Annotated in this window: 52 protein-coding genes; 35 read left to right on the top strand and 17 right to left on the bottom strand. The window is 75.4% G+C overall.

From position 1 onward, the window contains the following. Positions 1-134: 134 nt before the first annotated feature. Positions 135-797 (bottom strand): DUF2461 domain-containing protein, encoded by a 663-nt coding sequence (locus ACI780_RS17625; protein ID WP_456871253.1) that lies wholly within the window; start codon positions 795-797, stop codon positions 135-137. After that, positions 794-1372, bottom strand: coding sequence for an N-acetyltransferase family protein (locus tag ACI780_RS17630; protein ID WP_456871254.1), 579 nt, complete (start codon positions 1370-1372; stop codon positions 794-796). The genes ACI780_RS17625 and ACI780_RS17630 overlap by 4 nt, the downstream gene beginning before the upstream one ends. 62 nt (positions 1373-1434) lie before the next feature. Here ACI780_RS17630 and ACI780_RS17635 point away from each other — a divergent pair, with 62 nt between their 5' ends. From ACI780_RS17635 to ACI780_RS17660, 6 genes are all read left to right on the top strand, one after another. Continuing rightward, positions 1435-2667: a winged helix-turn-helix domain-containing protein gene (locus ACI780_RS17635; protein ID WP_456871255.1), complete on the top strand. Its 1233-nt coding sequence runs from the start codon at positions 1435-1437 to the stop codon at positions 2665-2667. Positions 2668-2678: 11 nt separating this feature from the next. After that, positions 2679-3494, top strand: a complete 816-nt coding sequence (locus tag ACI780_RS17640; RefSeq protein ID WP_456871256.1) for a thymidylate synthase — start codon at positions 2679-2681, stop codon at positions 3492-3494. Positions 3495-3499: 5 nt separating this feature from the next. Beyond that, entirely contained in the window at positions 3500-4024 is a 525-nt protein-coding gene (locus tag ACI780_RS17645; protein ID WP_456871257.1) for a dihydrofolate reductase, read from the top strand. Positions 4025-4063: 39 nt separating this feature from the next. Next, complete coding sequence (dapA, locus tag ACI780_RS17650; protein WP_456871258.1) at positions 4064-4978, top strand: 4-hydroxy-tetrahydrodipicolinate synthase; 915 nt, start codon at positions 4064-4066, stop codon at positions 4976-4978. Continuing rightward, complete coding sequence (locus tag ACI780_RS17655; RefSeq protein WP_457004577.1) at positions 4975-6687, top strand: ribonuclease J; 1713 nt, start codon at positions 4975-4977, stop codon at positions 6685-6687. The genes dapA and ACI780_RS17655 overlap by 4 nt, the downstream gene beginning before the upstream one ends. Positions 6688-6830: 143 nt before the next feature. Next, a complete protein-coding gene (locus ACI780_RS17660; RefSeq protein ID WP_456871260.1) occupies positions 6831-8150 on the top strand; it encodes a right-handed parallel beta-helix repeat-containing protein in 1320 nt (439 codons plus the stop codon). An 82-nt stretch (positions 8151-8232) separates the two neighbouring features. Here the strand turns inward: ACI780_RS17660 and ACI780_RS17665 are convergent, their stop codons facing one another. From ACI780_RS17665 to ACI780_RS17675, 3 genes are all read right to left on the bottom strand, one after another. Then, a complete protein-coding gene (locus ACI780_RS17665; protein WP_457004579.1) occupies positions 8233-8913 on the bottom strand; it encodes an anti-sigma factor family protein in 681 nt (226 codons plus the stop codon). Beyond that, complete coding sequence (locus ACI780_RS17670) at positions 8910-9443, bottom strand: sigma-70 family RNA polymerase sigma factor (RefSeq protein WP_456871262.1); 534 nt, start codon at positions 9441-9443, stop codon at positions 8910-8912. Before ACI780_RS17670 ends, ACI780_RS17665 begins: the two co-directional genes overlap by 4 nt. Before the next feature lie 89 nt (positions 9444-9532). Then, positions 9533-11488, bottom strand: a complete 1956-nt coding sequence (locus ACI780_RS17675; protein WP_457004582.1) for a prolyl oligopeptidase family serine peptidase — start codon at positions 11486-11488, stop codon at positions 9533-9535. 74 nt (positions 11489-11562) lie between these two features. Here ACI780_RS17675 and ACI780_RS17680 point away from each other — a divergent pair, with 74 nt between their 5' ends. From ACI780_RS17680 to ACI780_RS17725, 10 genes are all read left to right on the top strand, one after another. After that, positions 11563-14094 carry a DNA translocase FtsK 4TM domain-containing protein gene (locus ACI780_RS17680; RefSeq protein ID WP_457004584.1) on the top strand — a complete coding sequence of 844 codons (2532 nt, stop codon included), beginning with the start codon at positions 11563-11565 and terminating at the stop codon, positions 14092-14094. Between the two features lie 65 nt (positions 14095-14159). Then, on the top strand, positions 14160-15587 hold the full coding sequence (locus ACI780_RS17685; protein ID WP_457004586.1) for a MiaB/RimO family radical SAM methylthiotransferase: 1428 nt from the start codon (positions 14160-14162) through the stop codon (positions 15585-15587). Between the two features lie 7 nt (positions 15588-15594). Continuing rightward, positions 15595-16257 (top strand): CDP-diacylglycerol--glycerol-3-phosphate 3-phosphatidyltransferase, encoded by a 663-nt coding sequence (pgsA, locus tag ACI780_RS17690; RefSeq protein WP_456871266.1) that lies wholly within the window; start codon positions 15595-15597, stop codon positions 16255-16257. Between the two features lie 324 nt (positions 16258-16581). After that, positions 16582-16992, top strand: a complete 411-nt coding sequence (locus ACI780_RS17695; RefSeq protein ID WP_456871267.1) for a helix-turn-helix domain-containing protein — start codon at positions 16582-16584, stop codon at positions 16990-16992. A 102-nt stretch (positions 16993-17094) separates the two neighbouring features. Next, positions 17095-18324, top strand: a complete 1230-nt coding sequence (locus ACI780_RS17700; protein WP_456871268.1) for a DUF4032 domain-containing protein — start codon at positions 17095-17097, stop codon at positions 18322-18324. Positions 18325-18523: 199 nt separating this feature from the next. Continuing rightward, complete coding sequence (locus ACI780_RS17705) at positions 18524-19801, top strand: extracellular solute-binding protein (protein WP_457004589.1); 1278 nt, start codon at positions 18524-18526, stop codon at positions 19799-19801. Beyond that, positions 19798-20760 (top strand): carbohydrate ABC transporter permease, encoded by a 963-nt coding sequence (locus ACI780_RS17710; protein ID WP_456871270.1) that lies wholly within the window; start codon positions 19798-19800, stop codon positions 20758-20760. The genes ACI780_RS17705 and ACI780_RS17710 overlap by 4 nt, the downstream gene beginning before the upstream one ends. Then, on the top strand, positions 20760-21593 hold the full coding sequence (locus ACI780_RS17715) for a carbohydrate ABC transporter permease (protein WP_456871271.1): 834 nt from the start codon (positions 20760-20762) through the stop codon (positions 21591-21593). Before ACI780_RS17710 ends, ACI780_RS17715 begins: the two co-directional genes overlap by 1 nt. 48 nt (positions 21594-21641) lie before the next feature. Next, on the top strand, positions 21642-22958 hold the full coding sequence (locus ACI780_RS17720) for an ABC transporter ATP-binding protein (RefSeq protein WP_456871272.1): 1317 nt from the start codon (positions 21642-21644) through the stop codon (positions 22956-22958). Between the two features lie 11 nt (positions 22959-22969). Further along, positions 22970-24598, top strand: coding sequence for a glycoside hydrolase family 13 protein (locus ACI780_RS17725; protein ID WP_457004592.1), 1629 nt, complete (start codon positions 22970-22972; stop codon positions 24596-24598). 17 nt (positions 24599-24615) lie between these two features. On the opposite strand, the gene ACI780_RS17730 is transcribed toward ACI780_RS17725, so the two are convergent. Continuing rightward, positions 24616-25638, bottom strand: coding sequence for a PfkB family carbohydrate kinase (locus ACI780_RS17730; protein WP_457004594.1), 1023 nt, complete (start codon positions 25636-25638; stop codon positions 24616-24618). Positions 25639-25824: 186 nt separating this feature from the next. Here ACI780_RS17730 and ACI780_RS17735 point away from each other — a divergent pair, with 186 nt between their 5' ends. Further along, positions 25825-26667 (top strand): PspA/IM30 family protein, encoded by an 843-nt coding sequence (locus ACI780_RS17735; RefSeq protein ID WP_456871275.1) that lies wholly within the window; start codon positions 25825-25827, stop codon positions 26665-26667. Positions 26668-26781: 114 nt separating this feature from the next. On the opposite strand, the gene ACI780_RS17740 is transcribed toward ACI780_RS17735, so the two are convergent. After that, entirely contained in the window at positions 26782-27636 is an 855-nt protein-coding gene (locus ACI780_RS17740; protein WP_457004597.1) for a DNA-formamidopyrimidine glycosylase family protein, read from the bottom strand. A 159-nt stretch (positions 27637-27795) separates the two neighbouring features. Here ACI780_RS17740 and ACI780_RS17745 point away from each other — a divergent pair, with 159 nt between their 5' ends. Then, positions 27796-28380, top strand: a complete 585-nt coding sequence (locus ACI780_RS17745; RefSeq protein ID WP_457004599.1) for an antibiotic biosynthesis monooxygenase — start codon at positions 27796-27798, stop codon at positions 28378-28380. 29 nt (positions 28381-28409) lie between these two features. Next, on the top strand, positions 28410-29297 hold the full coding sequence (locus tag ACI780_RS17750) for a DNA-3-methyladenine glycosylase family protein (protein ID WP_457004601.1): 888 nt from the start codon (positions 28410-28412) through the stop codon (positions 29295-29297). A 72-nt stretch (positions 29298-29369) separates the two neighbouring features. On the opposite strand, the gene ACI780_RS17755 is transcribed toward ACI780_RS17750, so the two are convergent. Then, positions 29370-30218 (bottom strand): cold-shock protein, encoded by an 849-nt coding sequence (locus ACI780_RS17755; RefSeq protein WP_457004603.1) that lies wholly within the window; start codon positions 30216-30218, stop codon positions 29370-29372. 63 nt (positions 30219-30281) lie between these two features. Beyond that, positions 30282-34892 (bottom strand): ATP-dependent helicase, encoded by a 4611-nt coding sequence (locus ACI780_RS17760; protein WP_457004605.1) that lies wholly within the window; start codon positions 34890-34892, stop codon positions 30282-30284. 103 nt (positions 34893-34995) lie between these two features. On the opposite strand from ACI780_RS17760, the gene ACI780_RS17765 reads away from it, so the two are divergent. From ACI780_RS17765 to ACI780_RS17795, 7 genes are all read left to right on the top strand, one after another. After that, on the top strand, positions 34996-36141 hold the full coding sequence (locus ACI780_RS17765) for an acyl-CoA dehydrogenase family protein (protein WP_457004607.1): 1146 nt from the start codon (positions 34996-34998) through the stop codon (positions 36139-36141). A 7-nt stretch (positions 36142-36148) separates the two neighbouring features. Next, entirely contained in the window at positions 36149-37396 is a 1248-nt protein-coding gene (locus ACI780_RS17770; RefSeq protein WP_457004609.1) for an MFS transporter, read from the top strand. Between the two features lie 182 nt (positions 37397-37578). Further along, on the top strand, positions 37579-38046 hold the full coding sequence (locus ACI780_RS17775) for a MarR family winged helix-turn-helix transcriptional regulator (RefSeq protein WP_457004611.1): 468 nt from the start codon (positions 37579-37581) through the stop codon (positions 38044-38046). Beyond that, positions 38043-38690 carry a hypothetical protein gene (locus tag ACI780_RS17780; RefSeq protein ID WP_457004613.1) on the top strand — a complete coding sequence of 216 codons (648 nt, stop codon included), beginning with the start codon at positions 38043-38045 and terminating at the stop codon, positions 38688-38690. Before ACI780_RS17775 ends, ACI780_RS17780 begins: the two co-directional genes overlap by 4 nt. Positions 38691-38700: 10 nt before the next feature. Next, positions 38701-38895 (top strand): DUF3046 domain-containing protein, encoded by a 195-nt coding sequence (locus ACI780_RS17785; RefSeq protein WP_456871285.1) that lies wholly within the window; start codon positions 38701-38703, stop codon positions 38893-38895. Between the two features lie 192 nt (positions 38896-39087). After that, positions 39088-40119, top strand: coding sequence for a recombinase RecA (gene recA / locus ACI780_RS17790; RefSeq protein WP_456871286.1), 1032 nt, complete (start codon positions 39088-39090; stop codon positions 40117-40119). A gap of 221 nt (positions 40120-40340) precedes the next feature. Continuing rightward, positions 40341-40847 (top strand): regulatory protein RecX, encoded by a 507-nt coding sequence (locus ACI780_RS17795; RefSeq protein ID WP_456871287.1) that lies wholly within the window; start codon positions 40341-40343, stop codon positions 40845-40847. A 41-nt stretch (positions 40848-40888) separates the two neighbouring features. Here ACI780_RS17795 and ACI780_RS17800 read toward each other — a convergent pair whose 3' ends face one another. The 5 genes from ACI780_RS17800 to ACI780_RS17820 form a co-directional block, all read right to left on the bottom strand. After that, positions 40889-41380, bottom strand: coding sequence for a hypothetical protein (locus tag ACI780_RS17800; RefSeq protein WP_456871288.1), 492 nt, complete (start codon positions 41378-41380; stop codon positions 40889-40891). 35 nt (positions 41381-41415) lie between these two features. After that, complete coding sequence (locus ACI780_RS17805; RefSeq protein WP_456871289.1) at positions 41416-42330, bottom strand: amino acid ABC transporter permease; 915 nt, start codon at positions 42328-42330, stop codon at positions 41416-41418. Beyond that, entirely contained in the window at positions 42327-42977 is a 651-nt protein-coding gene (locus tag ACI780_RS17810) for an amino acid ABC transporter permease (protein WP_089404365.1), read from the bottom strand. Before ACI780_RS17810 ends, ACI780_RS17805 begins: the two co-directional genes overlap by 4 nt. Before the next feature lie 109 nt (positions 42978-43086). After that, on the bottom strand, positions 43087-43977 hold the full coding sequence (locus ACI780_RS17815) for a transporter substrate-binding domain-containing protein (RefSeq protein WP_456871290.1): 891 nt from the start codon (positions 43975-43977) through the stop codon (positions 43087-43089). Positions 43978-43997: 20 nt separating this feature from the next. Then, positions 43998-44753 carry an amino acid ABC transporter ATP-binding protein gene (locus ACI780_RS17820; protein WP_456871291.1) on the bottom strand — a complete coding sequence of 252 codons (756 nt, stop codon included), beginning with the start codon at positions 44751-44753 and terminating at the stop codon, positions 43998-44000. Positions 44754-44887: 134 nt separating this feature from the next. On the opposite strand from ACI780_RS17820, the gene miaB reads away from it, so the two are divergent. Continuing rightward, on the top strand, positions 44888-46339 hold the full coding sequence (gene miaB, locus ACI780_RS17825) for a tRNA (N6-isopentenyl adenosine(37)-C2)-methylthiotransferase MiaB (RefSeq protein WP_457004619.1): 1452 nt from the start codon (positions 44888-44890) through the stop codon (positions 46337-46339). Between the two features lie 110 nt (positions 46340-46449). Here miaB and ACI780_RS17830 read toward each other — a convergent pair whose 3' ends face one another. Then, positions 46450-48030, bottom strand: a complete 1581-nt coding sequence (locus tag ACI780_RS17830) for a DUF349 domain-containing protein (RefSeq protein WP_457004621.1) — start codon at positions 48028-48030, stop codon at positions 46450-46452. Positions 48031-48070: 40 nt separating this feature from the next. Here ACI780_RS17830 and ACI780_RS17835 point away from each other — a divergent pair, with 40 nt between their 5' ends. From ACI780_RS17835 to dapF, 3 genes are read left to right on the top strand one after another with little or no spacing between them, the layout of a single operon-like run. Next, positions 48071-48766: a hypothetical protein gene (locus ACI780_RS17835; RefSeq protein WP_457004623.1), complete on the top strand. Its 696-nt coding sequence runs from the start codon at positions 48071-48073 to the stop codon at positions 48764-48766. Beyond that, positions 48763-49683, top strand: coding sequence for a tRNA (adenosine(37)-N6)-dimethylallyltransferase MiaA (miaA, locus tag ACI780_RS17840; RefSeq protein WP_456871295.1), 921 nt, complete (start codon positions 48763-48765; stop codon positions 49681-49683). The genes ACI780_RS17835 and miaA overlap by 4 nt, the downstream gene beginning before the upstream one ends. After that, positions 49680-50567: a diaminopimelate epimerase gene (dapF, locus tag ACI780_RS17845; protein WP_456871296.1), complete on the top strand. Its 888-nt coding sequence runs from the start codon at positions 49680-49682 to the stop codon at positions 50565-50567. The genes miaA and dapF overlap by 4 nt, the downstream gene beginning before the upstream one ends. Here the strand turns inward: dapF and ACI780_RS17850 are convergent. After that, a complete protein-coding gene (locus ACI780_RS17850; protein WP_089404359.1) occupies positions 50564-50767 on the bottom strand; it encodes a hypothetical protein in 204 nt (67 codons plus the stop codon). The two genes, dapF and ACI780_RS17850, sit on opposite strands and share 4 nt — an antisense overlap. Before the next feature lie 155 nt (positions 50768-50922). Between ACI780_RS17850 and hflX the strand changes: the two genes are divergently transcribed. The 3 genes from hflX to ACI780_RS17865 all read left to right on the top strand — a co-directional run bounded on the left by hflX (position 50923) and on the right by ACI780_RS17865 (position 54286). After that, complete coding sequence (hflX, locus tag ACI780_RS17855) at positions 50923-52386, top strand: GTPase HflX (protein ID WP_456871297.1); 1464 nt, start codon at positions 50923-50925, stop codon at positions 52384-52386. Between the two features lie 114 nt (positions 52387-52500). Next, positions 52501-53244: a phosphatase PAP2 family protein gene (locus ACI780_RS17860; protein WP_457004626.1), complete on the top strand. Its 744-nt coding sequence runs from the start codon at positions 52501-52503 to the stop codon at positions 53242-53244. A gap of 25 nt (positions 53245-53269) precedes the next feature. Then, the gene (locus ACI780_RS17865) at positions 53270-54286 is read left to right on the top strand and encodes a hypothetical protein (protein ID WP_457004628.1); all 1017 of its coding nucleotides are present in this window, start codon (positions 53270-53272) and stop codon (positions 54284-54286) included. A 108-nt stretch (positions 54287-54394) separates the two neighbouring features. On the opposite strand, the gene lexA is transcribed toward ACI780_RS17865, so the two are convergent. Then, a complete protein-coding gene (gene lexA, locus ACI780_RS17870; RefSeq protein ID WP_457004630.1) occupies positions 54395-55183 on the bottom strand; it encodes a transcriptional repressor LexA in 789 nt (262 codons plus the stop codon). Between the two features lie 289 nt (positions 55184-55472). Between lexA and ACI780_RS17875 the strand changes: the two genes are divergently transcribed. Beyond that, a complete protein-coding gene (locus ACI780_RS17875) occupies positions 55473-56114 on the top strand; it encodes a LysM peptidoglycan-binding domain-containing protein (RefSeq protein WP_457004632.1) in 642 nt (213 codons plus the stop codon). Positions 56115-56247: 133 nt separating this feature from the next. Then, entirely contained in the window at positions 56248-56994 is a 747-nt protein-coding gene (locus tag ACI780_RS17880) for a hypothetical protein (protein WP_457004634.1), read from the top strand. Positions 56995-57212 lie beyond the last annotated feature (218 nt).

Here is a 57212-nt window from a genome sequence, read left to right on the forward strand (position 1 = left end):
CCCTGGAGACGGGGTGGGAGAGTAGGACACCGCCGGACAACCATTCACGAGGACGGGAGTCGGAGCCGATGGGCTCCGACTCCCGTCCTCGCCCATTTCCGGGACATTCCCCGGCGACGTCTCCCCGCCGCCGGTCAGCGGCGACGGACCTCCTTGGTGGTCGCACCGACGTTGTCGGCGAACCAGGCGTTGAGCGGCACGAGGTCGCGCCAGGCGTCCCGGACACGGTCGAGCGCGCCGGGCCCGTGCAGCCAGTCGGCGTACTCGAACAGCCGGCCCGCGTGCAGCGAGCGGTGGCGCAACAGGTCGGCACGGTCGTCGTCGACGTCGTAGCCCTTGGGTGCGCGGGTGAGCCGGTCCCCGTCGATCACCCAGCCCTCGCCGGCCAGGCGGTGCACCTCGTCGCGCAGCCGGGGACCCTGGACGTCGTCGGCGACCGCCCGGCGGAAGCGCTCCACCTGGTCGGACTCCAGCCGCCACGCGCCACCGGCCACCCGGAGGCCCTCCGCGGAGATCTGCACGTACCAGGCGCCGGCTCCGCGGCCCTCGGGCACCACGACGGCACCCTGGTGGGTCTTGTACGGCGTCTTGTCGTTGCTGAAGCGGACGTCGCGGTAGGGCCGGAACAGCTTCGCGGCCCCGAACTCGGGGGCCAGCGCGTCGACCAGCGCCTGCATCGGCGCCCGGACGGAGGAGTCGTAGACCGACTTCGAGCGCGTCCAGTAGGTCTTGGAGTTGTCGGCCTCCAGGCCCTCGTAGAAGACCAGCCCGTCGTCGGGGAAACCGGCGAACGTCATGCGGCCTCCTCCAGGATCGTGTGCCAGCGGACCTCCCGCAGCGGCGTCCCGTCGGCGTCGAGCGTGCGGACCCAGCCGTCCCGGTCCCAGCCGGCCGACTCGAGGAACCCGGCGGTGACCCGGTCGCCCTCGGCCACCCACGTCTGGAGGCGGGCGGTGCCCGTCGACCGGGTCAGATCGGCGACGGCAGCGAGCAGCCGGCTGCCGTGGCCGCGCCGTCCCCAGCGCGGCTCCACCAGCAGGACGGCGAGCTCCGTGGTCGGCCCGGCCGGGTGGGGATCCTCCCCGGGCGCGACCTCCGCGGGACCGTAGGCGGCGAAGCCGACGACGCGGCCGTCGTCGAGGGCCACGAGGACACCGTGCCCCGGGGTCGGCGGGGAGGTGATGGCCGCCGTCCACGCCTCGGTGGCGGACGCGGCGTCCCAGCCGTCGAGGACCGCGGCAGGCAGCGCGGCCGCGGCGCGCCAGGCCTGCTCCTGCACCCGCGCCACCTCGGCGGCCTCGGCCGGGGTCGCGGGGCGCACCGACACGTCCGCGGTGCCGGTCAGGCGCGGGAACGGGGTCCGGGGGTCCACGCGGGGAGCCTAGGTCCGACCGGGGGCGGAGAACGTCACAGGACCGGGGCAGGATCGCAGGCGTGCCCGCACCGACCGCCGAACGGCTGCCCGCCGCGCTCGCCCGGCGCATCGCGCTGGCCGCCCAGGGCTTCGCCGACCCGCGCCCCGACGGCGTCGTCGACAGCCGCCGGCTGCGGCGGATGACCGACCGGCTCGCCGTCGTCCAGATCGACTCGGTCAACGTGCTCTCCCGCTCGCACTACCTGCCGGCGTTCAGCCGGCTGGGTGCCTACCGCCGCCCCGTCCTCGACGACTTCATGGCCCGCCGCCACGAGGTGTTCGAGTACTGGGCGCACGAGGCGTCCTACCTCCCCGTGCGGCTGCACCCCCACCTGCGGTGGCGGATGGCCGCGGCCGAGGAGCACGCCTGGGGCTCGATGGTCCGCATCCAGCGGGAGCGGCCCGGCTACGTCACCGAGGTGCTCGACCGGGTCCGCGCGTCCGGGCCCACCAAGGCCAGCGACCTGGCCGAGCCCCGGCCCGACCGGCCCGGGAGCATGTGGAACTGGCACGCCGGCAAGGTCGCGCTGGAGTGGCTCTTCTACACCGGCGCGCTCACCGCCCGGGCGCGGACGACGTCGTTCGAGCGGGTCTACGACCTCACCGAGCGCGTGCTGCCCGCCGCCGTCGTGCAGACCCCCACCCCGGAGCCGGCCGACGCCGTCCGGGAGCTGGTGCGCACCGCCGCCCGCGCGCTCGGCGTGGCCACCGAGCGCGACCTGCGCGACTACTTCCGCCTGCGCCCGGCGCCGGCCCGGCAGGCGATCGCCGAGCTGGCGGAGGCCGGTGAGCTGCTCCCCGTCGAGGTGGCCGGCTGGGGCGCGCCGGCCTGGCTGGACCCGGCGGCCCGGCGGCCGCGGTGGATCCGCACGCAGGCGCTGCTCTCGCCGTTCGACTCGCTGGTGTGGGAGCGGCCGCGGGTCGAGCGCATCTTCGGCTTCCGCTACCGCCTGGAGATCTACACCCCGGCCGCGCAGCGGGTGCACGGCTACTACGTCCTGCCGTTCCTCCTCGGGGACCGGCTGGTGGCCCGCGCCGACCTCAAGGCCGACCGGCAGGCCGGGGTGCTGCGCGTGCAGGCCGCCCACGCCGAGGCCGGGGTCGACCGCGCCGAGGTCGCCGCCGCGCTGGCCGCCGAGCTGCGGCTCATGGCCGACTGGTCCGAGCTCGACGACGTCGCCGTCGCCGGCCGCGGCGACCTGGCCGCCGACCTCGGCTGCGCGCTGCCGGGCCCGCGCCCGGTCGTCGCCTAGGCTGGCCCGCCGTGGGCAGCAGCAGCGGACCGGTCGACACCCAGTACGAGGACCTCCTGCGGCGGATCCTCGAGACCGGGACGCCGAAGTCCGACCGCACCGGCACCGGCACCGTGAGCACCTTCGGGGAACGCCTGCGCTACGACCTCGCGGAGTCCTTCCCGCTGGTCACGACGAAGAAGGTGCACTTCCGCTCCGTCGCCGTCGAGCTGCTGTGGTTCCTGCGCGGCGACGGCAACGTGCGCTGGCTGCAGGAGCAGGGCGTCACCATCTGGGACGAGTGGGCCGACGCCGACGGCGACCTCGGGCCGGTCTACGGCGTCCAGTGGCGGTCCTGGCCCACGCCCGACGGCGGCACGGTCGACCAGATCCAGGGCGTCCTCGACACGCTGCGCACCGACCCCGACTCCCGCCGCATGGTGGTGTCGGCGTGGAACGTCGCCGCGCTGCCGCAGATGGCGCTCGCGCCCTGCCACGCGCTGTTCCAGTTCGCCGTGCACGACGGCCGGCTGTCCTGCCAGCTCTACCAGCGCAGCGCCGACATGTTCCTGGGCGTCCCGTTCAACATCGCCAGCTACGCGCTCCTCACCCGCATGGTCGCCGCGCAGGCCGGCCTCGAGCCCGGCGAGTTCATCTGGGTCGGCGGCGACTGCCACGTCTACAGCAACCACGTCGAGCAGGTGCGCCAGCAGCTCTCCCGCGAGGCGCGGCCGTTCCCGACGCTGGAGATCGCGCCGGCGCCGTCGCTGTTCGACCACGCCTTCGCCGACTTCACCCTGCACGGCTACGACCCGCACCCGGCCATCCGCGCCGCCGTCGCGGTCTGACCCGTGTGACCGTCTCGCTCGTCTGGGCGCAGGCCCGCGACCGGGTCATCGGCGCCGGCGGCCGGCTGCCCTGGCACCTGCCCGAGGACCTGCGTCTGTTCAAGGAGCTGACCTCCGGCGGCACCGTGGTCATGGGACGCCGGACCTGGGAGTCGCTGCCCGCGCGCAACCGCCCGCTGCCGGGCCGGCGCAACGTCGTCCTCACCCGGGACCCGGCCTGGGCCGCCGACGGCGCCGAGCGCGCCGGCTCGGTCGCCGACGTGCTCGCCACCGCCCCCGGCTGCTGGGTGATCGGCGGCGCGGCCGTCTATGCCGCGTTCCTGCCGCACGCCGGCCGGCTGGTCGTCACCGACGTCGACCTCGCCGTCGACGGCGACACCCGCGCCCCCGCCCTCGACGGCCGGTGGCGGCCCGTCACCCGGACCCCCCGCGAGGGCTGGGCCACCTCGGCGACCGGGCTGCGCTACGCCGTCACCGAGTACGGGCGCGCCCGCGCTGCCGCGCCGGGGACCGACGGGCACGGTCGGTAGATCCGGAGACCGGCGGGGACGGTCGGTAGATTCGGGTGCATGACCTCCGACCCCGCCCGGCCGTTCGGGCGCGTCCTCACGGCGATGGTCACCCCGTTCACCGAGGACGGCTCGATCGACACCGCCGGGGCGCAGGAGCTGGCCGCGCACCTGGTCGACCGCGAGGCCCACGACGGCCTGGTCGTGCTGGGGACGACGGGGGAGTCGCCGACCGTCCGCGACGGCGAGTCGCGCGCGGTCCTCAAGGCGGTCCTCGACGCCGTCGGCGACCGCGCCGTGGTCATCGCCGGGGTGGGCACCAACGACACCGCGCACAGCATCGACCGGGCCCGCGACGCCGAGCGCATCGGCGCGCACGGGCTGCTCGTCGTCACCCCCTACTACAACAAGCCGCCGCAGGCGGGGCTGCTGCGGCACTTCACCGCCGTCGCGGACTCCACCGACCTGCCGGTCATGCTGTACGACATCCCGCCGCGCTCGGTGGTGCCGATCGAGGTCGAGACCCTCGTGCGGGCCGCCGAGCACCCGCGGATCGTGGCGGTCAAGGACGCCAAGGGCGACCTCGGCGCCGTCGCGTGGACGCGGGCGCGCACCGACCTGGCCTACTACTCCGGCGAGGACATGCTCAACCTGCCGCTGCTGGCGCTCGGGGCGGTCGGCGTGGTGAGCGTCGTCGGGCACCTGGCCGGGGCCCGGCTGGCCGAGCTGATCGCCGCCGTCGAGTCCGGCGACCTGGTCCGGGCGCGCGAGGTCAACCAGGGCCTGCTGCCGCTCTACACCGGCATCTTCCGCACCCAGGGCGTCATCATGGTGAAGGCGGCGCTGCGCGAGCTGGGGCTGCCCGCCGGTCCCGTGCGCCCGCCGCTGGTCGACGCCACCCCCGAGCAGATCGCGCAGCTGCGCGCCGACCTCGCCGCCGGCGGGGTCCACCTCCGAGAGGCCCACGTGAAGTGACCGTCAGCTCCGCCGGACAGGCCGGCCAGCCCCACCTCGACCTCAAGACGCCGCCGCCGCTGCCGGAAGGAGGGCTGCGCGTCATCGCCCTCGGCGGGCTCGGGGAGATCGGGCGCAACATGGCCGTCCTCGAGTTCGACGGCAAGCTGCTGGTCATCGACTGCGGCGTGCTCTTCCCCGAGGCCGAGCAGCCCGGCGTCGACCTCATCCTCCCCGACTTCGGGGTCATCGAGCACCGGCTGGGCGACATCGAGGCCGTCGTCCTCACCCACGGGCACGAGGACCACATCGGCGCGATCCCCTACCTGCTGCGGCTGCGCGGCGACATCCCGCTGGTCGGCTCCCGGTTCACCCTCGCCCTGGTGGCGGCCAAGCTGCGCGAGCACCGGCTGGTCCCCACGCTGGTCGAGGTCGCCGCCGGCGACGACCACGTGGCCGGGCCGTTCCACTGCGAGTTCATCTCGGTCAACCACTCGATCCCCGACGCGCTGGCCGTCGCCGTGCACACGCCCGCCGGCGTCCTGGTGCACACCGGCGACTTCAAGATGGACCAGCTCCCGCTCGACGGCGTCCTCACCGACCTCGGCGCCTTCGCCCGGCTCGGCCTCGAGGGCATCGACCTGCTGCTGGCCGACTCCACCAACGCCGAGATCCCCGGCTTCGTCACGCCCGAGCGCTCGATCGGCCCGGTGCTCGAGGACGTCTTCCGCCGCGCCACCCAGCGGCTGATCGTCTCCAGCTTCGCCAGCCACGTGCACCGCATCCAGCAGGTGCTCGACGCCGCCGAGATTCACGGCCGCAAGGTCGCCTTCGTCGGCCGGTCGATGGTCCGCAACATGGGCGTCGCGCGCGACCTGGGCCTGCTGCGCGTGCCGCCGGGCCTGATGGTCGCCCTGGACGAGGCCACGAGCATGCCGCCCGAGCAGGTGGTGCTGGTCAGCACCGGGTCGCAGGGCGAGCCGCTGTCGGCGCTGGGCCGGATGGCCCGCGGCGAGCACCACCAGGTCACCATCGAGGCCGGCGACACCATCGTGCTGGCCTCCTCGCTGGTCCCCGGCAACGAGACCGCCGTCTACAAGGTGATCAACGGGCTGGCCCGGCTCGGCGCCACGGTCGTGCACAAGGAGACCGCGCGCGTGCACGTCTCCGGGCACGCCCCCGCCGGGGAGCTGCGCACGCTGCTCAACGTGGCCAAGCCCCGCTACCTCATGCCGGTGCACGGCGAGTGGCGGCACCTGCGGGCGCACGCGGCGCTCGCCGAGGAGACCGGCATGGCCGCCGACCGGGTGCTGCTCGCCGAGGACGGCGTCGTCGTCGACCTCGTCGACGGCAAGGCGACGATCACCGGGTCGGTGCCGGTGGGCAACGTCTACGTCGACGGCCTCAACGTCGGCGACGTCGGCGAGGAGGCGCTGCAGGAGCGGCGGATCCTCGGCGACGAGGGCTTCGTGGCGCTGACCGTCGTCGTCGAGCCCTCCACCGGCACCATCGTGCGGCCGGTGCACCTGTCCACCCGCGGCTTCTCCGACGACCCCACGGCGTTCGACGAGGTGCTGCGGCTGGTCGAGGAGAACCTCAAGCGGGAGCTCTCCGACGGGCAGACCGACGCCCACCGGCTCTCGCAGACCATCCGCCGGACCGTGGGCAAGTGGGTGAGCGACACCCACCGCCGCCGGCCGATGATCATCCCGACCGTCCTCGAGGTCTGACGGGGACTCCCTCGGCCCACCGCTCGCAGGCGGGCTCCTGGCAGGTGGCCGGGGCGCGCCTGAACGCGGTGGGCCCCTCGGCCGTACCCCCTCGTGTGCGGCGCCCGGTCCGCGGGCGTCGCCGCTCTCACGAGGGGACTGTCATGCCTCCAGCACCCGGGCGACCCGCCGCACTCCGCTCCGGCGCCGCGGCCGGTACGTCGGCGTTCGCCCTGCTCCTGCTCACGGCCACCCCCGCCGCCGCCGGCGGCCCCGGCGACTGGCACCACTCGGGCGGTTCGTACCACTCGGCAGGCCGGTCCTCCTCCGCCGGGTACGACGTCACCACGACCGACGACGGTGGCGCCGGCTCACTGCGCGCCGCGGTGCAGGCGGCCAACGCCGCAGGCTCCGGCAGGATCGTCCTGTCCGACCGCACCTACCGCCTGACGCTGGCCGGGTCGGACGACACCGCGGCCGCCGGCGACCTCGACGTCACCGGCCGGGTGGTGATCGAGGGTCGCGGTGCCACGGTCGACGCCGAGCACCTCGACCGGGTGTTCGACGTCCGGCCCGGCGGCTCCCTGACCCTGCGGGAGGTCACCGTCACCGGCGGCGTGGCTCCCGGCGCCCCGGGCACCACCGGCGGCGCCTCCGGAGGAGGTGTCCTCAACGCCGGCACGCTCGTCGTCGAGCGCAGCACGATCACCGGCAACTCGGCCACCCGTGCCGGGGGCGGCATCGAGGCGATCGCGGGGTCGACGACGACCGTCACCCGTTCGACGCTGTCGCACAACAGCACCGGCGCGAGCCCGGGCAACGGTGGCGGGCTGCACCTGACCGGCACCGGCACCGTGCACGTCGAGCGCAGCACCGTGGAGGACAACACCGCCGCCGCGGAGGGCGGCGGCCTCTGGAACTCCGCGACCGGCACGATGACCGTCGAGCGCAGCACCGTCACCGGCAACCGCGCCAGGGGCCCAGCGGCCGACAACGGCGGCGGTGGGCTGTTCAACGACGGCGGGTCGCTGACCGTCGACCGCACCGAGGTCCGCGGCAACGTCGCCGACGGCGCCTCCGGCTCCGGCGGCGGGCTGCTCAACGACAGCGGCACGATGACCGTCACCCGCTCGGTGGTCGAGGGCAACAGCTCCCGGCGGGCCGGCGGCGGCATCGAGGCCGACACCGGGACGACGACGCTCGACCGCACCGCGCTGACCGGCAACACCACCGGACCGGTGCCGGGCAACGGCGGCGGCCTGCACCTCACCGGCGCCGGGACCGTGCGCATCGACCGCGGCACCGTCACCGGCAACAGCGCCGCGGCCGAGGGCGGTGGGCTGTGGAACTCCGAGCCCGGGACCATGACGGTCACCCGCACGACCATCCGGGGCAACACCGCCCCGCTCGGCCCCGACGTCTTCCAGGACGGCGCGGGCGCCGGCTTCACCGTCGACGGGCGCACCGTCCCCGGCGAGGTCTGACCGACCCGGCGGAGGGCGCCGGGCACGGGGATCGGCGCCCTCCGTCGCACCTCGGGTGCGGCGGGTCAGGACCCCGGCGGGCTCAGAACCGCGAGCGGACCACCACCTCGCCGTCGGCGTCGACCACCTCGAAGCCGACGGCGTCGTCGCGCAGCACCGAGGAGTTGAGGCTGCAGCGCATCTGCTGCGGGCCCACCCCGAGGAACTCCCCGGCGGGCACCTCGCGGCCGGCGTCGTCGGTGACCGCCACCCGGTAGACCTCGCCGGCGGCGAACCCGGTGCCGGTCAGCTCCACCTCCACGCCCCAGGTGTGCGGCACCAGCTGCGCGCTGGCCTCGACGCCGGGCTCCACCGCCTGGACCGCCACCGGCTCCAGCGGCACCGGATCGGGCACCGGGCGCAGCGCCCACCCGACCGCGCCGCCCGCGGCGGCCACCCCCGCGACCGCCGCGGCGGCCAGCACCCGGCGCCGCGCCGCCGCCCGGCGCAGCGGCACGACCCGCCGCTCCTCCTCGGCGATGCGGGCCAGGACGCGGGCGCCGAGGTCCGGCGGGGGAGTGGGGGTGGCGTCGAGGGCGTCGGGGTCGACGGCGGCCAGCCGGGCGGCCAGCGGCGCGATCCCGGCCAGCTCGGCGCGGCACTCCGGGCAGCCGTCGAGGTGGGCCTGCACCCGGTCGCGCTCGGCCGGCCCGAGGTGCCCCAGCGCGTAGGCGCCCAGCAGCTCCCGCAGCTCCCGGTGCGCGTCCCCGTGTGCGCCGCTCACGGCTCGACCCCCATCTCGTCCAGGGCCAGGCGCAGCGCCTTGAGCCCGTAGAACACCCGGCTGCGGACGGTCCCGACCGGGACGCCGAGCTCCGCGGCGACCTCCGCGTAGGGCCGCCCGCGCAGGTGCGTCTGCACGATCGCCGTCCGGTGCTCGGCGCTGATCCGCCGCAGTGCCTCCTCCACCACCCAGGCGTCGACCAGCCCCTCGTCGGCGGCGGCCACGGCGGGGCCGTCGACGTCCGCGCCGTCGGTCAGGTGCCGCTGCCACGGCCGGACGGCGAAGCGGCGGGCCTCGTCGACCACCACGTTGCGCGCGATCGCGAACAGCCACGTGCGCAGGCTCGCCAGCTGCGGGTCGAAGGAGCCGGAGGCGCGCCAGGCCCGGAGGAACACCTCCTGGACGACGTCCTGCGCGGCGCCGCCGTCGCCGAGCTGCCGCAGCGCGAAGCGGTACAGCTCCCCGCCGTGCGCGGCGTAGGCCGCCCGCACGTCCAGCCCCGTCGCCGGCACCGGTGTGTGCCGTCCCATCCACGACCTCCCGGCGCTGCGGCTGCCCGTCACGGGGACGTACGCACGCCGGGGCGCTCCGGTTCAGCCGGCGACGGCGCCGGCCGCCCTCACCGCACCACGGTGATCGGTTCGATCCCCTCGTCCTCGGGCAGCGCGAAGCCCCACACCTGCGCGTAGAAGGACAGCTCGCCGTCGAGCGCGGCGCGGATGTTCTCCGCCCGCCGGAAGCCGTGCTGCTCGCCCGGGAACAGCAGGTAGGCGTGCGGGACGCCCTTCTCCCGGAGCGCGGCGACGATCGCCTCGGCCTGGTCGGGCGGCACGACCTCGTCCTCCTCGCCCTGGAACACCGCCAGCGGGGTGTCGAGCGCGTCGACGTGGGTGATCGGCGAGCGCGCCGCGTAGACGTCGGCGCCCTCCGGCCAGGGCGCCACCAGGCCGTCGAGGTAGCGGGACTCGAACTTGTGCGTCTCGGCGGCCAGCGCGCCGAGGTCGGCGACGCCGAAGTGGCTGGCGCCGGCCGTGAAGACGCCCGGGCGCATGGTGAGGGCGGCCAGCGTCGTGTAGCCACCGGCCGACCCGCCCCGGATCGCCGTGCGCGCGGGGTCGACCCGGCCGGCGTCGGCGAGGAACCGGGCGCAGGCGACGACGTCGTCGAGGTCGACCTCGCCCCAGCGGCCGCGCAGCGCGTCGCGGTAGCGGCGGCCGTAGCCGACCGAGCCCCGGTAGTCGACGTCGGCGACGCAGAAGCCCCGCGTCGTCCAGTACTGCACCTCCAGGTCGAGCACGGGTCGCGCCGCCGCCGTGGGGCCGCCGTGCACGACGACCAGCAGCGGCGGGCGCTCGTCCTCCGGCGCGCTCACCGAGGGGTTCGCCGGCGGGTAGACCAGGGCGTGGGCGACCCCGATCCCGGTGCCGCGGTCCTCGGTCGGGAAGGTCACGTGCTCGGGCACCGAGAACCAGGCGGGGTCCAGGCCGAGGTCGCGGGCCGGCCGCAGCACCTCCGCCGCACCACCGTCGGCGCCGCCGTCGACGTCGACGCGCACCACCACCGGCTCGGTGGACGGGCTCGCGGCCACGCAGACCACCGCCGTCCCCTGCGCGCGCAGGTACCGGAAGGTGCGGTACGGGACGTCGAGCCGCCGCAGCTCCCCGTCGGCGGAGAGCACGCCCAGCACGTCGCCGCCCTGCTCGCCCACCGCCACGACCAGCCGCCCGTCGGCGAGCACGGCGTAGCGGCTGGACGCGAACTGCCACTGCGGGCCGCCGATGTCGCGGCCGACGTCGAGCACCGTCTCCACGGCGCCGCCGGGCCGCCACCGGTACAGCGACCAGCAGTCGCTGCGGTCGCAGAGGAACAGCAGGTCGCCGTCGGGCCCCCACACCGGCTGCACGACGCTCTCGCCGGGACCGCCGGCCACGACCGTCTCCGCGCCGTCGCCGGCGCGGACCACCAGGCGGGCGGCGTCCCACGGCATGTCCGGGTGGTCCCACTGCAGCCAGGCCAGCTGCCCGTCCGGGCCGGGACGGGGGTCGGAGACGAAGTCGGGCCCGCTGACCAGCACCTCCGCCGTGCCGTCGGCGGCCAGTCGCACCACCTCGTTGACGACGTCGGCCGCGGCGCCGCTCGCCGCGTGCGTCTCGCGGACGGCCAGCAGCCCGCCGTCGCCGGTGGGGGTGAGGTCGGCGTACCGGACCCCGGCCGGCAGCTCCGGTGCCGGGGTGAGCGCGACCGGGTCGGCGGCTCCGGGGTCCAGGCGGTACAGCCGCTGGTCGTCGAAGTGCGTGAACCACAGCGTGCCGCCGGCGACCGCCCAGGCGCCACCGCCGTACTCGTGCACCCGGGTGCGGGCGTTCCACGGCTGCGGCAGCACGTCGGCGACCGCGCCGTCGGCCGAGCGGCGCACCAGGGCCGACCGGCCGCCCTCCCCGGGCCGTGACTCCGACCACCACACGTCCCCGCCGTCGACGGCGACCTCGCCCAGCCGGGCGGCGGCGCGCACGACGAGTGCGGAGGTGACCGGGGTCGGCCAGCTGCCGTACGGGACGGTCGGGGGAGTCGGCATGGGCCGACCGTAGGGGCAGGACACGAGCTCGCGCCTGCCCGGGAGGACCCTGGACGGCGGCTACCGTTCGACGCATGCCTGCCCGCACCACGCCCTCGCGCCGGCCGTCCGGCTCGGCTCCGAAGGGGAGGTCCGGGTCCACGGCCGCGGGCAAGCGGCCGCCCGCGCGCAACGGCAACCGCAAGCCCGCCGCCCGCCGGCCCGCGCAGCGCCCCGGTGCCGCCGCCGGGATCTGGCGCGCGACCGCCGGCGCCTGGGGCCTGCTCGCCCGCGGCGCCGGCGGCCTGGCCCGGTCGGTCGCCCGCCCGGAGGAGGCCGAGCCGCTCGCGCCCGAGCACCGCCGCGACGGCGCGGGCCTGGCCGTCCTCGGCCTCGCCGTCGTCCTGGGGGCGGCCGCCTGGTTCGACGGCATCGGCCCGGTGGGCGCCGGCCTGGCCGACGCCGTCCGCTGGGTCGTCGGCTCGCTGGTGGTGGTGCTGCCGGCGCTGCTGTTCCTCGCCGCCCTGCGGCTGCTGCGCCGCGCCCCGCGCCCGGAGGCCCGCGGCCGGCTGGCCATCGGCTGGCTGTGCGCCACGCTCGCGGTGCTGGGCATCGCCTCCGTCGTCGGCACCCCGGCCGACCCCGTCGCCGGCCGGCCCGGCACCGGGGGCCTGGTCGGCTGGGCGGTCGGCACCCCGCTGACCGCGGGGCTCGGTCCCGTCGTCGCGGTCGTGCTGCTGTCGCTGCTGGCGGTGTTCGCGCTGCTGGTCCTCACCGCCACGCCGCTGCACCAGGTGCCCGAGCGGCTGCGGGCCTTCGTCGACCGGACCACCGGCCGCTCCGACGAGGAGTGGGACGACGACTACGACGACGAGCACGACGAGGAGCCCGAGGAGGCCCCCCGACCGCGCCGCTCGAAGCGCGCCGCGCTCGCCGAGGTCCTCTCCGAGGACGCCCCCGACCTCACCACCACCGGGCCCATCGACCACGGGGCCTACGCCGAGGCGCCGCTGGCGGTGCGCACCGTCCCCGCCGAGGAGCCGCCCGCCCCGCGCCCCCCGGTGGTCGACCGCACGGCCGCGCCCGAGCCGCTGGAGCCGGTCGAGGAGCCGCAGCAGCTGGTCATCGAGCCGGTCGAGGGCGAGTACCGCCTCCCGGCGACCAGCCTGCTGCGCCCCGGCACGCCGCCGCGGGCCCGCTCGAAGGCCAACGACGAGGCCATCGAGGCCATCCGCGGCGTGCTCGAGCAGTTCAACATCGACGCCGACGTCACCGACATGACCCGCGGCCCGACGGTCACCCGGTACGAGGTCACCCTTGGCCCCGCCGTCAAGGTCGAGAAGATCACCGCGCTGACCCGCAACATCGCCTACGCCGTCGCCAACGACAACATCCGCATCCTCGCGCCGATCCCCGGCAAGTCGGCGGTGGGCATCGAGGTGCCCAACACCGACCGCGAGACGGTCAGCCTCGGCGACGTCATGCGCTCGCCGGCGGCCAAGCAGGACCAGCACCCGATGCTCGTCGGCCTCGGCAAGGACATCGAGGGCCAGTTCGTGCTGGCCAACCTGGCGAAGATGCCGCACCTGCTCGTCGCCGGTGCCACCGGCGCCGGCAAGTCCTCGTGCATCAACTCGCTGCTGACCTCGCTGCTGCTGCGGGCCACGCCCGACGAGCTGCGGATGATCCTGATCGACCCGAAGATGGTCGAGCTCACGCCCTACGACGGCATCCCGCACCTGATCACGCCGATCATCACCGACCCGAAGAAGGCCGCGACTGCGCTGGCCTGGCTGGTCGAGGAGATGGAGCAGCGCTACCAGGACATGCGGGCCACCGGGGTGCGGCACATCGACGACTTCAACCGCAAGGTCGAGCGCGGCGAGATCACCGCCCCGCCCGGCAGCGAGCGGGTCTACCGGCCCTACCCCTACATCCTCACGATCGTCGACGAGCTCGCCGACCTGATGATGGTCGCCCCGCGCGACGTCGAGGACTCGATCGTGCGGATCACCCAGAAGGCGCGCGCCGCCGGCATCCACCTGGTGCTCGCCACGCAGCGCCCGTCGGTCGACGTCGTCACCGGCCTGATCAAGGCCAACGTGCCCTCGCGGCTGGCGTTCTCCACCTCGAGCCTCACCGACAGCCGGGTCATCCTCGACCAGCCCGGCGCCGAGAAGCTCATCGGCATGGGTGACGCGCTGTTCATGCCGATCGGCGCCGGCAAGCCGCAGCGGGTGCAGGGCGCCTACGTCTCCGACGGCGAGATCGAGGCCGTCGTCGAGTTCACCAAGCGGCAGGCCGAGCCGGAGTACCGCGAGGAGGTCTTCAGCGCCGCGCAGGGCGAGAAGAAGGAGATCGACGAGGACATCGGCGGGGACCTGGACCTGCTGTGCCAGGCCGTCGAGCTCGTGGTCACCAGCCAGTTCGGCTCGACGTCGATGCTGCAGCGCAAGCTGCGGGTGGGCTTCGCCAAGGCCGGCCGGCTCATGGACCTCATGGAGACCCGCGGCGTCGTCGGCCCCTCCGAGGGGTCCAAGGCCCGCGACGTGCTGATCAAGCCCGACGAGCTGGAGTCGGTGCTGTTCACCATCCGTGGCGGCACCCTGCCCGCCGGCGAGGACTGACCCCCGCGGGGAGCATCACCCCGCTCCGGCCGGGGCCGTCGGTCACCAGCACATACGATGGACCGGTGACCGCCGCGCCCAGCCCCGACCGGACCGTGGCGCTGGTGACCCTCGGCTGCGCCCGCAACGAAGTCGACTCCGAGGAGCTGGCCGGCCGGCTGGCCGCCGGCGGCTACCGGCTCGTCGACGACGCCGAGGGCGCCGACGCGGTGCTGGTGAACACCTGCGGGTTCATCGAGTCGGCGAAGAAGGACTCGGTCGACGCCATCCTCGCCGCCACCGACAGCGGCGCCCGCGTCGTCGCCGTCGGCTGCATGGCCGAGCGCTACGGCGCCGAGCTCGCCGGCGCGCTGCCCGAGGCCACCGTCCTCGGCTTCGACGACTACACCGCCATCGGCGACCGGCTCGACGACGTCCTCACCGGGCGCCCGCTGGTGCCGCACTCGCCCCGCGACCGGCGCACGCTGCTGCCGATCAGCCCGGTGGCCCGCACGAGCGCGGCGACCGCCCCGGAGGCGCCGGTCATCCCCGGCCACGGCTGGGTGCAGCGGCGGCGGCTCGCGGCCGGCCCCACCGCGGCGCTCAAGCTCGCCTCCGGCTGCGACCGCCGCTGCGCGTTCTGCGCCATCCCGACCTTCCGCGGCTCCTTCGTGTCCCGCCCGCCGGCCGAGGTGCTCACCGAGGCGCGCTGGCTGGCCGGCCAGGGCGTCACCGAGCTGGTGCTGGTCAGCGAGAACTCCACCTCCTACGGCAAGGACCTCGGCGACCTGCGCTCGTTGGAGCGGCTGCTGCCGGAGCTCGCCGCCGTCGACGGGATCGCCCGCGTGCGGGTGGCCTACCTGCAGCCGGCCGAGCTGCGGCCGGGCCTGCTGGAGGTCATCGCCGCCACCGACGGCGTCGCGCCGTACTTCGACCTGTCCTTCCAGCACTCCTCGCCCGGCCTGCTGCGCCGGATGCGCCGCTTCGGCGGCACCGACGACTTCCTCGCGCTCGTCGAGCGGGCGCGGTCCCTCGCCCCGGAGGCCGGGTTCCGCACCAACGTCATCCTCGGCTTCCCGGGGGAGACCGAGGACGACGTCGCCGAGCTCGAGCGGTTCCTCACCGGCGCGCGGCTGGACGCCGTCGGGGTGTTCGGCTACTCCGACGAGGAGGGCACCGAGGCGATCGGCCTGGACGGCAAGCTCGACCGGGCGGAGATCGACGCCCGCGTCCGCCGGATCACCGACCTGGTCGAGGAGCTGACCGCGCAGCGCGCCGAGGACCGCGTCGGCACCCGCGTCGAGGTGCTGCTGACCGAGGACCTCTCCGCCGACGAGGGCCCGGGGGTGTGGGTCGGGCACGCCGCCCACCAGGACCCCGACGCCGACGGCACCACCACGGTCACCGGCGTGCCCGCCGACGCCCGTCCCGGGCAGCTGCTGGCGGCCGAGGTGGTCGGCACCGAGGGCGTCGACCTCGTCGCCGCCGCGCTCGCGCCGGTCCCGGCCGCGTGAGGTCCCGGTGAGCGCGGTCGTCCCCGACCCGGCGGCGACCCCGCCCCAGTCGGCCCGGCTGGTCAACCTGCCCAACGCGCTGACCGTGCTGCGGCTGGCCCTGGTCCCGGTGTTCGCCGTGCTGCTGCTCTCCGACGGCGGCATGGACGACACCCGCCGGGTGTGGGCGACGGTGTTCTTCGCCGCGGCGATCATCACCGACCGCTACGACGGGCTCATCGCGCGCCGGACCGGGCAGGTCACCGAGTTCGGCAAGCTCGCCGACCCGATCGCCGACAAGGCGCTCACCGGCACCGCGCTCATCGGACTGTCGGTGCTCGGCCTGCTGCCGTGGTGGGTGACGCTGGCCATCCTCGTCCGCGAGCTCGGCGTGACGCTGCTGCGGTTCTGGGTGATCCGGCACGGCGTCATCGCGGCCAGCCGCGGCGGCAAGGCCAAGACCGTGGTGCAGGCGCTGGCCATCGGTCTGTACATCCTGCCGCTGACCGGGCTGCTGGCCACCGCCCGCTGGTGGGTCATGGCCGCGGCCCTCGTGCTCACCCTCGCCACCGGCCTGGACTACGTCTGGCGGGCGCTCGCGCTGCGCCGGACCAGTGCCCGGGCGGCGCGGGCGGCGGCCGCCCGGCGGGCCGCCGGGCCGGCCGGTTCGCGCACCGACACCGCCGCCTGAAGAAGGACCTCCTCGCCCCCCCACGCCTCGCTCCGCTCGGCGCGGGCCCCTGCGAGGAGGCCGTTCCAGCACGTCACCTGCTCGGCGCGGACCCTTGCGAGGAGGCCGTTCCAGCACGTCACCTGCTCGGCGCGGACCCTTGCGAGGAGGCCGTGCCATCCCCTCACCCGGTCGGCGCGGGCCGGGAACGCGCAGGCCCGGCGCGGTGTTACGCCGTGAGCGGACGTGGGCCCGCCGGATCAGTGCCGGACAGGGGGCCCGCGTACCGTGGGCGCACGGCACTCCGGTGCCGCCGCTCTTCACTCCGCCAGACAGGAGACGGCCATGACGTTGCTGCGCACCCAGCTCGGGCAGACCCTGCGTGGTCACCGGCTGCGCCAGCGGCGGACGCTGCGCGACGTCTCCGGTGCCGCCCGGGTCAGCCTCGGGTACCTCTCCGAGGTCGAGCGCGGGCAGAAGGAGGCCTCCTCCGAGCTGCTCGCCTCGATCTGTGACGCCCTCGACGTGGAGCTCGCCGACCTGCTCGCCGAGGTGAGCACCGAGCTGCGCGGCCCGGGCAGCCGCGTCCGTCCGCTGGCCCCCGCCGGCACCCCGGCCGCCGAGGCGGCTCCTGCCGAGCAGGAGCCGGCCGAGGCGGCGCCGGTCCCGGCCGCCGAGCCGGAGCCCGCCCTCGCCCTGGTCGGCGCCACGCGGGCGGCCCACCGCGCCGGTGGCGCCGTCGCCCTCGCCGCCTGACCCGCGTGCCTGGCCCGCGTCCGGGCCGGGCACGTGGGAGGGTGGTCGGCGACCGCCCGGGCCCGGGCGGTCGGCCGCTGGGGGCCACCACGGGAGGTCGCGGTGCGATACCTCTTCCGTCCACCGGGGACCGACGGCGCGGAGCTGCTGACGCTGCCGTGGCACCAACCGCTCGAGGAGTGGGACCCCGACCTGCTGCTCGAGGTGCCGCAGCGCGGCATCTCCCGGCACGTCGTCCGCTTCGTCGCCGCCCAGGGCAGGGTCTTCGCGCTCAAGGAGATCGGCGAGCACCTGGCCCGGCACGAGTACGACCTGCTCGGTGACTTCGAGGAGGAGGGCCTGCCGTCGGTCTCGGTCCTCGGCATCTGCGTCGACCGCCCGAACGGGCAGGACGCCATCCTCGTCACCCGCTACCTCGAGTACTCGATGTCCTATCGGTACCTCTTCTCCCGGCCCAGCGCCCGGCAGTCGGTGGACCAGCTGATGGACACCCTCGCGGTGCTGCTCGTGCGGCTGCACCTCGCCGGGATCTTCTGGGGCGACTGCTCGCTGTCCAACACCCTCTTCCGGCTCGACGCCGGGGCGCTGGCGGCCTACCTGGTCGACGCCGAGACCGCCGAGCGCCACCCGTCGCTCACCCGCGGCCAGCGCCACTACGACCTCGACCTGGCCCGCGAGCGGGTCGGCGCCGAGCTGCTGGACCTGCAGTACGGGGAGCTGCTGCCCGACGGCGTCGACCCGATCGACGTGGCCGACAGCCTCCCGGTGCGCTACGCGTCGCTGTGGGACGAGGTCACCCACGAGGAGGTCTTCCGCTCCGACGAGCAGCGCTACCGGGTGGCCGAGCGCCTCCAGCGGCTCAACGACCTCGGCTTCGACGTCGGCGAGGTCGAGCTGGTCACCTCCGACGAGGGGGCCCGCCTGCGGGTCGAGACCCGCGTGTCCGCCCCCGGCCAGCACCGCCGGGAGCTGTTCCGGCTCACCGGCCTCGAGGTCCAGGAGAACCAGGCCCGGCGGCTGCTCAACGACCTGCGCTCCTTCCGCGCCTACCTCGAGCAGAAGGCGGGCGGGCCGGTGTCGGAGGCGGTGGCCGGGTCACGCTGGCTCGCCGAGGTCTACCAGCCGGTCGTCGACGCGATCCCGCCGGAGCTGGCCGGGCGCCTGGAGCCGGCCGAGGTCTTCCACGAGGTGCTCGAGCACCGCTGGTTCCTCTCGGAGCAGGCCGGCCGCGACGTCGGCACGACCGAGGCCGCGCGGTCCTACGTGCGCACCGTGCTGCCGTCGATGCCGCCCGAGCTCACGACACCCTCGGTGATCGTCACCCGCCCCTGAGCGGAGTGCCGCGCCGCTGGTCACGACCACGGCACGGCCGGGTTGCGGTCGTCTGTGGCCTGGGCCACGGTATCGACGACGCGGTGATCGTCGGTGTTCGCCGAGACGGAGGCGGTGCGTCTTGTCCATCGCAACAGTCGGAAACGTGGAGCCCGGTGGCGGGCGCACCCCCCGGAGTCGGCGCAGACGGCCACGGCGGGTGCTGGGGAGCGCGGCCGTCGCCGCCGTCGCCGCATCGACGCTGGCCGCCTGCGGCGGCGGTGATGCCGGGAGCACCCCCACCCTCACCTGGTACATCAACCCCGACTCGGGCGGTCAGGCGACCATCGCCGAGCGCTGTACGGAGGAGTCGAACGGGGCCTACCGCATCGAGGTGGCCCAGCTCCCCCGCGACTCGCCCGCCCAGCGGGAGCAGTTGATCCGCCGGCTCGCGGCCAACGACGAGTCGATCGACCTCATGAGCCTGGACGTGGTGTTCCCGCCGGAGTTCGCCCAGGCGGGGTTCCTCGCCCCCGTGCCGGAGGACGTCGCGCAGGAGGTCAGCGAGGGCGTGTTCGAGGGTGCACTGGAGTCCGCCACGTGGAACGACGAGCTCGTCGCGGTCCCCTTCTGGTCCAACACCCAGCTCCTCTGGTACCGGAAGTCGGTCGCGGACGCGGCGGGGCTCGACATGACCCAGCCGGTCACCTGGGACCAGCTGATCGAGGCCGCCGAGGGGCAGGAGAAGCTGCTCAGCGCCCAGGGCAGGCGGTCGGAGTCCTTGATGGTGTGGTTCAACGCACTCCTCGAGTCCGCCGGTGGGCAGTACATCGTGGAGAGCGGGGAGAGCCCCGATGACATCGAGTTCGGGCTCGCCACCCCCGAGGCGGACCGCGCCGCCGAGGTGATGGCCGCCGTCGCCAACTCCTCCGCGGTCGGCGCCGGCTTCACCACGGCCAGCGAGGACACCAGCGCGAGCGAGTTCGAGAGCGACGACGCCGGCTTCATGGTGAACTGGCCGTTCGTCTACGCCCAGGCGCAGAGCAAGGTCGAGGCCGGCACCCTGGACGCGTCCGTGCCCGAGGACTACGGCTGGGCGCTGTACCCCGCCGTCGACGAGGGCACCCCGAGTGCACCTCCCCTCGGCGGGATCGACATCGCGGTGTCGGCGTTCAGCCGGAACGTCGACCTCGCCTACGAGGCGGTGACCTGCATCGTGCAGGACGACAACCAGGCCGAGTACATGGTGACCAACGGCAACCCGGCGTCGTCGGTCGCCGTCTACGACGACCCGGAGGTGCAGGAGGCCTACCCCATGGCCGACACCATCCGCGAGTCCCTGGAGCTGGCAGCGTCCCGCCCGCTGACGGCCTACTACAGCGAGGTCCTCGGGTGCTTCCTGCGGGAGTTCCACCCGCCGGGCTCGGTCAACGACCAGACCGGTGAGCGCACGGAGACGCTCACCCGGGCCGTCCTGTCAGGAGAGCAGCTGCTATGACCCAGACGACGCTCCCACCCACGGAGAAGACCCAGCCGGTCTCCTCCCCGCGCGGGTCGATCAGCGACCGGTCCCGGGCCGAGCGCAAGCTCGGCTGGCTGCTCGCCGGCCCGGCCTTCGTGGTCATGCTGCTGGTGACCGCCTACCCGATCGTTCAGGCGGTCTACTACTCGCTGTTCAACTACCGGCTCACCGACCCGGAGAACCGGTCCTTCGAGGGCCTCGGCAACTACTGGGTGATCCTCACCGACGGCGTGTGGTGGCAGGCCATCCTCGTCACCCTGATCATCACGGTGGTCACGGTGGCCGTCGAGCTGGTGCTCGGGTTCGCCCTGGCCCTGGTGATGGCCAAGGCGCTCTCGTCGATCCGCCCGGTGGTCCGGGCCGCCATCCTGATCCCCTACGCGGTGATCACGGTCGTGTCGGCCTACGCCTGGGCGTTCGCCTTCCGCATCAACACCGGCTTCGTCAACAGCTGGTTCGCCTGGCTGCCGGGCGTCAGCGAGACCACCGACTGGTTCGGTGGTCAGGCCTCCTCGCTCTTCGTGATCTGCCTGGCCGAGATCTGGAAGACGACCCCGTTCATCTCCCTGCTGCTGCTGGCGGGCCTGGCCCAGGTACCCGACGTGCTGCAGGAGGCGGCCAAGGTCGACGGTGCCACCTGGTGGCAGCGGATGTGGCGGGTCACCATCCCCAACATGAAGGCCGCCATCATGGTGGCACTGCTGTTCCGGACCCTCGACGCGTTCCGGATCTTCGACAGCATCTTCATCATGACCGCGGGTGCGAACAACACCGAGTCGGTCTCGTTCCTCGCCTACCGGCAGACGATCTCCCGGGTGGAGATCGGGCTGGGTTCGGCGGTCTCGGTGCTGCTGTTCCTGGCGGTCGTGCTCATCGCGTTCATTTTCATCAAGGGCTTCAAGGTCGACCTGGCCCAGGCACGAGGGGAGCGGTGATGTCGACCAAGGAGAAGACCTGGTGGTGGGTCGGCGGGGCCCTGATCATCCTCTACTGCCTGTTCCCGATCGCATGGGTCGTCTCGCTGTCGTTCAAGACGACGGCGGACCTGGCGAACAAGTCGTTCCTGCCGTCGGCCTGGACCTGGGAGAACTACTCGACGATCCTCACCGGCTCGGCGAGTGACCTGTTCCTGCCGGCGCTGCGCAACAGCTTCGGGATCTGCCTGATCGCGACGTTCATCTCGTGCCTCCTCTCGATGTTCGCCGCCTACGCGATCGCCCGGCTGGACTTCCCGGGCAAGAAGCTGATCCTGGGCACTGCGCTGGGGGTGGCGATCTTCCCGGTCATCTCGATCGTCACGCCGCTGTTCAACCTGTGGCGGCAGATCGGGCTCTACGACACCTGGCCCGGGCTGATCATCCCCTACCTGTCGCTGACGCTGCCCATCTCCATCTGGACGATGTCGGCGTTCTTCCGGGAGATCCCCTGGGAGATGGAGCAGGCCGCGCAGGTCGACGGCGCGACGACGTGGCAGGCCTTCCGCAAGGTGATCGTCCCGCTGGCAGCGCCCGGCGTCTTCACCACGGCGATCATCGCGTTCTTCATCGCCTGGAACGACTTCGCGTACGGCATCTCGCTGACGTCGACCAGCCGCGCGCGCCCCGTCCCCGCCGCGCTCGGTCTCTTCTCCGGGGCCTCCCAGTTCCAGGACCCGACCGGGGCCATCGCCGCGGCAGCGGTGATCGTCACCATCCCCGTCGTCGTCCTGGTCCTGCTGTTCCAGCGGCGCATCGTCGCCGGTCTCACCAACGGCGCGGTCAAGGGCTGACCCGGCCGTGCCCACCATCCCGCCGACCCACCGAGGGGACGAGATCTGATGGCCTCCATCGAGATGAAGCACATCGTCAAGCAGTACGGGGACGGCTACCCGGCCGTGAACGACGTCAGCCTGGACATCGCCGACGGGGAGTTCATGATCCTGGTCGGTCCGTCCGGCTGCGGGAAGTCCACCCTGCTGCGGATGATCGTCGGACTCGAGGACATCACCAGCGGCGACATGATCATCGGCGGCAAGCGCGTCAACGACCTGGCGCCCCGCGACCGCAACCTGTCGATGGTGTTCCAGAACTACGCCCTGTACCCGCACATGACGGTGTTCGAGAACATCGCCTTCCCGCTGCGGCTGTCCAAGACCCCCGACGACGAGGTGCGCCGCCGCGTCACCGAGGCATCCGACGTCCTCGAGCTCAAGGAGCACCTCGAGCGCAAGCCGGCCAACCTCTCCGGTGGCCAGCGGCAGCGCGTTGCCATGGGCCGCGCGATCGTGCGCCAGGCCGAGGCGTTCCTCTTCGACGAGCCTCTGTCGAACCTCGACGCCAAGCTGCGTGGCCAGATGCGCACCGAGATCAGCCGGCTGCAGCGCCGGCTGGGCATCACCACGGTGTACGTCACCCACGACCAGACCGAGGCGATGACCCTCGGCGACCGGGTCTGCGTGCTGCGCAAGGGCAAGATCCAGCAGGTCGCCTCGCCGCGGGAGCTGTACGAGCAGCCGGTGAACCTCTTCGTCGCCGGGTTCATCGGCTCGCCGCCGATGAACTTCCTGCCGGCGACGTTGGACGGCAACCAGCTGCAGACGCCGTTCGGCCCGATCGCCCTCGACGAGCGGCAGGTGGCCGCGGTCCAGGGGCGGGACCTGCTGCTGGTCGGGATCCGGCCGGAGTACTTCGAGGACGCCACCATCGTCGACGAGGCCAAGCGGCCCTACGGCTCGGTCTTCCGTGCCCGGGTCGACGTCACCGAGTGGCTGGGCGACTCGCAGTACGCCTACATCCCCTACGAGGCGCCCGAGGCGATCACCGCGCAGCTGCGTGACCTGTCCCGCGAGCTGGACTCCGAGGAACTGCGCACCCAGGCGATCGTGTCCATCGACTCGACCAGCCGGATCCGCGAGGGCCGGGAGGCCGACTTCTGGCTCGACAGCCGCAAGGTGCACGTCTTCGACCCGCAGACGGGTGAGAACCTCACCCGTGACGCGGAGGCCGGCGCCCGGCTGACGCAGATGGCCACCGAGGACCGGGTCGAGCAGGTGCAGCACGCCCAGGCCACCGGGCAGACCGTCGGCTCCAGTGTCATCTCCGAGTCGCCCGGGTCCACCGGGTCGTCCGGGGCGCACCGATCCGGCGCCGCGTAACCACGCCCTCCATGGACCACCGCCGTCCCTGGTGGCGGACGGCGGTGGTCTACGAGGTCTACCTGCGCAGCTTCGCCGACGGCACCGGCGACGGGCTGGGCGACGTGCCCGGGCTGCGCAGCCGGCTGCCGTACCTGGCCGACCTCGGCGTCGACGCGCTGTGGGTGACCCCCTGGTACCCGTCGCCGATGGCCGACGGCGGCTACGACGTCGCCGACTACCGCGACGTGGATCCGCGGTTCGGCACGCTCGGCGACGTCGACGCGCTGCTCGCCGACGCGCACGCCCTGGGGCTGCGGCTCGTCGTCGACCTGGTCGCCAACCACACCTCGGCAGAGCACCCGTGGTTCCGGGCCGCGCTGGCGGCCGCGCCGGGCTCCCGGGAGCGGGCGCGCTACTTCTTCCGCGACGGCCGGGCCGGCGGGGAGGAGCCGCCCAACGACTGGATCAGCGCGTTCGGCGGCCCGGCGTGGACGCGGGTGCGCGCGTCCGACGGCCGGCCGGGCCAGTGGTACCTGCACCTGTTCGCGCCCGAGCAGCCCGACCTGGACTGGGACAGCCCGGACGTGCAGGAGGAGTTCGACGGGATCGTGCGCTTCTGGCTCGACCGCGGGGTGGACGGCATCCGCGTCGACGCCGCCCCGGCCATGGCCAAGGTGCCCGACCTGCCCGACGCCGGGCACCCGCCGGGCGCGACGTTCGCCAGCAGCGAGTGGGTGGACAACCCGCACTGGGACGTCGACGCGGTGCACGAGGTCTTCCGGCGGTGGCGCCGCATCGGGGACACCTACGACGGTGAGCGGCTGTTCGTCTCCGAGGCCGTGGTCAACGGCCCCGAGCGGCTGGCCCGCTACGTGCGGCCGGACGAGCTGCACACGACCTTCAACTTCGACTACCTGAAGGCGCCCTGGGAGGCGCGGGCGCTGCGCGCGGTCGTCGAGGGCACCCTGGCCGCGCTGGCCCCGGTCGGTGCACCGGCCACCTGGGTGCTGTCCAGCCACGACGAGACCCGGCACGTCACCCGCTTCGGCCGGGCCGACAGCGGCGCCGCGGTCATGGGCTTCGACGCCGCCGCGCCGGCCGACCTCGCCCTCGGCCTGCGGCGGGCGCGCGCCGCGGCGCTGCTGACCCTGGCCCTGCCGGGCGGGGCCTACCTGTACCAGGGCGAGGAGCTGGGCCTGCCCGAGGTGGAGGACCTGCCCGAGGACGCGCTGCAGGACCCGACGTGGGAGCGGTCGGGGCACACCGCGCGCGGGCGGGACGGCTGCCGGGTGCCGCTGCCGTGGTCGGGGAACCGCCCGCCGTTCGGGTTCGCGCCCGACGGGGTGCGTCCCTGGCTGCCGCAGCCGGCGTCCTGGCGGTCGCTGACCGCGCAGGCGCAGCGCGCGGACCCGTCGTCGACGCTGTCGCTGTACCGGGACGCCCTGCGGCTGCGGCGGGAGCTGCTCGGGGAGGAGCCGCTGACCTGGCTGGACCTCGGCGAGGACGTGCTGGCCTTCGACCGCGGGCCGGCGCTGCGCTGCGTGGTCAACCTGTCCGCCCGGCCGGTCCCGCTGGCGGGTCTGGGGAGGGTGCTGCTCGCCAGCGGGGGAGCCGCCGGGGACCTGCCGCCGGACACCGCCGCCTGGCTGGCGCCCTGACCGGTCCCGGCGGCGCGCTAGCCCTTCGCGGCGGCGAGCTCCGCGGCCGTCGGCGGGTCGGCGCCCACCCGGGTGCAGTTGAGGGCGGCGACGAGCGCGGCGTCGTCGACCACGGCCAGCAGGTCGTCGTCGGAGAGGCCCTCGAGCGCGCCGCGGCCGGTCACGCCGGCCCCGAGCAGCCCGGCGAACAGGCCGGCGGCCAGCGAGTCGCCGGCGCCCACGGTGTCGACCACGGTGACCGGCGGCGGGGAGCGGTGCAGCAGCGGGCGCCCGGGGCGGGCGATCCGCAGCGGCGCCCCGCCGTCGGTGAGCAGCACCAGCGCCGGTCCGCGGGCCGCCCACCGCTGCGCGGCGGCGTCGAGGTCGGCGGTGTCCGGCTCGAGCCAGGCGAGGTCCTCGGCGCTGACCTTGACCACGTCGGCGACGGCGACCAGCCGGTCCAGCCGCGCCCGGACCGCGTCGCGGTCGTTGCCCAGCGCCGCGCCGACCGGGCCGCCGGCCAGCATCGGGCGCACGTTCGGGTCGACGCTGACCAGGGCGCTCCCGGCCAGGCGCTCGGCCAGCCGGGCGATCGCCTCGCAGCCCGGCGGCGTCCACGAGGAGATCGAGCCGACGTGCAGGACCGCCGTCCCCTCCGGCAGGACCGCGGCCAGCTCCTCGTCGGACCACTGCCAGTCGGCCGCGCCGACCACGTGGAAGCCGTAGTCCGGCGAGCCGTCGGGCCCCAGCCCGACGACGGCGAGGCTGACCGGCTCCGATGCCGCCACCATCCCGGCGACGTCGACGCCGGAGAGCTCGGCGTGCCGGCGCAGCGCGGGCGCCATCGGGCCGGTGCCCAGGCGGGCGAGCAGCGCCACCCGGGTGCCCAGCCGGCCCGCGGCGACGGCGACGTTGAGCGCGTTGCCGCCGGGGCGGGCCACGTAGTGCGGCGCGGTGCCCTCGGGGCCGGCGTCGGCGCCGGGGACCGGCAGCAGGTCGACGACGAGCTCGCCCAGCACGGTGAGCGCGGCCTCGGGGCGGACGGGGGCGTCGCGGTCCATCGCCCGACCATAGGGCCCGGCCGGCGCGGGCACCCGGGGATCCCCGGAGCGGAGGACGGGGGAGGTCCCTGCTGGGCCGGGTGCGGCTTCTCCTGGGACGATGACGGGGAGGACCGCCGCGGGCCGCGGCGGTCCACAGCAGCCACGAGGCGGCGCCCGAGCGCGCCGGACCAGGAGGAGCTCGACATGCCCAACCCGCTCGTCAAGCTGTGGCGGTACCTGACGGCGTCGGCCAACGCGCAGATCGACCAGCGCGCCGACCCGAAGATCCAGATCGCCCAGGCGATCGAGGCCGAGCAGCAGCGGCACCAGGCGCTGGCCAACCAGGCCGCCGCCGTCCTGGGCAACCAGCGGCAGCTGGAGATGCGGCTCAACCGCCAGCTCGGCGAGGTCGAGAAGCTGCAGGCCTCGGCCCGCCAGGCGCTGGTCCTGGCCGACCAGTCCCGCGGCAAGGGGGACGGGGCCAAGGCCGCCGAGTACGAGAACGCGGCGCAGGCCTTCGCCACCCAGCTGGTCGCCGCCGAGCAGGCGATGGAGGACCTCAAGCGCAGCCACGACGAGGCGCTGCAGGCCGCCGAGCAGGCGCGCGGCGCGGTCGAGCAGAGCCGGATGCGGCTGCAGACGACGCTGGCCGAGCGCACCAAGCTGATGAGCCAGCTCGAGCAGGCACGGATGCAGGAGCACGTGGCCGCCTCCATGCGGCAGGTCAACGAGCTCTCCGCGCCGGGGAACACGCCGAGCCTGGCCGAGGTGCGGGACAAGATCGAGGCCCGCTACGCCAACGCGCTCGGCCAGGCCGAGCTGGCGCAGACCTCCGTCGAGGGCCGCATGCTCGAGGTGCAGAAGGCCACCCTCGACGTCGCCGGCGCCTCCCGGCTGGAGCAGATCCGGGCCGGCATGGGCGGGGGCGGCACCGGACCGCAGGCGGTCGAGGGCGGCACGGGTGCGGCCGGGGCGATCGGCCCGGGATCGCCGGCGCCGTCGTTCGAGAAGACCGAGCAGCCGGCGCAGCGCCCCGAGAACGCCTGAGTAAGGACCCTCCTGCCCCCCACCGCTCGCAGGCTCGCGGCGGGACCCTGCAGGAGGGCCGTTCCAGCTCGTCACCGGTGGGCCCGGTCACCGCGAGGTGGCCGGGTCCCGGTGCTAGTGGGCGGTGGCGAAGGGCGGCGGGTGGTCGGGCTCGCCGGTGCGGGCCGCCGGGTCGACCGGGGCGTCGGTGGCCTGGCAGGTCGGGCACCAGTAGGTGATCCGCTCCTGCAGGTCCGGGCCCTGGTCGCCGCGCAGGATCGGGGTGCCGCACCGGTAGCAGGGCCGGTCCTTGCGGCCGTAGACCCAGTGGTCGCGGCCGCGGCGCAGGTCCCCGGTGGTGCTCTGCTCCGGGCGGTCGCGGTTGGCCAGCATCAGCCCGCGGGTGCGCTCGACCAGCCTGGGCAGGTCCTCGACGTCGGCCACCCGCATCCAGGGGTGCACGCCGCAGACGAACAGGCCCTCGACCTTGTAGAGGTTGCCCGGCCCGCACAGGTTGCGCTGGTCGAGGACAGCGACGCCGATCTGCTCGTCGGGGTGCGACCGCAGCCGGCGCACCGCCTCGTCGAGGTCCCAGTCCGGACCGAGGACGTCGGGGCCGAGGTGGCCGACCACGGAGTCCTCGTGCGCGGTGCGGACCATCGTGACGTCGTGCAGCCGGTAACCGACGCAGTCCCACCGGTCGGTCGCGAGGATCGCCCGGATCGAGAAGGCCGGCCCGCCGCGCCAGCGGGCGCCCTTGGCGTAGATGTGCCAGCTGCCGTCCATCCGGTAGTGGGTGCGCAGCGTCCAGCCGTCGCTGAACCGGGTCAGCATGTGCTTGCCGCGGGGCACCACCTCGCTGACGGTGCGGCCCGTCAGGTCGGTCGCGGCCAGCTGCGGCACCCGCAGCTCGCCGCGGCGCAGCGTCTGGCCGGCCAGCGCGGTGTTCATCCGCTTGGCCGCCAGCCAGACGGTGTCTCCCTCGGGCACGCCCTCCAGTGTCCCCGGTGACCAGGCGGTCGGCCCCCTGCAGGGGCCCGCCGCGAGCGTGCGAGCGGTGCGGGGGCAGGAGGTCCTTCGACTGCTCAGCGCGAGGGAGGTCACGTGCGCGGCGGGAACGTCGCACACGGTGCGGGCGCTGCAGCACCCGTGCAGCGACGTCCCGACCCGGCCAGCACCACGCCCGCGCACCTGAGCTCCGCCGGCGAGCCGGTGACGGTGACCGTCGCCCGCGACGTGCGCCCCGACCAGCGGGAGGCGTTCGAGCGCTGGGCCGACGACGTCCTGGGGCTGGCCGCGGCCTTCCCGGGCAACCTCGGCGCCAGCGTGCTGCGGCCGGGTCCCGGCTCGACGCGCTACCACCTCGTCTACCGCTTCGCCGACGGCGAGTCGCTGGCCCGCTGGGAGCGCTCGTCGGTCCGGCAGGCCGCCCTGACCCGGGTCGAGCACCTCTCCGACGGCGCCGACTACGCCCGCGTCGCCGGGCTGGACAGCTTCTTCACCGCGCTGACCCCGCCGCGGCCGGGCCCGCGCTGGCGGCTCACGGTGCTCACCATCGCCGCCGTCTTCGCGATCACGCTGGGCTTCTCGCTGCTGGTGGCCCCGCACGTCGCCTCGTGGCCGCTTCCGCTGCGGCTGCTGCTGTCGGCGACGGTCGTCGTCGTGCTGCTCGGCCAGGTGCTCATGCCGCGGCTGACCCGCTGGTTCGGCCCCTGGCTGCGCGGCGGCCGCTGACCGTCACACCCCGGGCGTAGACCGGGGGCGTGCAGCAGCAGATCCCGGTGCGCGGCCCGTTCGACCTGGCCCAGAGCACCCGCTTCCTCGAGGGCTTCACGCCGGCCCGTCACGTCGGCGCGCCCGACGGCGTGCTGCGCCTGGCCTGCTGGGTCGAGGGCTCCGACACCGCGGTGGGGATCGCCGTGTCCCAGGACGCCGACGGTGTGGTGCACGTGCGCGCCGACGCCGACGCCGACGCCGACGCCGACCCGCCCCGGCTGGCCGAGCAGGTCGCGCGGGTGCTGGGCCTCGACGTCGACGGCGGCGGGTGGGCCGGCGTGGCCGCCGCCGACCCCGTGCTCACGCCGCTGGCGGCCGCGCGGCCCGGCTTCCGCCCGGTGTCGTTCTGGTCGCCGTACGAGGCCGCCTGCTGGGCGGTGCTCTCGCAGCGCACCAGCACCGCGGCGGCCGCGGGCACCAAGGCGCGCGTCGCCGAGCGCTGGGGCACCCGCCACGAGGTGGACGGCGTCGCGGTGGCGGCGTTCCCCACGCCGGCGCGGCTGGCGGCCGTGGCCGGCGAGCTGCCGGTGCCGGCGGTCAAGCAGGAGCGGCTGCGGGGGTTGGCCGAGGCGGCGCTCGACGGGCGGCTCGACGGCGGGCGGCTGCGCGCCCTGCCTGCGGAGCAGGCGCTGGCGCAGGTCCGGGAGCTGCCCGGCATCGGCCCGTTCTCCGCCGAGCTGGTGGTGGTGCGCGGCGCCGGCTCCCCTGACGTCTTCCCGTCCGCCGAGCCGCGGCTGCACGAGGAGATGGCCGCCCGCTACGGGCTCGAGGACCCCTCGGCGGCCGCGCTGGCCGCCATCGCCGAGCGGTGGCGGCCCTACCGCAGCTGGGCGGCGGTCCTGCTGCGCGCCGCCCGCGAGCAGCGCGCTGGGTGACGGACCGGAACGGCCACCCTCCAGGAGCCCGCGCCGAGCGTGCGAGGTGCGGGGAGGAGGGTGGTCCTTCGACTAGTCGATCGGGCGGACGCCGCTGGCGCTGGTGCCGCGGGCGCCGGAGGTGCGGGTGAAGGCGACCCGCTGCCCCTCCTCGAGCTCGCGGTAGCCGCCGCTCTCCTCGATCTCGGAGAAGTGCACGAAGACGTCGTCGCCGCCGTCGTCGGGGGTGATGAAGCCGAAGCCCTTGTCGGGGTTGAACCACTGCACGGTGCCCTCGGCGTCCCCGCCGGCGTCCCCGCCCCGCGGGGCGCGGGCCGGGCGCTGGTCGCGGCCGCCCCGGTCGTCGCGCCGGTCGTCCCGGCGGGCGGGCCGGTCGTAGCCACCGCGCCGCGGGGTCGACGGCAGCAGCCGCACCGACTCCGCCTGCAGCCCGCGGTTGCCCTCGACCAGCTCGAACTCGACCCGGTCGCCCTCCTCGAGGTCGCCGCCGCGGGTCACCGCGGAGACGTGCACGAACACGTCCTCCGGCACGATGAAGCCGAAGCCGCGGTCGGCGTCGAAGCGCGCGACCGTGCCCTGGACGACGAGGCCGCGGGGCGCGCGGCCACCGCCGGAGCGGCCCCGGTCGTCCCGGCCCCGGTCGTCACGGCCCCGGTCGTCACGGAAGCCGCCGCGGTCCCCGCCCCGGTCGTCGCGGCGGGCCCGCGGGGCGCCGCCGGTGGGTCGCACCCGGTCGGCCTGCGGCCCGCGCGGGCCCGCGGTGGCGTCGAACTCCACCGGCTGGCCCTCCTCGAGGGTGCGGAAGCCCCCCGTGTCCTCGATGGCCGAGAAGTGGACGAAGACGTCGTCCCCGCCCTCCTGCGGCTCGATGAACCCGAAGCCCTTGTCCGCGTCGAACCAGCGGACCGTGCCGGCTGCCATACCTGTTCCCTCATCCCTCACGACTGCGACCGTCCACGGTACGCGGACCCCGCGAGGCGCCGGTCAGCCCCGCAGGCGCAGGCCCCGGGGGGTGGCGGCGAAGCCGGCGGCCTGCAGCGCGCCCGACAGCGGGGTGTCCTGGTGCACCGAGGCGCCGTCGGCCTTCTGCACCACCATGCGCCCCAGCGCCCCGGCCGCGACCGCGCCGGACAGCGCGGTGGCCGCCTCCTTCAGCGTCTGCTCGTCCTCGGTGAACGACAGCAGCGACTTCCCGCCGCGCTCGACGTAGAGCACCAGATCCCCGTCGACGAGCACCACCAGCGCCCCGGCCTTGCGCCCGGCGCGGTGCCCGGTGGCCCGCTTCCCGGTGCCGGTGCCGGTGCCCTCGCCGACGTCGACGGCGACCTGCTCGGCGGACTCCCCGTCGGAGGGGCCGCCGCGATCGGGCCAGGGCAGCGCGGCGCCGTAGACGTTGGCCGGGTCGGTGGCGGCGAGCACCACCGCGCCCTCGGGGGCCCGGTCGGGGGTGGCGAAGGCGCGCAGGCGGTCGACGGCGCCGACGGTGCCGAACTGCGCGGCGCCGAGGGTCTCGACGAAGTAGCCGCGCCGGGCCCGGTTGTTCTCCTCGAACGCCCGCAGCACCGGGTACACGGCGGAGAAGCCGCCCGGCACCTGCTCGGCCACCACCGCGCCGCGGGTGAGCACGCCGTGCCGCTCGAGCAGCGCCTCGGCGCGGGCGGTGGTGCGCCGCGTCGGGTTGGGCTCGCGCTCGGGCAGCCGCGACCAGCGGCCGGCGACCGTGGGCGGCCCGGTGCGGGTGGGCATCGCCGGGCGGCCCAGCCGGGTGCGGCCGTACCGCGTGCGGTCGACCCGGGCCCGCGGCGGCGCCGGGGTGCGCTTGTGCGTGCCGCCGCCGGCCAGCCGGGTGCGCAGCGGCGCCAGGGTGTCGTTGGTCAGCAGCCCGGCCCACACCAGGTCCCAGACGACGTCGGCGAGCGCGGTGTCGTCGGTGGCGCCCACGAGGTCGGACAGCCCGCGGAAGAACACCGCCTGCCCGGCCGACAGCTGCTCCAGGACGGCGAAGCCGACGCCACCCTCCTCCGGCAGCTCGACCGGGTCGGGCAGCAGCAGCGGCGCGACGTCGGCGGGCACCAGGCTCACCCAGCCGTCGCCGCCGGGCAGCCCCCCGGCCCCGGCCCAGAGCAACTCACCGGCGCTGGTGAGCTCGTCGAGCATCGCGGGGGAGTAGTCGCGGACCCTGCTCGGGAGCACCAGCGTCTCCAGCGCGCTCGCGGGCACCAGCGCCCCGGCCAGCTGCTCGACCACGGCCAGGACGCCGTCGACGCCGCGCATCCGGCTGCCCACCGACTGCCAGGAGGGGGTGAAGCGGGCCAGGGTGCCGATCGGCACCGGCTCGACCTCCTGGCGCAGCTTCGCCAGGCTGCGGCGGCGCACCGAGCGCAGCACCTCGGCGTCGCACCACTCCTGGCCGCTGCCGCCGGGGCGGAACTCGCCGGTGACCAGCCGGCCGGTGCCCACCAGCCGCTGCAGCGTGGCGGTGACGACGGCGACGCCGAGGCCGAGCCGGGCGGCCACCTCGGCCGGCTGGAACGGGCCGTGGGTGCGGGCGTAGCGGCCGACCAGGTCGCCCAGCGGGTCGGCGACCGGCTCGGTGAACGCCTCCGGGACCCCGACGGGCAGCGCGGTGCCCAGCGCGTCGCGCAGCCGCCCGGCGTCCTCGATGGCGACGTGGCGTTCCTCGCCGGCGATCCGCACGACGATCGCCCGGCGGGAGGCGACCAGCTCCTCCAGCCACGCCGCGGGCACACCGCGCAGCGCCGCCTCGGCCGGGGTGAGGTCGCCGAGCAGGCGCAGCAGGTCGGCGGCGCCGTCGACGTCGCGGGGGTGGCGCTCGGCCGGCAGCCGCTGCAGCTCCCGCTCGACCTCGGTCAGCGCCTCGGCGTCGAGCAGCTCGCGCAGCTCCGAGCGGCCGAGCAGCTCGGCGAGCAGGCCGGTGTCGAGCGCCAGCGCCTGCGCGCGCCGCTCGGCCAGCGGGGCGTCGCCCTCGTAGAGGAACTGCCCGACGTAGCCGAACAGCAGCGACTGGGCGAACGGCGAGGCGGACTGGGTCTGCACGTCGACCACCCGCACGCGGCGGGAGCGGACGTCGCGCATCAGCTCGACCAGGCCGGGCACGTCGTAGACGTCCTGCAGCACCTCGCGGGCGGCCTCGAGCGTGATGGGGAACGAGGAGAACTCGCTGGCGACGCTGAGCAGCTGCGCCGCGCGCTGGCGCTGCTGCCACAGCGGGGTGCGGCGGCGCGGGTCGCGGCGGGGGAGCAGCAGCGCCCGGGCGGCGCACTCGCGGAACCGGCTGGCGAACAGCGCCGAGCTGCCGACCTCCGCGGTCACCTCGCGCTCGACGTCGTCGGGGTCGAGGACGGCGAGGTCGGCCTCCGGCGGCTCGCCGGTGGTGTCGGGCAGCCGCAGCACGATGCCGTCGTCGGAGTGCATGGAGGCGACGTCGACGCCGTAGCGCTCCCGCAGCCGCGCGGCGAGCACCAGCGCCCACGGGGCGTTGACCTGCGCGCCGAAGGGCGAGTGCACGACCAGCCGCCAGTCGCCGAGCTCGTCGCGGAACCGCTCGACCAGCAGCGTGCGGTCGTCGGGCAGGTGGCCGGTGGCCGCCTTCTGCTCGGCGAGGTAGGCCAGCAGGTTGGCCGCGCCCCAGTCGTCGAGCCCGGCGGCCTGCGCCCGCTCGCGGCCCCGCTCGGGCGTGGCCGAGCCGACCTCGCGGAGGAAGGCGCCCAGGGCCCGGCCCAGCTCCAGCGGCCGGCCGGGGGCGTCGCCGTGCCAGAACGGCATCTTCCCGGGCTGGCCGGGGGCGGGGGAGACCAGCACCCGGTCGTGGGTGATCTCCTCGATCCGCCACGACGAGGAGCCGAGCAGGAAGACGTCGCCGACCCGCGACTCGTAGACCATCTCCTCGTCGAGCTCGCCGACGCGGCGCCCGCCGGACCCCTCGCCGCCGACGAGGAAGACGCCGAACAGCCCGCGGTCGGGGATGGTGCCGCCGCTGGTGACCGCCAGCCGCTGCGCGCCGCCGCGCGCGGTGAGGGTGTCGGTGACCCGGTCCCAGGTCAGCCGCGGCCGCAGCTCGGCGAACGCGTCGGAGGGGTAGCGCCCGGCGAGCATGTCGAGGACGGCGTGCAGCGCGGAGTCGGGCAGGCCGGAGAAGGGCGCCGAGCGGCGCAGCAGCGCGCCGACCTCCTCCACGGTGCGCGGGCCCTCGGAGACGATGGCGACGACCTGCTGGGCGAGCACGTCGAGCGGGTTGCGCAGGTAGCGGATCGACTCGATCGCGCCCGCCTTCATCCGCTCGGCCACCAGGGCGCACTGCACGAGGTCGCCGCGGTACTTGGGGAACAGCACGCCGCGGCTGACCGCGCCGACCTGGTGCCCGGCACGGCCGACCCGCTGCAGGCCGGCCGCCACCGTGGGCGGTGCCTCCACCTGGACGACGAGGTCGACCGCGCCCATGTCGATGCCGAGCTCGAGCGACGACGTCGCCACCACCGCCGGCAGCTGCCCGGACTTCAGCGCCTCCTCGACGACGGCCCGCTGCTCGCGCGACACCGAGCCGTGGTGGGCCGCCGCGACCGGCCGCACCCCCTCGGGCACCCCGCCGCCGGACCCCGCCTGCGCCATGAGCGCGGCGGCGGTGGTGCCCGGCGGCACCGCCTCCCCGGTGGCCCGCTCGTAGGCCATCTCGTTGAGCCGGCTGGTGAGCCGCTCGGCCAGCCGGCGGGAGTTGGCAAACACGATGGTGCTGCGGTGGGCCTCCACCAGGTCGAGCACCCGCTCCTCGACCGCCGGCCAGATCGACGCCCGCGGCTGGTCCCCGGCCGCCGACCCCTCCAGCTCGCCGGTGGGCTGTCCCAGCTGGCTCATGTCCTCGACCGGGACGACGACCGACAGGTCCCACTCCTTGCCCGCCGGCGGCTGCACCACCTGCACCGGCCGGCCACCGGCCAGGAAGGTGGCGACCTCCTCGATCGGGCGCACCGTCGCCGACAGCCCGATCCGCTGGGCGGGCCGCTCGAGCAGCTCGTCGAGGCGGTCGAGGGAGACCGCGAGGTGCGCGCCGCGCTTGCTGTCGGCGACGGCGTGCACCTCGTCGACGATCACCGTCTCCACCCCGCGCAGCGCCTCGCGCGCTGAGCTGGTCAGCAGCAGGAACAGCGACTCGGGGGTGGTGATGAGGATGTCGGTGGGCCGGCGGGTGAACGCCCGGCGCTCGTCGGCCGGGGTGTCCCCGGAGCGGATGCCGACCGAGATCTCCGGCCGGGGCAGCCCCAGCCGCAGCGCCGCCTGGCCGATGCCGGCCAGCGGCGCGCGCAGGTTGCGCTCGACGTCGACGGCCAGGGCCTTGAGCGGGGAGACGTAGAGGACGCGGCAGCGGCGGCTCTCGTCGGCCGGCGGCGTGCTGGTCAGCCGGTCCAGCGACCACAGGAACGCCGCCAGCGTCTTGCCCGACCCGGTGGGGGCGACGACGAGGGCGTGCCCGCCGCTGCTGATCGCCTCCCAGGCGCCCTCCTGGGCGGCCGTGGGCTCGGCGAAGGCACCGGTGAACCAGGCCTGGGTGGGCGCGGAGAACCGGTCGAGGGCGGGCACGTGTCCAGTGTCCCCGCGGGTACGACAGTCCGCTGGCCTGCGCGGACGCCGTCAGCGGGCGGGGTCGCCCGATCCGGGGGTGGCGTGCGGCACACTGCCGGGCATGCGCACCTCCCTCTACGAGGCCGAGCACGAGGACTTCCGGCAGACCGTCCGCACCTTCCTCGAGAAGGACGTCGCCCCGCACCACGACCGGTGGGAGCGCGACGGGATCGTCCCCCGCGAGGTGTGGCTCGCCGGCGGGGAGCAGGGGCTGCTCGGCATCGACGTCGACGAGCGGTACGGCGGGGGTGGGGTGCGCGACTTCCGCTTCAACGCCGTCCTCGACGAGGAGGTCACCCGCATCGGCGCCAGCGGCCTGGGCTTCGGGCTGCACAACGACGTCGTCGCCCCCTACCTGCGCGACCTGTGCACCGAGGAGCAGGCCGACCGGTGGCTGCCCGGCTTCTGCCGGGGCGAGCTGATCACCGCGATCGCGATGACCGAGCCGGGCACCGGCAGCGACCTGCAGGCCATCCGCACCACCGCGCGCCGCGACGGCGACGCGTGGGTGCTCAACGGCGCCAAGACCTTCATCACCAACGGGATCAACGCCGACCTGGTGATCGTCGTGGCGCGCACCGACCCCGACGCCCCCGGCTCGCGCGGCACCAGCCTGCTCGTCGTCGAGCGGGGGATGCCCGGCTTCAGCCGCGGCCGCAACCTCGAGAAGGTGGGCCTCAAGGCGCAGGACACCGCCGAGCTGTTCTTCGACGAGGTGCGCGTGCCCGCGGAGAACCTGCTCGGCGCGGAGAACCGCGGCTTCGCCCACCTCATGGAGAACCTGCCGCAGGAGCGGCTGTCGATCGCCGTCGGCGCGGTGGCCGCGTGCGAGACCGTGCTCGCGCAGACCCGCGAGTACGTGGGCAGCCGCACCGCGTTCGGCCGGCCGGTGGGCAGCTTCCAGCACAGCCGGTTCGTCCTCGCCGAGCTGCACACCGAGACGACGATCGCGCGCACGTTCGTCGACGAGTGCGTGCGGCAGCTCAACACCGGCGAGCTGACCGCCGTCGACGCGGCCATGGCCAAGTACTGGACCAGCGAGCTGCAGAACAAGGTCGCCGACCGCTGCCTGCAGCTGCACGGCGGCTACGGCTACATGGACGAGTACCCGGTGTCCAAGGCCTGGCGCGACGCCCGCGTGCAGTCGATCTACGGCGGCACCAACGAGATCATGCGCGAGATCATCGGCCGGTCGCTGGGGTTGTGACCGGCCGGTGACCACGCAGGAGGCGAGCCCCGACGTCGGGCGGGTGCAGCGGCGCACCGTCGGCGTGCTGTCCGGCGCGGTGGCGCTCGCCGGGCTCGGGGTCACCGTCGGCATCACCATCGGCGGCCTGCTCGCGCGCGAGGTCGCCGGCAGCGACGCCGCGGCCGGCCTCGGGCAGACCGCCGGCGTGCTGGGCGCCGCGGTGCTCGCCGTCCCGCTGGCCCGGCTCTCCGACCGCGCCGGCCGGCGCGCGGGGCTGGCCGCCGGCTACGCCGTCGCCGTCGGCGGGGCGCTGCTGACCGTGGTCGCCGCCGTCCTGTCGTCGCTGCCGCTGCTGCTCGCCGGCCTGTTCGCCTTCGGCGCCGCGACCGCGTGCGGCCTGCAGGCCCGCTACGCCGCCGCCGACCTGGCCGCGCCCGAGCGGCGCGGCCGCGACCTGTCCCTGGTGGTCTGGGCGACGACGGTGGGCTCGGTGCTCGGCCCCAACCTGGCCGCCCCCGGCGCCGACCTCGGCCGCGCCCTCGGCCTGCCGGCGCTCGGCGGCGGGTTCGCCGTCTCGGCGGTGGTGTTCGTGCTGGTGGCCGCGGCCCTCGTCGCCGGGCTGCGACCCGACCCGCTGCTGCTCTCCCGCCGGCTGCGCGGGCCGGTCGACGCCGTGCCGGCCCGCGGGCGCACGCGGTCGGCCCTGGCCGCGGTGTGGGGCTCGTCCGGGGGCCGGCTGGGACTGGTCGCCGTCGTGGTCTCGCACGCGGTGATGGTCGGCGTCATGGTCATGACGCCGGTGCACATGGGGCACGCCGGCGGCTCCGACGACGCGACGACGCTGCGGCTGGTCGGCCTGGTCATCAGCGTGCACGTGGCCGGCATGTACCTGTTCTCGCCGCTGGTCGGCTGGCTGGCCGACCGGGCGGGGCGGCGGGCGACGGTCGCCGTCGGCGGGGGACTGCTGCTGGCCGCCGTCGCGCTGGCGGGGACGGCACCTCCGGAGGCCACCGGCCGGCTGGGGGCGGGCCTGCTGCTGCTCGGCCTGGGCTGGTCGTGCGGGCTGATCGCGGGCTCGACGCTGGTCACCGAGTCGGTGCCCGCCGACGTCCGGCCGACGGCGCAGGGCGGCACCGACCTGGTCATGGGGCTGGGCGCGGCCGTGGCCGGTGCGGTCGGGGGCCCGCTGCTGGCCGCCGGCGGCTACGGGCTGGTCGCGGGGGTGTCGGCGGCGCTGGTGGTGCCGCTGGCCCTGGTGTGGGCGCGGCGCTGAGCGGTCAGCAGCGCGGTCAGTGGCCCCGCAGGTTGCGCCACAGCATCACCAGCGTCACGAGGATGCACAGCGCGATGCCGATCTCCAGGACCGTGTCCCAGGTGGCCGAGCCGGTGGTGGGGAACACACCCCGAGGATAGTCCGTGTATCGTGAAGCCACTTCACGGTGCAGGAGGCTCACGATGGCCGACGACGACGTCCGCATCGCCGCCCTCGACCGGCTGCTCGAGGTGTCCCTGCTGCTCGGCCGCGACACGGCGGCGTCACTGGCCGCCTCCGGGCTCACCGTCGCGCGGACCACGCTGCTGTGGCGGCTGCGCACCGCCGGACCGAGCACCCAGCGCGCGCTGGCCGACGCGCTGGGCGTCAGCGCCCGCAACGTCACCGGCCTCGTCGACGGGCTCGTCGCGGCCGGACTGGTCTCCCGCGAGCCGCACCCCGCGGACCGGCGGGCCACCCTGGTCACCCCGACCGCGCGGGGGCAGGAGCTGCTCGACGAGCTCGGGCGCGGCCAGGTCGAGCTGGCCGGCCAGCTGTTCGACGGGCTCCTGCCCGAGCGGCTCGACGGCCTGGTGGCCGCGCTCGACGACGTCCTGGAACGGCTGCGGGTCCTCGTGCCGGGCGCCGTGGCGGGGGAGGAGGACCGGTGAGGGCCCGGGAGCTGCTGCGCCGCGCCGTGGCCTTCGAGCTGGGCACCTGGCGCAGCCTGTGGCGCTGGGTGCGGCGGCGGGCCGACGTTCCGCCCGGTGCGGAGGCCTTCCCGTACGCGTCGGCGGCCGCGCCGGTGCTGTGGACCTTCGTCGTGCTGTCGGCGGTCGAGATCCCGCTGGTCGACTGGCTGCTGCCCTGGCCCTCGCTGCGGATCGCGCTGCTGGTCGTCGGGGTCTACGGGCTGCTGTGGATGGTCGGTCTCCTCGCGTCCATGCGGGTGCACCCGCACGTGGTCGACGGCGAGGGGCTGCGGGTGCGCTCCGGGTCCGCCGTCGACGTCCGGGTGCCGTGGGAGGCCGTCGCCGCGGTGCGGGTGCGCCGGCGCAGCGTCGAGGGCTCCCGCACGGTCGTCGTCGCCGAGGAGGGCGGCCGGCGCGCGGTGTCGGTGACGGTCGTGTCCTCCACCCAGGTCGACGTCGAGCTGCGGACACCGACGGTGCTGCCGCTGGCGCGCACCGGCGGCCGGCCGGTCGACGAGCTGCGCCTGGCCGCCGACGACCCGGCGGCGCTGGTCCGCCGGCTCCGCGCCGGGATCGCCGAGGAGGCCACCGGGCGGCCCGCCGCCGACGGGGACGCGCGCTAGCGTCGGAGGTGTGCGCCTGCAGGAGTTCTGGTCCCGGCTCGACGAGCAGTTCGGCTCGATGCGGGCCCAGAGCGTGACGCGCGACCACGTCTTCGCCGCGCTCGGCGGCCGGACCGCCCTCGACGCCATCGAGGCCGGGGTGCCGGTGCGGCGCGTCTGGCTGGCGATCTGCGAGGAGTACGACGTCCCGCCCCGGGACCGCTGAGCCGGACGACGGCGCGCCCGCCGTGTGTCGCTCGACTCGAACACCTGTTCGTCCTACAGTGACGGGTGCGTCCACAGGGACGTCGTCCCTCCACAGGTCGAGTCGGTCACCGGAAAGTGTCAGACCCCCGACCTAGCGTCGCCTCCGACACCGCTCCGACTCCCGACACGCGACTTCCCGAAGGTGAGCACCATGGCAACGCTCGACCGCGACAAGGCCCTCGACATGGCCCTCGCCCAGATCGACAAGCAGTTCGGCAAGGGCTCGGTCATGCGCCTGGGCGACAGCACCGCCCAGGCGATCAAGGTCATCCCGACCGGCTCGATCGCCCTCGACATCGCGCTGGGCATCGGTGGCCTGCCGCGCGGCCGCGTCATCGAGGTCTACGGCCCGGAGGCCTCCGGCAAGACCACGGTCGCCCTGCACGCGGTGGCCAACGCCCAGGCCGCCGGCGGCATCGCGGCCTTCATCGACGCCGAGCACGCCCTCGACCCGGAGTACGCCCGGGCCATCGGCGTCGACACCGACGCGCTGCTGGTCAGCCAGCCCGACACCGGTGAGCAGGCGCTGGAGATCGCCGACATGCTCATCCGCTCCGGCGCGCTCGACATCATCGTCATCGACTCCGTGGCCGCCCTCGTGCCCCGCGCCGAGATCGAGGGCGAGATGGGTGACAGCCACGTGGGTCTGCAGGCCCGCCTCATGAGCCAGGCGCTGCGGAAGATCACCGGTGCGCTGAACAACTCGGGCACCACCGCGATCTTCATCAACCAGCTGCGCGAGAAGGTCGGCATCGTCTACGGCTCGCCCGAGGTCACCACCGGTGGCCGCGCGCTGAAGTTCTACTCGTCGGTCCGCCTCGACGTCCGCCGCATCGAGACCCTCAAGCAGGGCACCGAGGCCGTCGGCAGCCGGGTGCGCGTCAAGGTCGTCAAGAACAAGGTCGCCGCGCCCTTCAAGCAGGCCGAGCTCGACCTGCTGTGGGGTCACGGCTTCAGCCGCGAGGGCGGCCTGATCGACGCCGGCGTCGAGCACGGCTTCATCCGCAAGTCCGGCGCCTGGTACACGTACGAGGGCGACCAGCTCGGCCAGGGCAAGGAGAACGTCCGGACCTTCCTCCGCGACAACCCCGACCTCGCCGACGAGATCGAGAAGAAGGTCAAGGAGAAGCTGGGCGTCGGCGCCACCCTCGACGCGCCCGCCCCCGACGCGGCCGACTTCTGAGCCACCCCGTGACCGGCTGGTCGGGCCCGCTCTCCGAGGAGATCGACCCCCAGCGGCCCGGCCGGCGCGGCCGCCGGACCCGTGCACCGGGTCCCGGTGACCGCGCCGGCCGTCCCCGGCGGCGGTCCGGGTCGTCCCCTGACCCGGACGACCCGGCCGCCGCCGGCACACCCCCGGGCGATCCCAGGGACCCCGCCGACGAGCCGGGTGACCCGGAGTCGGTGGCCCGCGCCATCTGCCTGCGGGCGCTCACCGGTGCGGCGAAGACCCGGCAGCAGCTGGCCGACCTGCTCGCCCGCCGCGGCATCCCCGAGGACGCCGCGACCGCCGTCCTCGACCGGTTCGGCGAGGTCGGCCTCATCGACGACGCCGCCTTCGCCCGCGCCTGGGTGACCTCCCGCCAGGCCGGCCGCGGCCTGGCCCGGCGAGCGCTGCGCGCCGAGCTGCGGGCCAAGGGCGTCGACGGCGAGGAGGCCGAGCAGGCCCTCGCCGAGGTCGACGACGACGACGAGCGCGCCGCCGCCCGCCGCCTGGTCGAGCGGCGGCTGTCCTCGCTGCGCCGCGTCGACCGGGCCACCGCCACCCGCCGGCTCATCGGGATGCTGGCCCGCAAGGGCTACAGCGGCGGTCTGGCCGCGGGCGTGGTCCGCGACGTGCTGGACGAGACGGGGTTCGGCACGGACGACCCCGATCCCGACCTGCACGACCGGCCCACCTGGGACACCTGACCCCGGGGTCCGGTCCCGACGCCTCCGGCCGAGCCGGCCGGTCAGCCCGCGGCGGGCACAGCGGCGGCAGGAACAGCGGCACCGAGGAGCGGCATGGCCGTCGTCGGCAGGTGCGTGACCGTGGCCGACGGCGCCGCCCACGCGGTCAGGTCGACGGCGTAACCGTCGGGGGCCTCGTCGTCGGCCACCAGCCCGGCGGCCTCGCCGTCGGGAGCGGCGGCCAGCCACTGCTGGATCTGTGCCTCGAACGTGCGGTCGGGCAGCACGGCCGGCCGGCTGACCGGCCCGAGGAAGGTCACGTCACGCTCGCCGCCGTCGGGGGAGCGCAGGACGACCCGGCAGCGCGCCCGGCGGTGCCGGGCCGGGGGGACGACCTCCCGGACGACGGCGGACCCCGCGCCGGCCGCGTCGGCGAACCGCGGCGCGGCGGCGCGCAGCCGGTTCACGAACTCCTGCGCGACGTCGACCTGCCCGTCGGGCAGACGCACGATCGACGGCAGCGGCGGCACGACGGGGCGGAGAGCGGTGTCCACGGCTGTGTCATCGGCAGGCCCGCGGACCGGCGGTACTACCGCCCGCCCGACTCGGTCACCAGCCCACCGCCGCTGCCGTCCATCTGCACGTCGGCCAGTCCGACAGTGTCGGAGCCCGCGGTCCTGCGGTCCCGGCGGGTGCGCTTCTCCACGTACTTGGCCAGCTGCGAGAGCAGCACGTTGACGATGATGTAGATGAGCCCGGCGGCCACGTAGAGCTGGAACGTGTAGATGTTGCCGAACTGGAAGTTGAAGAACTCGACGAGGCTGCGCGCCTGCCGGAGCAGCTCGACGTAGCCGACGATGAAGCCCAGCGAGCTGTCCTTGAGCAGCACCACGAGCTGGGCCACGAGCACCGGCAGCATCCGGCGGACCGCCTGGGGGAGCAGCACCAGCGTCATGACCTGCGTCTTGCGCATGCCGAGGGCGAAGGCCGCCTCCCGCTGGCCGCGGTCCACCGACAGGATGCCCGCCCGGAAGATCTCGGCGAGCACGGCCATGTTGTAGAGGGTCAGCCCGAGCGCCAGGGCGCGGAAGGCGGTCATCGGGACGCCGACGGTGGGCAGGAACAGCAGGCAGAACAGGATGAGCACCAGCAGCGGCACGGCGCGGAAGAACTCCACGACCACCCCCACCGGCCCGCGCACCCACGCGTGGTCGGACAACCGGCCGACCGCCAGCAGCGCACCCAGGACGGTGGCCGCCACCATGGCGACGGCGGCGACGGCGAGGGTGTTGAGCAGCGCCTCGCCCAGGGCCTGGGGCACGCCCGCGGCTGGGTCGAACAGGATCGCCCAGCGGTCGGGGTCGAGCTGACCGTTGCTCCCCAGCCGCCACAGCACCAGCGCGACCAGGCCGGCGATCAGCAGCGCGCCGATCACCGTGCCGATCCGCTGCCGGCGGCGCGCCCGCGGTCCGGGGAGGTCGAACAGGACGGTCGGTGCGCTCATCGGACGATCGCCACCCTCTTCTCGATGACCCGGATGGCCCACGCGGAGGGCAGCGTGATCACCAGGTAGCCGGCGACGATGGCCGCGAAGACCAGCAGGAGCTGGTCGGCGTTGGCGTTGGACAGCCGCTGCAGCGCCGCGGTGAGGTCGGTGACGGCGAAGCCCGCGGCGATGGAGGTGTTCTTCGCCAGGGCGATCCACACGTTGCCCAGGGGTGGCACGACGGTCCGGAAGGCCTGCGGCAGCACGATGGTGCGCAGGCTCTGGCCGAAGTCCAGGCCCAGGGCGCGGGCGGCCTCGGCCTGACCCGGCGGGACGGCGTTGATCCCCGAGCGCAGCGCCTCGCAGACGAACGCGGCGGTGTAGAGCGACAGCGCGGCGACGGCGGCGATGAACCGGCTCGGGAAGGACAGGTCGATCTGGACGATGCCGAAGACGAGGAAGAAGAACACCACGGTGAGCGGGGTGTTGCGGAACACCTCGACGTAGAAGGTGGCCAGCCCGCGCAGCGGCGGCACCGGGCTGACCCGCATGCCGGCGAGCACCGTGCCGAGCACGAGGGCGCACACCCCGCTGGTGACCGCGAGGGACAGCGTCGTCAGGAACGCGCTCCACAGCAGGTCGGCGTTGTCGGTCAGGAAGCCCATGGCGCCTCGCCGTCAGGTCGTCGGTCGTCGGGGACGGTCGTCGGGGACACGTCGGGAGCACGGCCGGCGCCGCCGGGCGGGGGAGTCCCGCCCGGCGGCGCCGGGGTGCTCAGTAGCGGTCGACCGTCGGCGGCTCGGGGGCCTCCTCGCCGGTGATCGCACCGGCGGTGCGGTCCCAGGCGTCGGCCCAGCGGCCGTCCTCGAAGGACTCCTCGAGCACGTCGTTGACGAAGTCGCGGAAGTCGTTGTCGCCCTTGGCCAGGCCGATGCCGTAGGGCTCCTCGGTGAACGGGTTGCCGACGAGCTCGAAGCCCTCGGGGTTGCCCGCCACCAGGCCGGTCAGGATGACGTTGTCCGTCGTCACCGCCTGGACGTTGCCGTTGGCCAGGTCGTCGGCGCACTTGGAGTAGACGTCGTAGGTGACCAGGTTGGCCTCTGGGTAGTTGTCCCGGATGTTCTGCGCCGGCGTCGAGCCCTCGACCGAGCAGACCGTCTTGCCGGCGAGGTCGTCAGGGCCCTGGATGCCCTCGGGGTTGCCGGCGGCGACCATGATGTCCTGGCCGGCGATGTAGTACGGCCCGGCGAAGTCGACGACCTGCTTGCGGGTGTCGTTGATGGTGTAGGTCGCCACCACCATGTCCACCTGGCCGTTCTGGATGAACGGCTCGCGGTTGGCCGACACCGTCTCGGTCCACTCGATGTCCTCGGGCGCGATGCCCAGCTCACCGGCGATGATCTTGGCGATCTCCACGTCGAAGCCCTCGGGCACGCCGTCGGGGTTGAGCAGGCCGAAGCCGGGTTGGTCGTACTTCGTGCCGATGGTGATGCTGCCGGCCTCGGCCAGCTCGGCCATGGTCGACCCCTCGGGGAAGTCGACCTCCTCGGCCACGGTGGGGGCGCTGGCGGCCTCCTCCTCGGCCTGGTTGCCGGCCTCGCTGGAACAGGCCGCGAGGGTGAGGCCGAGGGCGGCGAAGGCCGCCAGCTTCCGGGTGCTGCGCATGGGTGTCCTCCCGTGGTGGGTCAGTGCTCGAGGATCTTGGACAGGAAGTCGCGGGCCCGGTCGGAGCGCGGGCTGGTGAAGAAGGTCTGCGGGTCGGCGGCCTCGACGATCCGGCCGCCGTCCATGAACACGACCCGGTTGGCCGCCCGGCGGGCGAAGCCCATCTCGTGGGTGACGACGACCATCGTCATGCCGTCGCGGGCCAGCGACGTCATGACGTCGAGGACCTCGTTGATCATCTCCGGGTCCAGCGCCGACGTCGGCTCGTCGAAGAGGATGACCTTGGGGTCCATGGCCAGGGCTCGGGCGATGGCCACGCGCTGCTGCTGGCCGCCCGACAGCTGCGCCGGGTACTTGTCGGCCTGGTGCCCGACGCCGACCCGGTCGAGCAGCTCACGCGCGCGCCGCTCGGCGTCCGACCTGGACTGCCGGCGCACCCGGGTGGGGGCCAGCGTGACGTTCTGCAGGATCGTCTTGTGGGCGAAGAGGTTGAAGCTCTGGAAGACCATCCCGACGTCGCTGCGCAGCCTGGCCAGCGCCTTGCCCTCCTCGGGCAGCTTCTGGCCGTCGATGCGGATCTCGCCCTGCTGGATGGTCTCCAGGCGGTTGATCGCCCGGCACAGCGTGGACTTGCCCGAGCCCGACGGGCCGATGACGACGACGACCTCGCCGCGGTCGATCGAGAGGTCGATGTCCTGCAGCACGTGCAGGTCACCGAACCACTTGTTGACCCCGGTCAGCTCGACGAGCGGTGCTCCGGTCTGCTGGCTGGTCACGCACGGCACCCTAGGGCCGCCCGGCTCCGGCAGCGTCCCGGGGCCGTCACGAAGCAGTCACAAATGCCGTCACGCCCGGTCACGACCGGCGCGCACCCGGCCGGGCCGCGGGGCGCCGTACCCTCGCAGGCGCCATGGGAACCGAGGTCGACAGCCCGCAGCGCACCTACCGCGTGCGCACCTACGGGTGCCAGATGAACGTGCACGACTCCGAGCGGCTGTCCGGGCTGCTGGAGGCCGCCGGCTACGCCGCCGCGGGCGAGGACGAGGACGCCGACGTCGTCGTGCTCAACACCTGCGCGGTGCGGGAGAACGCCGACAACCGCCTCTACGGCAACCTCGGCCACCTCCGGCCGGTGAAGGACGCCCACCCCGGCATGCAGATCGCCGTCGGCGGCTGCCTGGCGCAGAAGGACCGCGGCGAGATCGTCCGGCGCGCGCCGTGGGTCGACGTCGTCTTCGGCACGCACAACGTCGGGTCACTGCCGGCGCTGCTCGAGCGCGCGCGGCACAACGCCGAGGCCCAGGTGGAGATCGCCGAGGCGCTGGAGGTGTTCCCGTCGACGCTGCCGGCGAAGCGGGACTCCGCCTACGCCGGCTGGGTCTCCATCAGCGTCGGGTGCAACAACACCTGCACGTTCTGCATCGTCCCGGCGCTGCGCGGCAAGGAGAGGGACCGCCGTCCCGGCGAGATCCTGGCCGAGGTGCAGGCGCTGGTCGACCAGGGCGTGCTCGAGGTGACGCTGCTGGGGCAGAACGTCAACGCCTACGGCGTCGAGTTCCGCGACCGGGGGGCGTTCGCCGACCTGCTGCGCGCGACGGGGGCGATCGAGGGCCTGGAGCGGGTCCGGTTCACCAGCCCCCACCCGCGCGAGTTCACCGACGACGTCATCGAGGCGATGGCCGAGACGCCCGCCGTGTGCCCGCAGCTGCACATGCCGCTGCAGTCGGGGTCGGACGAGGTGCTGCGCCGGATGCGCCGCGGCTACCGGCAGGAGCGCTACCTCGGGATCATCGACCGGGTGCGGGCGGCCATGCCCGACGCCGCGATCACCACCGACGTCATCGTCGGGTTCCCCGGCGAGACCGAGGCCGACTTCGAGCAGACCCTCGAGGTGGTCCGGCAGGCCCGCTTCGCCGGCGCCTTCACCTTCCAGTACTCCAAGCGCCCCGGGACGCCGGCCGCCGACATGGACGACCAGCTGCCCAAGGAGGTCGTGCAGGAGCGCTACCTGCGGCTGACCGCGCTGCAGGAGGAGATCGGCTGGGCGGAGAACCGGGCGCAGGTCGGCCGGACCGTCGAGCTGCTGGCGGCGGCGGGGGAGGGCAGCAAGGACGCCCGCACCGGCCGGATGAGCGGCCGGGCCCGCGACGGCCGGCTGGTGCACTTCGCGGGGGGCGACGGCGTCCGGCCCGGCGACGTCGTCGAGACCGTCGTCACCGCCGCCGCGCCGCACCACCTCATCGCCGACGGGCCGCTGCTGTCGCACCGGCGCACCCGGGCCGGGGACGCGCACGAGGCCGGCACCCGGCCGACGACGCCCGGCGTGCTGCTCGGCATGCCCCGCGTCGGCGCCCCCGCCTGAGCGTCCCGCCCGGGCGTGGCCGCATGATCAGGTGACCTGATCGTGCGGCGTCCTGGCTCACCGTGGGAGGTGAGCCAGGACGCGTCGCGGTGAGCTCAGCTGATCGTGCGTCAGCGGCGGGAGGCGGACCGCTCGGCCTCGGTCAGCCACTCGCGGCGGGTGGCCAGGTTCGCCCGCGCCTCCTCGATCCGGCGTGCGTCGCCGGCGGCCTCGGCCTTGGCCAGCTGCTCCTCGGCCTTGGTGACCGCCGCCCGCATCGAGGCGACCATCGGGTTCTCCGGCGCGGTGCGGACCCGGCCGGCGTCGACGGCGCCGCGGACGCGCTGCTCGACGGCCTGCATGCGGTCCTCCAGCGAGCGCATCGCGCCGCGCGGCACGTGGCCGATCGCGTCGTAGCGCTCCTGGATGCGCCGCAGCGCCGCCTGGGCGCCGCGCAGGTCGGTGGACGGGTCGAGCTTCTCCGCCTCCGCGAGCAGCTCCTCCTTGGCCTGCTGGTTGGCCAGCTGCTCGGAGTTGCGCGCCTTGTCCGACTCGGCGCGGGCGGTGAAGAAGACGTCCTGGGCGGCGCGGAACTGCTTCCACAGGTCGTCGTCGCCGTCGCGGCCGGTGCGCGGCACCGCCTTCCAGCGGTCCATGAGCGAGCGCATGGCGGCGCTGGTCGGGCCCCACTCGGTCGACGTCGACAGCCGCTGCGCCTCGGCGATCAGCTCCTGCTTGGCCGCGCGGGCCTCGCCGCGCTGCACGTCGAGGGCCGCGAAGTGCGCCCCGCGCCGCCGGCCGAACGCGTCACGGGCGGCGGCGAACCGCGACCACAGCGCCTCGTCGGTCTTGCGGTCGATGCCGCGGATCGTCTTCCACTCCTCGACGATGGCCTTGAGCCGGTCGCCGGCGGCCTTCCACGACGTCGACTCCGCGGCGATCTGCTCGGCCTCGGCGGCCAGCGCCTCCTTGCGGGCGACCTGCGCGGCGCGGGCGGCGGCCTTCTCCGCGCGCGACTCGGCGGCCGCGGAGTCGGCGGTGTCCACCATCGCGCGGGCGCGGGCGGCCAGCCCGTCGAGGTCGCCGACGGCGGTGGCGGTGGGGATGGACTCGGCCAGCGCCTGCGCCTTGGCCTTGATCTCGGTCGGGTTGCCGGTGTGCGCCCGCAGCCGCGCCTCCAGCAGCGACACCTCGGTGGCGAGGTCGTCGTAGCGGCGGGCGAAGTGGGCGAGCCCCGCCGCGGGGTCGCCGGCCTGCCACGAGCCGACCGCGCGCTCGCCGTCGGCGGTGCGGACGTAGACGGTGCCGTCCTCGTCGACGCGACCCCACTGGGTGGGGTCGGAGGAGACGGCCACGGCCGGCTCCGGCGCCGCCGGGACGGGGGTGGCCTGCTCGGGGACGGCGACCGGCCGGGGGACGGCGGTGCCCTCGGCGGCGGCTCCCTCGACGGCGGTGCCCTCGGCGGCGGTGCCCTCGGCGGCGGCTCCCTCGACGGCGGCGCCCTCGGCGGCGGCGCCCTCGACGGCGGCTCCCTCGGGACCCGGGACGTCCGCGGCGCCCGCCGTCGTCTCCGCCGTCGGGTCGGCCAGCCCGGCCGCCTCGGGGGTGGGCGCGGCCGGCGTCCCGGCGTCGGGGGTCACCGCGTCGGGACCGGCCGTCTCGGGGGAGGGGACCTGCTGCGACCCGGCTCCGGGGTTCTCCGTGCTCGACACGCACCGCAGTGTCCCACGCCGCATCGGCGACACTGCTGCGGTGAGCAGCCCGCCCGCCGGACCGGTCTCGGTCGCCTTCTGCCCGTGCCCCCCGCTGCTGCTCCCGCAGGTGGCCGGACGCGCCGCCGCCGACACCGCGGCGCTGCGCGCGGCCTGCGCCGACGCCGTCGAGGCGGTGCTCGCCGCCCGGCCGGAGGTGGTGGTCCTCGTCGCCCCGGACGCCGAGGGCCGCTACGGCCCCGGTGACGGCGGTGACCTGCGCGGCTTCGGCGTCGACGTCGAGGTGCCGCTGTCGGGTGGGACGCCGCCGGGCGGCCGGCGGACGCCGCCGGGCCTGACCGTCGGTGCCTGGCTGCTCGACGCGGCCGGGCACGCCGGCGCCCGGATCGGGACCGGCCCGCAGGACCTGGCCGCGGTGGTCGCGGGCCTGACCGGGCCGGTGGCGGTGCTGGCCATGGGCGACGGGTCGGCCCGCCGCAGCCTCAAGGCGCCCGGGCACCTCGACGACGCCGCCGCGCCGTTCGACGCTGCGGTCGCCGCGGCGCTCGCCGCCGGGGACGCCGCCGCGCTCGCCGCGCTGGACGCCGCCGAGGGCGAGCGGCTGCTGGCCGCCGGCGTCCCGGTGTGGCGGGCGGTCGGGGCGCTGCTGGCCGGCCGCGACGTGGACGCGCGGCTGCTCGCCGACGAGGCGCCCTTCGGCGTCGGCTACCTGGTGGCGGCGTGGACGGGCCGGTGACCCTCCCGCCGGTGGTCGCCGTCGTCGGGCCCACCGCCACCGGCAAGACGGCGCTGGCGGTGCAGCTGGCGCTCGAGCTCGGTGGCGAGGTGGTCAACGCCGACTCGATGCAGCTCTACCGCGGCATGGACATCGGCACGGCCAAGCCCGACGCGGCCGAGCGGCGCGGCGTCCCGCACCACCTGCTCGACCTCTGGCCGGTGCGGCAGGCGGCGTCGGTGGCGGAGTACGCCCGCGCGGCCCGCGCCCAGATCGACCGGCTCCGCGCGGCCGGGGTGCTGCCGCTGCTGGTGGGCGGGTCGGGCCTCTACGTGCGCGCCGTCCTCGACGACCTCGACATCCCCGGCACCGACCCGGCCGTGCGCGCGCGGCTGCAGGCCGAGCTCGACGACGTCGGGCCGGCCGCGCTGCACGCCCGGCTGGCCGCGCTCGACCCGGCCGCCGCCGCGGCCGTGCTGCCGAGCAACGGGCGGCGGATCGTGCGGGCGCTGGAGGTGGTGGAGCTGACCGGCGGGCCCTTCCGCGCCACGCTGCCCGAGCCGCGCCCGCACTACCCGGCGGTGGTGGTCGGCGTGGACCGGGAGACCGCCGAGCTCGACGCCCGGGTGGCCGACCGCGTGGACCGGATGTGGGCCGCCGGGTTCGTCGCGGAGGTCGAGGCGCTGGCCGCCGAGGGGCTGCGGGAGGGCCCCACGGCCTCCCGCGCGCTGGGCTACGCCCAGGTGCTCGCGCAGCTCGACGGCGCCCTCACCGCCGGGGAGGCCCGCGAGCGGACGGTCACCGCCACCCGCCGCTTCGTCCGCCGGCAGCGCTCCTGGTTCCGCCGCGACCCCGCGACGACCTGGTTCGACGCCGCCCGGCCCGACCTCCCCGACGCCGTCGGCGCGCTGCTGGCCGGCCGTACGATCGGGCGGTGAGCGACCGGTTCCTCCTCGGGCACGGCACCGAGAACGACTTCGTCGTCCTGCCCGACCCCGACGGGGACCGCTGGCCGGAGGACCGCCTCGACGCCGCGCTGGTGCGCCGGCTCTGCGAGCGCCGCTCCGGCCTCGGCGGCGACGGCGTCCTGCGGGTGGTGCGCAGCCGGCACGTGCCCGACGCCCCCGCCGTCCTGGGGGACGCGCTCGACGCCTGCGAGTGGTTCATGGACCACCGCAACGCCGACGGCTCGCACGCGGAGATGTGCGGCAACGGCATCCGGCTGTTCCTGCACGTGCTGGTGACCGAGGGCCTGCTCGACCGCGCGGCCTGCGCCGACGGCGTCCTGGTGGGCACCCGCGGCGGCCCCCGCCGGGTGGGTGCCGGCGCCGACGGCACGTACTGGGTCGACATGGGCCCGGCCCGGCCGTTCGGCCGCGGCGAGGCCACCGTGGCGGGGCAGGCGTTCGCCGGCCAGGCGGTGTCGATGGGCAACCCGCACCTGGTCTGCCTCACCGACGCCGACCTCGGCGCGCTCGACCTGACCGCGCAGCCCGGGTTCGACCCCGGGCTGTTCCCCGAGGGCGTCAACGTCGAGTTCGTGCAGGTGCTCGCCCGCCCCGCCGAGGGCGCCGACGCGCACGTGCGGCTGCGGGTGCACGAGCGCGGCGTGGGGGAGACCCGCTCCTGCGGGACCGGCGCCTGCGCCACCGCCTACGCCGCGCTGGCCGCCGGGTCCGACGGCCCGCAGCGCGGCACGGTCGTCGTCGACGTCCCCGGCGGCCGGCTGACCGTCGACGTCACCCCGGAGACGACCGTGCTGCGCGGGCCGGCCGTCGTCGTCGCGACCGGCGGGCTCACCCGGGAGTGGCTGGACTCCTAGGGGTTGTCCGGGGTGTCGGCGCGGGTCTCCGGCTCGTCGGTCGGCGCCTCGGGCTTGTCGCCGGGGCCGACGTTGCCGGTGCCCCGCGGCCGGCCGGCCCCGGTGTCCTGGTCGGCCCCGCCGAAGGGGTTGCGCGGGACCTCGAGGCCCACGGGGTCGCGGCCCGGGTCGTCGATGCCCTCGCTGCTGCTGGTGCTCACGGGGTGCCCCTCTCGTCGTCCGTGCGGTCCGTCCCGACCTACCCGCCTCCCGGCGGGATGCACCTGACCCGTTCCGGTGTTGCACCCCGTGTATGACGACTGCAGAGACGACAACCCAGGTGACCGCTGACGGCGCGCGTGTCACGCTGGACGCGATGACGACCGCCCCCCAGAGCACCTCTCTCGACGACGAGACGACCGTCGAGACCCGTCCCGCCCCGGCCGGCCGGTGGGACGAGGACGACGACACGACCGGCTCCTACGACCTCGAGGCCCGTGGCGCCCTGCGCCGCGTGGCGGGGCTCTCCACCGAGCTCGCCGACATCAGCGAGGTCGAGTACCGCCAGCTGCGCCTCGAGCGCGTCGTGCTGGTCGGGGTGTGGACCGAGGGCACCCAGGCCGACGCCGACCGGTCGCTGGCCGAGCTGGCCGCGCTCGCCGAGACGGCGGGCTCGGAGGTGCTCGAGGCGGTGAGCCAGCGGCGGGACAAGCCCGACGCCGGCACCTACGTGGGCTCGGGCAAGGCGTCCGAGATCCGCGACATCGTCGCCTCCACCGGCGCCGACACCGTGATCTGCGACGGCGAGCTGACCCCCGGCCAGCTCAACGCGCTGGAGAAGATCCTCAAGGTCAAGGTGGTCGACCGGACCGCACTGATCCTCGACATCTTCGCCCAGCACGCGACCAGCCGGGAGGGCAAGGCCCAGGTCGAGCTCGCGCAGATGCAGTACATGCTGCCGCGGCTGCGCGGGTGGGGTGAGTCGTTGTCCCGGCAGGCCGGTGGCCGCGTCGCCGGCGGCGGCGGCATCGGCACCCGCGGTCCCGGTGAGACGAAGATCGAGACCGACCGCCGCCGCATCCGGTCGCGGGTGAGCCGGCTGCGCCGCGAGATCGCCGGCATGGCGACGGCGCGGGCCACCCAGCGCTCGGCGCGCGACCGCAACGCCGTCCCGAGCGTGGCGATCGCCGGCTACACCAACGCCGGCAAGTCCAGCCTGCTCAACCGGCTGACCGGCGCGGGCGTGCTGGTGGAGAACGCGCTGTTCGCCACCCTGGACCCCACGGTGCGCCGCGCCCAGTCGCCCGACGGCCGCGAGTACACGCTCACCGACACCGTCGGGTTCGTGCGGCACCTGCCGCACCAGCTGGTCGACGCGTTCCGCTCGACCCTGGAGGAGGTGGCCGGCGCCGACCTGCTGCTGCACGTCGTCGACGGCTCCGACCCCGACCCGCTCGGCCAGATCGACGCGGTGCACGTGGTGCTGCGCGAGATCGACGCCGCGGCGGTGCCCGAGCTGATCGTCGTCAACAAGGTCGACGCGATGACCGAGGAGGACGTGCTGACCCTGCGCCGGGCGCTGCCCGGTGCGGTGTGGGTCTCGGCGCGGACGGGCGAGGGCATCGAGCAGCTGCGCGAGGTCGTCGCCGCCCGCCTGCCGCACCCCGACGTCGAGGTCGAGGTGCTGGTGCCCTACGACCGCGGCGACCTGGTGGCCCGCGTCCACCGCGACGGCGAGGTCCTCAGCGAGCAGCACGAGGCGGAGGGCACCCGGCTCACCGCGCGCGTCGACGGCGGCCTGGCCGCCGCGCTCGAGCGGTTCGCCGCACCGGTCGGCTGACCGGCGCTCCTCCGTCCCCCGCCCGGGGGACCGGCTCCCCGCCGGTCACCCGGGCGGCTCGCCGTCTCCCTGCGGCGAGGTCACGGGCGGGTCACGGCCCGGTACCGTGACCGCGTGACCAGCGGCGTGGTACGACGCGGGAGGGGAGCACCGGCCGACGGCGACCCGTCGGCTCCCGTCCGCACCGTCGTGACCGCCGGGCGCCCGTCCTGGTGGCTGCTGCTCGTGGCGTTCGTCGTCACCACGGCGGTCACCGTCGACCTGCTCAACCGCGGCGTGCTCGAACGGCTCGACCTGGAGGTCTCCGAGGTCGTCAGCGCGTGGGACCTGCGGGACTCCCCGGGCTACTGGCCGGTCTGGGCGGTCACCCAGATCGGCGGGCGCGGCACCATCCTCATCGTCCTGGCCGGGCTGGTCGGCTGGCTGTGCATCCGCCGGCGGACCCTGCTGCCGCTGCTGCGGGTGCTCACCGCGCTCGCGCTGCTGACCGTCGTGGTCTACGCGTTCAAGTACGGCACCGGCCGCACCGCGCCGGCCTACCCCGGGTCCTTCTTCCACCGCGACGGGGCCAGCTACCCCTCCGGGCACGTGGCCAACGCCGTGCTCATGTGGGGCGTGGCCTACTGGCTGGCGGTCGAGTACCGACTGGCCCCGGGCGTGCAGCGGACGCTGTGGTGGCTCAGCGTCGTGGGCCCGGTGCTGACCGGGATCGCCATGGTGTCCCTGGACTTCCACTGGGTCACCGACGCGGTGGTCGGCGCCTCGGTGGGGGTGCTGCTGCTGGGCGTGGTTCACGCACTCGACGCAGTCGTTCTGTCACGCTGGGGCAGTGCCCGAGCCGGCCGTCCCCCCGCGTAGCGCCGGGGCACACCCCGGGTGGGCCGTGGCCGCACTCGCCGGTCTGGCCCTCGCGCTCGGCCCCGCATTCCCCGCTGCCGCCGAGGAACCGGGCGCGCCGTCGCTGCGCTGCCAGGTGACCGACCCCCGGCTCGCGGAGCTCTCCGGCCTCGTCGACGTCGGGGACCGCCTGCTGGCCATCGCCGACGGCGGCGAGCAGGTGGCCGTCTCCGTGCTCGACGGGACCTGCCGCGTCGTGGACGAGACCGTCGCGCCGCTGGACCCCTACGACCCCGAGGACCTCGGCGTCGGTCCCGACGGCACCGTGTGGCTGGCCGACACCGGCGACAACAACGCCACCCGGGGGACCGTCGCCCTCATCGCCCTGCGGCCCGACGGCGGTACGGCGCTCTTCCGGCTCACCTACCCCGACGGCCCGCACGACGCCGAGGCGCTCCTGGTGGCCCCCGACGGCACGCCGTACCTGGTGACCAAGGAGGTGCTCGGTGCCAGCCGCGTCTACCGCCCCACGGCGCCGCTCGTCGACGGCGGCACGGTGGCGCTGGCCGACGTCGGCAGCGTGGCGTTCACGCTGACCGGGACACCGGGCGGCCCGGTGGGGCGGGCCGGTCAGCTCCTGGTGACCGGCGGCGCGGTGGCCCGCGACGGCAGCCGGATCGCACTGCGCACCTACACCGACGCCTACGTCTGGCCGCTGACCGGCTCGGACGTGCCGGCCGCCCTGGGGGGCGAACCGGTGCGCATCGCGCTGCCCGAGGCGCCGCAGGGGGAGGCGGTGTCGTTCACCGCCGACGGCGCGGCGCTCCTCGTGGCGGGCGAGGGGCTGCCGGGCGACGTCACGCTCGTGCCGATCCCCGCCGGGACGGCGGCCCCGGCGCCGTCCTCGGCGGCCGACCCGTCGCTGGCGGCCGTCCTCGACGACGGCGGCACCGGCGTGTCCCCGGTCGCCGCGGGGCTGGTCGCCGCAGGGGTGGCCACGGTGCTGGTGTGGGTCGCCGGCCGGGTGCGCCGGGGCCGCGCGGCGGGACCGCCGGCGGGCTGAGGCCGCCCGCCGTGCCGCGGGACCGCCAGCCGGTCGAGGTCGCGGCGCCCGGCCGCCGCCGACCCGGGCGGGACCGCGGGGCCGGGAGCGCGTCCCGGGCGGTGCGGGTCAGACGCGGCGCAGGACGGTGACCACCCGGCCGAGGATGGTCGCCTCGTCGCCCGGGATGGGCTCGTAGGCCGGGTTGTGCGGCAGCAGCCACACGTGCCCGTCGCGGCGCTTGTAGGTCTTGACGGTGGCCTCGCCGTCGAGCATCGCGGCCACGATCTCGCCGTTCTCAGCGGTGGGCTGCTGGCGCACGACCACCCAGTCGCCGTCGCAGATGGCCGCGTCGACCATCGAGTCACCGGCCACCCGGAGCATGAACAGGGTGCCGTCGCCGACCAGCTCGCGGGGGAGCGGGAAGACGTCCTCGACCGCCTGCTCGGCGAGGACCGGGCCACCGGCGGCGATCCGGCCGACCAGCGGCACGTACGTGGGGGCGGTGGTGTCGCCGGCCGCGGCGGCCGGCGGTGCGGCCTCCGCCGCGGTGTCGCCGGGCAGCCGCACGTCGAGCGCGCGGGGGCGGTTGGGGTCGCGCCGCAACCAGCCCTTCTTCTGCAGCACGGAGAGCTGGTGGGCGACCGACGACGCCGAGGACAGGCCCACCGCCTCGCCGATCTCGCGCACCGAGGGCGGGTAGCCGCGGCGCTCGATCGAGTCGCGGATGACCTCGAGCACCCGGCGCTGGCGCTGCGTGAGCCCGTCGCCGGCCTCACCCCGGTCGGGGAAGGTGCGCACCGCGCCGGTCTGGGTGCCGGTCCCCTCGGCGGCGGTGTCGGTGCCCCGCCGGCCGCCACCCCGCCGGGTGGTGGTGCTCCCGCGCGTGCCCTGGCCGGTCCCGCTGGTGCCCGCCACGTCTCCTCCTCGCCGGCCGTGTCCCCACGGCCCTCGTGTCCCGCCCCGTCCCCGGCTCCGGGACCTCCGGTCGGTGACCGACGGGTGCCGGTGCGGCCGGGATCGACCGCCGGGTGCCGGGCGGACGGCTGCTGATCGGACCGTAGCGCCTCGGGACCGGGACTTCAAACGTGTGTTCGAAACCGGTGGGCGGTGTCGGTTGGCTCCTGTCGGTGCCGTGCGGTAGACATCGCACACACGTTCGATCGAACGTCTGTTCGATGCGATGGGGTCGACGAGGAGAGTGGTCATGGGCAGCGTGCGCCAGGCGGTGCTGGAGTTCGACGCGACGGTGCGGGTGCCCTGGCGGCCGCTGCTCGCCGACGGTGCCGGGGGCGGCCCCGCTCCCACTCGTCGGCCGGTGCGCCCCGACACCTCCGGGCGCCCCGCTCGCCAGGCGCCCCCGGCACCTCCGGCCCCGCTCCCCGGCGCCGGCCCGCGCGTGGCCGGTCACCTGCGGCCGGTGCCCGACCTCCCGGCCGAGCCGGCCGCCCGCGCCACCGGCCCCGCCGCGGGGGCGCGCCGCACGCGCCGCGACCCGGCCCGGCCCGGAGGGCGGCCGGTGTCCGCGCAGCCGGTCCGGCGCGCGGCCGTCCCGTCGCCGGCGCCCCTCCGGCTGACCCGCCGCGGGCGGCGCCTGGTCGTCGCCCTGGTCCTGGCCGCGGGCATCGGGGGCGCGCTCCTGGGCCGGGAGGTCCTCGCTCCCCAGCAGGGCCTGCAGCTCGCCGGGGAGAGCAGCGTCGTCGTCGAGCCGGGCGACACGGTGTGGTCCATCGCCGACGAGGTCGCCGGCGACGGTCAGGACGTGCGCGCCGTGGTGCACGCGATCGAGGCGCTCAACGACCTCGAGGGTTCCGCGGTGGTCGCCGGGCAGGTCCTCCGGCTCCCCTGACCCGGCGGAGGGGACACGGGACGGCCACCGAGGGCCGCCCGGAGAAGTGACGAGAGCGTCCTCGACGGTTCGTCAACCATCGGTCCCCGGTCGCTCACGCACCGATCTCGGATCAACGCATACGGTGAGGGGCGTGTCAGCAGCCGTGAACAGCAGGGCGGCGGTGTCCTTCGGGTCGCCGCAGGACGTCGAGGTGCTCGTGGACGGCGCCTGGGTGCCGGGTGCGATGCTCGGCTGGCGGCACGACGACAGCGGCGCCTGCGAGGTCTGGGTGCGGCTGCGGGCGGAGGTTCCCGGGGTCGTCGAGGGCGCCGGGACCTGGGTGGAGCTGACCGCGGTCCGGTTGCCCGAGCGCCGCCTGACGCTCGCGCCGGCAGCCGACGCCGTACCCGCGGCCGCGCCCGCCCCGGCGGACGCGCCCGCCACCGCTGCGATGCCAGCCCTCGCGGCGGTGCCCGGTGTCGCTCCGGTGCCCGGTGTCGCTCCGGTGCCCGGTGTCGCTGCGGTGCTCGGTGTCGCGGCGGTGCCCGCCACGGCCGCGGTCGTCTCCGTCGGGGGTCCGGTTCCGCGCCCCCGCCGGTTCCGGCGGCACGGCGCCGACGCGACCGCCGAGCAGCCCGCCGTCGGTGCGGGCGGGGCCGGCCGGCACCGCGCACCCGCCGGCGCCGGGTCGGGCCGCCACCGCGCGGTCACGACCGAGATGCCGGCCGTCGTCGCCGGCCCAGGGGGCGAGGCGGCCCCCGGGTCGGCTGTCGTTCCCGGCCCGGGTCTGACGGTCGTGCCGGCGGGGGAGCCCGACCTGCTCACGCGGCCCATCCGGCTCGGCGACCTCGTGCCGAACGCCCGGGGTGGTCGTCCGGCGGTCCGCCCGCCGGTCTGAGCTCCGCCGGTCCGGGCGCTCCGCGCCTGCCCGGCACCAGCCCTCACCCAGCACCGCCTCCACCGAGCCCGCGCCCGGCCGGCAGCTGCCCCGGGCACCGTCCACCGGGTCGCCGGTCCTGCTCCCGTGGGCCGTTCCGACAGGATCCGGCGACCTCCGCAGCCGGTCCGTACACCCGTGTCCGGTCCCGTGCGCGCCGACACGCGGGCGGTCGCGGC

This window comes from Geodermatophilus sp. SYSU D00814 (assembly GCF_054050055.1).

What these genes read in the sequence shown, in the direction of transcription:
- miaB (WP_457004619.1), top strand. Translation starts at nt 44,888, where the DNA reads ATGGGAACCGAGGTCGACAGCCCGCAGCGCACCTACCGCGTGCGCACC.
- recA (WP_456871286.1), top strand. Translation starts at nt 39,088, where the DNA reads ATGGCAACGCTCGACCGCGACAAGGCCCTCGACATGGCCCTCGCCCAG.
- ACI780_RS17805 (WP_456871289.1), bottom strand. Translation starts at nt 42,330, where the DNA reads ATGAGCGCACCGACCGTCCTGTTCGACCTCCCCGGACCGCGGGCGCGC.
- hflX (WP_456871297.1), top strand. Translation starts at nt 50,923, where the DNA reads ATGACGACCGCCCCCCAGAGCACCTCTCTCGACGACGAGACGACCGTC.
- ACI780_RS17710 (WP_456871270.1), top strand. Translation starts at nt 19,798, where the DNA reads ATGACCCAGACGACGCTCCCACCCACGGAGAAGACCCAGCCGGTCTCC.
- ACI780_RS17675 (WP_457004582.1), bottom strand. Translation starts at nt 11,488, where the DNA reads ATGCCGACTCCCCCGACCGTCCCGTACGGCAGCTGGCCGACCCCGGTC.
- ACI780_RS17810 (WP_089404365.1), bottom strand. Translation starts at nt 42,977, where the DNA reads ATGGGCTTCCTGACCGACAACGCCGACCTGCTGTGGAGCGCGTTCCTG.
- ACI780_RS17815 (WP_456871290.1), bottom strand. Translation starts at nt 43,977, where the DNA reads ATGCGCAGCACCCGGAAGCTGGCGGCCTTCGCCGCCCTCGGCCTCACC.
- ACI780_RS17765 (WP_457004607.1), top strand. Translation starts at nt 34,996, where the DNA reads ATGCGCACCTCCCTCTACGAGGCCGAGCACGAGGACTTCCGGCAGACC.
- dapA (WP_456871258.1), top strand. Translation starts at nt 4,064, where the DNA reads ATGACCTCCGACCCCGCCCGGCCGTTCGGGCGCGTCCTCACGGCGATG.
- ACI780_RS17775 (WP_457004611.1), top strand. Translation starts at nt 37,579, where the DNA reads ATGGCCGACGACGACGTCCGCATCGCCGCCCTCGACCGGCTGCTCGAG.
- ACI780_RS17875 (WP_457004632.1), top strand. Translation starts at nt 55,473, where the DNA reads ATGGGCAGCGTGCGCCAGGCGGTGCTGGAGTTCGACGCGACGGTGCGG.
- ACI780_RS17725 (WP_457004592.1), top strand. Translation starts at nt 22,970, where the DNA reads ATGGACCACCGCCGTCCCTGGTGGCGGACGGCGGTGGTCTACGAGGTC.
- ACI780_RS17735 (WP_456871275.1), top strand. Translation starts at nt 25,825, where the DNA reads ATGCCCAACCCGCTCGTCAAGCTGTGGCGGTACCTGACGGCGTCGGCC.
- ACI780_RS17720 (WP_456871272.1), top strand. Translation starts at nt 21,642, where the DNA reads ATGGCCTCCATCGAGATGAAGCACATCGTCAAGCAGTACGGGGACGGC.
- ACI780_RS17625 (WP_456871253.1), bottom strand. Translation starts at nt 797, where the DNA reads ATGACGTTCGCCGGTTTCCCCGACGACGGGCTGGTCTTCTACGAGGGC.
- ACI780_RS17695 (WP_456871267.1), top strand. Translation starts at nt 16,582, where the DNA reads ATGACGTTGCTGCGCACCCAGCTCGGGCAGACCCTGCGTGGTCACCGG.
- ACI780_RS17730 (WP_457004594.1), bottom strand. Translation starts at nt 25,638, where the DNA reads ATGGACCGCGACGCCCCCGTCCGCCCCGAGGCCGCGCTCACCGTGCTG.
- ACI780_RS17715 (WP_456871271.1), top strand. Translation starts at nt 20,760, where the DNA reads ATGTCGACCAAGGAGAAGACCTGGTGGTGGGTCGGCGGGGCCCTGATC.
- ACI780_RS17755 (WP_457004603.1), bottom strand. Translation starts at nt 30,218, where the DNA reads ATGGCAGCCGGCACGGTCCGCTGGTTCGACGCGGACAAGGGCTTCGGG.
- ACI780_RS17660 (WP_456871260.1), top strand. Translation starts at nt 6,831, where the DNA reads ATGCCTCCAGCACCCGGGCGACCCGCCGCACTCCGCTCCGGCGCCGCG.
- ACI780_RS17680 (WP_457004584.1), top strand. Translation starts at nt 11,563, where the DNA reads ATGCCTGCCCGCACCACGCCCTCGCGCCGGCCGTCCGGCTCGGCTCCG.
- ACI780_RS17670 (WP_456871262.1), bottom strand. Translation starts at nt 9,443, where the DNA reads ATGGGACGGCACACACCGGTGCCGGCGACGGGGCTGGACGTGCGGGCG.